53 protein-coding genes (2 of these 53 only partly in view) are annotated in these 57,671 nt (G+C 48.8%); 28 read left to right on the forward strand and 25 right to left on the reverse strand.

Translation table 11 applies throughout. The features are described from left to right. The 3 genes from AC1S5B_RS20160 to AC1S5B_RS20170 all read right to left on the reverse strand — a co-directional run. A protein-coding gene (locus tag AC1S5B_RS20160; RefSeq protein ID WP_482037482.1) for a lipase family protein crosses the window boundary here: on the reverse strand, positions 1-1,408 show its 5' portion. Its footprint begins 287 nt before the window's first position; the window shows 1,408 of its 1,695 coding nt (coding positions 1-1,408); it begins with the start codon at positions 1,406-1,408; its stop codon lies beyond the left edge, outside the window. A gap of 238 nt (positions 1,409-1,646) precedes the next feature. Further along, positions 1,647-2,213: a ubiquitin family protein gene (locus tag AC1S5B_RS20165; RefSeq protein WP_482037483.1), complete on the reverse strand. Its 567-nt coding sequence runs from the start codon at positions 2,211-2,213 to the stop codon at positions 1,647-1,649. Positions 2,214-2,372: 159 nt separating this feature from the next. Continuing rightward, on the reverse strand, positions 2,373-2,546 hold the full coding sequence (locus tag AC1S5B_RS20170) for a ribbon-helix-helix domain-containing protein (protein WP_482037484.1): 174 nt from the start codon (positions 2,544-2,546) through the stop codon (positions 2,373-2,375). 172 nt (positions 2,547-2,718) lie between these two features. Here AC1S5B_RS20170 and AC1S5B_RS20175 point away from each other — a divergent pair, with 172 nt between their 5' ends. From AC1S5B_RS20175 to AC1S5B_RS20205, 7 genes are all read left to right on the forward strand, one after another. Then, positions 2,719-2,916: a hypothetical protein gene (locus tag AC1S5B_RS20175; RefSeq protein ID WP_482037485.1), complete on the forward strand. Its 198-nt coding sequence runs from the start codon at positions 2,719-2,721 to the stop codon at positions 2,914-2,916. Positions 2,917-3,001: 85 nt separating this feature from the next. After that, on the forward strand, positions 3,002-3,604 hold the full coding sequence (locus AC1S5B_RS20180; protein ID WP_482037486.1) for a hypothetical protein: 603 nt from the start codon (positions 3,002-3,004) through the stop codon (positions 3,602-3,604). Beyond that, on the forward strand, positions 3,604-4,179 hold the full coding sequence (locus tag AC1S5B_RS20185) for a hypothetical protein (protein WP_482037487.1): 576 nt from the start codon (positions 3,604-3,606) through the stop codon (positions 4,177-4,179). Before AC1S5B_RS20180 ends, AC1S5B_RS20185 begins: the two co-directional genes overlap by 1 nt. 58 nt (positions 4,180-4,237) lie before the next feature. Then, positions 4,238-4,600, forward strand: a complete 363-nt coding sequence (locus AC1S5B_RS20190) for a hypothetical protein (protein ID WP_482037488.1) — start codon at positions 4,238-4,240, stop codon at positions 4,598-4,600. A gap of 9 nt (positions 4,601-4,609) precedes the next feature. Next, on the forward strand, positions 4,610-5,023 hold the full coding sequence (locus AC1S5B_RS20195) for a hypothetical protein (protein WP_482037489.1): 414 nt from the start codon (positions 4,610-4,612) through the stop codon (positions 5,021-5,023). 83 nt (positions 5,024-5,106) lie between these two features. Further along, positions 5,107-5,355 (forward strand): hypothetical protein, encoded by a 249-nt coding sequence (locus AC1S5B_RS20200; protein WP_482037490.1) that lies wholly within the window; start codon positions 5,107-5,109, stop codon positions 5,353-5,355. A gap of 104 nt (positions 5,356-5,459) precedes the next feature. Further along, a complete protein-coding gene (locus tag AC1S5B_RS20205; protein ID WP_482037491.1) occupies positions 5,460-5,585 on the forward strand; it encodes a hypothetical protein in 126 nt (41 codons plus the stop codon). An 88-nt stretch (positions 5,586-5,673) separates the two neighbouring features. Here the strand turns inward: AC1S5B_RS20205 and AC1S5B_RS20210 are convergent, their stop codons facing one another. Further along, positions 5,674-6,927 (reverse strand): pentapeptide repeat-containing protein, encoded by a 1,254-nt coding sequence (locus AC1S5B_RS20210; protein ID WP_482037492.1) that lies wholly within the window; start codon positions 6,925-6,927, stop codon positions 5,674-5,676. A 20-nt stretch (positions 6,928-6,947) separates the two neighbouring features. After that, positions 6,948-7,154, reverse strand: coding sequence for a hypothetical protein (locus tag AC1S5B_RS20215; protein WP_482037493.1), 207 nt, complete (start codon positions 7,152-7,154; stop codon positions 6,948-6,950). Between the two features lie 134 nt (positions 7,155-7,288). On the opposite strand from AC1S5B_RS20215, the gene AC1S5B_RS20220 reads away from it, so the two are divergent. From AC1S5B_RS20220 to AC1S5B_RS20270, 11 genes are all read left to right on the forward strand, one after another. Further along, positions 7,289-9,397 carry a type I restriction-modification system subunit M gene (locus AC1S5B_RS20220; RefSeq protein WP_482037494.1) on the forward strand — a complete coding sequence of 703 codons (2,109 nt, stop codon included), beginning with the start codon at positions 7,289-7,291 and terminating at the stop codon, positions 9,395-9,397. 24 nt (positions 9,398-9,421) lie between these two features. After that, on the forward strand, positions 9,422-9,700 hold the full coding sequence (locus tag AC1S5B_RS20225; RefSeq protein WP_482037495.1) for a hypothetical protein: 279 nt from the start codon (positions 9,422-9,424) through the stop codon (positions 9,698-9,700). Positions 9,701-9,719: 19 nt separating this feature from the next. Beyond that, a complete protein-coding gene (locus AC1S5B_RS20230; protein WP_482037496.1) occupies positions 9,720-10,292 on the forward strand; it encodes an ATPase in 573 nt (190 codons plus the stop codon). Then, positions 10,285-10,488 (forward strand): hypothetical protein, encoded by a 204-nt coding sequence (locus tag AC1S5B_RS20235; RefSeq protein WP_482037497.1) that lies wholly within the window; start codon positions 10,285-10,287, stop codon positions 10,486-10,488. The genes AC1S5B_RS20230 and AC1S5B_RS20235 overlap by 8 nt, the downstream gene beginning before the upstream one ends. A 120-nt stretch (positions 10,489-10,608) precedes the next feature. Then, the gene (locus AC1S5B_RS20240; protein ID WP_482037498.1) at positions 10,609-11,745 is read left to right on the forward strand and encodes a restriction endonuclease subunit S; all 1,137 of its coding nucleotides are present in this window, start codon (positions 10,609-10,611) and stop codon (positions 11,743-11,745) included. Next, a complete protein-coding gene (locus AC1S5B_RS20245) occupies positions 11,742-12,068 on the forward strand; it encodes a nucleotidyltransferase family protein (RefSeq protein WP_482037499.1) in 327 nt (108 codons plus the stop codon). Before AC1S5B_RS20240 ends, AC1S5B_RS20245 begins: the two co-directional genes overlap by 4 nt. Beyond that, positions 12,055-12,399 carry a HepT-like ribonuclease domain-containing protein gene (locus AC1S5B_RS20250; protein ID WP_482037500.1) on the forward strand — a complete coding sequence of 115 codons (345 nt, stop codon included), beginning with the start codon at positions 12,055-12,057 and terminating at the stop codon, positions 12,397-12,399. The genes AC1S5B_RS20245 and AC1S5B_RS20250 overlap by 14 nt, the downstream gene beginning before the upstream one ends. A gap of 29 nt (positions 12,400-12,428) precedes the next feature. Further along, the gene (locus AC1S5B_RS20255) at positions 12,429-12,746 is read left to right on the forward strand and encodes a nucleotidyltransferase family protein (RefSeq protein ID WP_482037501.1); all 318 of its coding nucleotides are present in this window, start codon (positions 12,429-12,431) and stop codon (positions 12,744-12,746) included. Continuing rightward, positions 12,743-12,973 carry an AbrB/MazE/SpoVT family DNA-binding domain-containing protein gene (locus tag AC1S5B_RS20260; RefSeq protein WP_482037502.1) on the forward strand — a complete coding sequence of 77 codons (231 nt, stop codon included), beginning with the start codon at positions 12,743-12,745 and terminating at the stop codon, positions 12,971-12,973. Before AC1S5B_RS20255 ends, AC1S5B_RS20260 begins: the two co-directional genes overlap by 4 nt. Continuing rightward, the gene (locus AC1S5B_RS20265; protein ID WP_482037503.1) at positions 12,970-13,374 is read left to right on the forward strand and encodes a type II toxin-antitoxin system VapC family toxin; all 405 of its coding nucleotides are present in this window, start codon (positions 12,970-12,972) and stop codon (positions 13,372-13,374) included. Before AC1S5B_RS20260 ends, AC1S5B_RS20265 begins: the two co-directional genes overlap by 4 nt. Positions 13,375-13,386: 12 nt before the next feature. Further along, on the forward strand, positions 13,387-16,641 hold the full coding sequence (locus AC1S5B_RS20270) for a type I restriction endonuclease subunit R (RefSeq protein WP_482037504.1): 3,255 nt from the start codon (positions 13,387-13,389) through the stop codon (positions 16,639-16,641). A gap of 76 nt (positions 16,642-16,717) precedes the next feature. Here AC1S5B_RS20270 and AC1S5B_RS20275 read toward each other — a convergent pair whose 3' ends face one another. Beyond that, a complete protein-coding gene (locus AC1S5B_RS20275) occupies positions 16,718-17,221 on the reverse strand; it encodes a helix-turn-helix transcriptional regulator (RefSeq protein WP_482037505.1) in 504 nt (167 codons plus the stop codon). A gap of 75 nt (positions 17,222-17,296) precedes the next feature. On the opposite strand from AC1S5B_RS20275, the gene AC1S5B_RS20280 reads away from it, so the two are divergent. The 4 genes from AC1S5B_RS20280 (at position 17,297) to AC1S5B_RS20295 (ending at position 20,294) form a co-directional block, all read left to right on the forward strand. Then, entirely contained in the window at positions 17,297-17,467 is a 171-nt protein-coding gene (locus tag AC1S5B_RS20280; RefSeq protein ID WP_482037506.1) for a hypothetical protein, read from the forward strand. Between the two features lie 184 nt (positions 17,468-17,651). Beyond that, positions 17,652-17,795 (forward strand): hypothetical protein, encoded by a 144-nt coding sequence (locus tag AC1S5B_RS20285; RefSeq protein WP_482037507.1) that lies wholly within the window; start codon positions 17,652-17,654, stop codon positions 17,793-17,795. Between the two features lie 634 nt (positions 17,796-18,429). Next, positions 18,430-19,902 carry a hypothetical protein gene (locus AC1S5B_RS20290; protein ID WP_482037508.1) on the forward strand — a complete coding sequence of 491 codons (1,473 nt, stop codon included), beginning with the start codon at positions 18,430-18,432 and terminating at the stop codon, positions 19,900-19,902. A gap of 137 nt (positions 19,903-20,039) precedes the next feature. Next, positions 20,040-20,294 carry a hypothetical protein gene (locus AC1S5B_RS20295; protein WP_482037509.1) on the forward strand — a complete coding sequence of 85 codons (255 nt, stop codon included), beginning with the start codon at positions 20,040-20,042 and terminating at the stop codon, positions 20,292-20,294. Between the two features lie 80 nt (positions 20,295-20,374). On the opposite strand, the gene AC1S5B_RS20300 is transcribed toward AC1S5B_RS20295, so the two are convergent. After that, entirely contained in the window at positions 20,375-23,275 is a 2,901-nt protein-coding gene (locus AC1S5B_RS20300) for a CHAT domain-containing protein (RefSeq protein WP_482037510.1), read from the reverse strand. Positions 23,276-23,356: 81 nt separating this feature from the next. On the opposite strand from AC1S5B_RS20300, the gene AC1S5B_RS20305 reads away from it, so the two are divergent. Then, a protein-coding gene (locus tag AC1S5B_RS20305) for an IS1 family transposase (RefSeq protein WP_482037511.1) occupies positions 23,357-24,131 on the forward strand; the annotation gives its coding sequence in 2 pieces (ribosomal slippage) (positions 23,357-23,614 and positions 23,616-24,131; 774 coding nt in all). Here the strand turns inward: AC1S5B_RS20305 and AC1S5B_RS20310 are convergent. Beyond that, positions 24,072-24,422, reverse strand: coding sequence for a hypothetical protein (locus tag AC1S5B_RS20310; protein WP_482037512.1), 351 nt, complete (start codon positions 24,420-24,422; stop codon positions 24,072-24,074). The two genes, AC1S5B_RS20305 and AC1S5B_RS20310, sit on opposite strands and share 60 nt — an antisense overlap. Between AC1S5B_RS20310 and AC1S5B_RS20315 the strand changes: the two genes are divergently transcribed. Then, complete coding sequence (locus tag AC1S5B_RS20315; RefSeq protein ID WP_482037513.1) at positions 24,421-24,576, forward strand: hypothetical protein; 156 nt, start codon at positions 24,421-24,423, stop codon at positions 24,574-24,576. The two genes, AC1S5B_RS20310 and AC1S5B_RS20315, sit on opposite strands and share 2 nt — an antisense overlap. Positions 24,577-24,600: 24 nt before the next feature. On the opposite strand, the gene AC1S5B_RS20320 is transcribed toward AC1S5B_RS20315, so the two are convergent. The 5 genes from AC1S5B_RS20320 to AC1S5B_RS20340 all read right to left on the reverse strand — a co-directional run bounded on the left by AC1S5B_RS20320 (position 24,601) and on the right by AC1S5B_RS20340 (position 35,580). Continuing rightward, positions 24,601-26,826, reverse strand: a complete 2,226-nt coding sequence (locus tag AC1S5B_RS20320; protein ID WP_482037514.1) for a caspase family protein — start codon at positions 26,824-26,826, stop codon at positions 24,601-24,603. A gap of 57 nt (positions 26,827-26,883) precedes the next feature. Further along, positions 26,884-30,267: a CHAT domain-containing tetratricopeptide repeat protein gene (locus AC1S5B_RS20325; protein WP_482037515.1), complete on the reverse strand. Its 3,384-nt coding sequence runs from the start codon at positions 30,265-30,267 to the stop codon at positions 26,884-26,886. Between the two features lie 117 nt (positions 30,268-30,384). Then, complete coding sequence (locus AC1S5B_RS20330; RefSeq protein WP_482037516.1) at positions 30,385-31,329, reverse strand: trypsin-like serine peptidase; 945 nt, start codon at positions 31,327-31,329, stop codon at positions 30,385-30,387. A 72-nt stretch (positions 31,330-31,401) separates the two neighbouring features. Further along, positions 31,402-32,937: a CHAT domain-containing protein gene (locus tag AC1S5B_RS20335; RefSeq protein ID WP_482037517.1), complete on the reverse strand. Its 1,536-nt coding sequence runs from the start codon at positions 32,935-32,937 to the stop codon at positions 31,402-31,404. A gap of 105 nt (positions 32,938-33,042) precedes the next feature. Further along, complete coding sequence (locus AC1S5B_RS20340) at positions 33,043-35,580, reverse strand: tetratricopeptide repeat protein (RefSeq protein WP_482037518.1); 2,538 nt, start codon at positions 35,578-35,580, stop codon at positions 33,043-33,045. Here AC1S5B_RS20340 and AC1S5B_RS20345 point away from each other — a divergent pair. After that, the gene (locus AC1S5B_RS20345; protein ID WP_482037519.1) at positions 35,572-35,697 is read left to right on the forward strand and encodes a hypothetical protein; all 126 of its coding nucleotides are present in this window, start codon (positions 35,572-35,574) and stop codon (positions 35,695-35,697) included. The genes AC1S5B_RS20340 and AC1S5B_RS20345 overlap by 9 nt on opposite strands. Beyond that, positions 35,697-35,837, forward strand: coding sequence for a hypothetical protein (locus AC1S5B_RS20350; RefSeq protein ID WP_482037520.1), 141 nt, complete (start codon positions 35,697-35,699; stop codon positions 35,835-35,837). The genes AC1S5B_RS20345 and AC1S5B_RS20350 overlap by 1 nt, the downstream gene beginning before the upstream one ends. 89 nt (positions 35,838-35,926) lie before the next feature. Here AC1S5B_RS20350 and AC1S5B_RS20355 read toward each other — a convergent pair whose 3' ends face one another. The 6 genes from AC1S5B_RS20355 to AC1S5B_RS20380 all read right to left on the reverse strand — a co-directional run bounded on the left by AC1S5B_RS20355 (position 35,927) and on the right by AC1S5B_RS20380 (position 47,838). Continuing rightward, the gene (locus AC1S5B_RS20355; protein ID WP_482037521.1) at positions 35,927-36,637 is read right to left on the reverse strand and encodes a hypothetical protein; all 711 of its coding nucleotides are present in this window, start codon (positions 36,635-36,637) and stop codon (positions 35,927-35,929) included. 189 nt (positions 36,638-36,826) lie between these two features. Next, positions 36,827-41,719, reverse strand: coding sequence for a tetratricopeptide repeat protein (locus AC1S5B_RS20360; protein ID WP_482037522.1), 4,893 nt, complete (start codon positions 41,717-41,719; stop codon positions 36,827-36,829). Between the two features lie 194 nt (positions 41,720-41,913). Next, the gene (locus AC1S5B_RS20365; RefSeq protein WP_482037523.1) at positions 41,914-44,070 is read right to left on the reverse strand and encodes a S8 family serine peptidase; all 2,157 of its coding nucleotides are present in this window, start codon (positions 44,068-44,070) and stop codon (positions 41,914-41,916) included. A 60-nt stretch (positions 44,071-44,130) separates the two neighbouring features. Then, the gene (locus AC1S5B_RS20370) at positions 44,131-46,896 is read right to left on the reverse strand and encodes a CHAT domain-containing tetratricopeptide repeat protein (protein WP_482037524.1); all 2,766 of its coding nucleotides are present in this window, start codon (positions 46,894-46,896) and stop codon (positions 44,131-44,133) included. 190 nt (positions 46,897-47,086) lie between these two features. Then, entirely contained in the window at positions 47,087-47,500 is a 414-nt protein-coding gene (locus AC1S5B_RS20375; RefSeq protein ID WP_482037525.1) for a DUF2281 domain-containing protein, read from the reverse strand. After that, positions 47,497-47,838, reverse strand: a complete 342-nt coding sequence (locus AC1S5B_RS20380) for a DUF6883 domain-containing protein (protein ID WP_482037526.1) — start codon at positions 47,836-47,838, stop codon at positions 47,497-47,499. The genes AC1S5B_RS20375 and AC1S5B_RS20380 overlap by 4 nt, the downstream gene beginning before the upstream one ends. A 141-nt stretch (positions 47,839-47,979) precedes the next feature. Between AC1S5B_RS20380 and AC1S5B_RS20385 the strand changes: the two genes are divergently transcribed. Beyond that, positions 47,980-48,600, forward strand: coding sequence for a hypothetical protein (locus AC1S5B_RS20385; RefSeq protein WP_482037527.1), 621 nt, complete (start codon positions 47,980-47,982; stop codon positions 48,598-48,600). Between the two features lie 155 nt (positions 48,601-48,755). On the opposite strand, the gene AC1S5B_RS20390 is transcribed toward AC1S5B_RS20385, so the two are convergent. Beyond that, positions 48,756-51,701 (reverse strand): CHAT domain-containing protein, encoded by a 2,946-nt coding sequence (locus tag AC1S5B_RS20390; RefSeq protein WP_482037528.1) that lies wholly within the window; start codon positions 51,699-51,701, stop codon positions 48,756-48,758. A gap of 290 nt (positions 51,702-51,991) precedes the next feature. Here AC1S5B_RS20390 and AC1S5B_RS20395 point away from each other — a divergent pair, with 290 nt between their 5' ends. Then, the gene (locus AC1S5B_RS20395; protein WP_482037529.1) at positions 51,992-52,564 is read left to right on the forward strand and encodes a Uma2 family endonuclease; all 573 of its coding nucleotides are present in this window, start codon (positions 51,992-51,994) and stop codon (positions 52,562-52,564) included. A gap of 13 nt (positions 52,565-52,577) precedes the next feature. On the opposite strand, the gene AC1S5B_RS20400 is transcribed toward AC1S5B_RS20395, so the two are convergent. The 5 genes from AC1S5B_RS20400 to AC1S5B_RS20420 form a co-directional block, all read right to left on the reverse strand. Further along, on the reverse strand, positions 52,578-53,321 hold the full coding sequence (locus tag AC1S5B_RS20400; RefSeq protein ID WP_482037530.1) for a tetratricopeptide repeat protein: 744 nt from the start codon (positions 53,319-53,321) through the stop codon (positions 52,578-52,580). Between the two features lie 78 nt (positions 53,322-53,399). Continuing rightward, positions 53,400-56,252, reverse strand: coding sequence for a CHAT domain-containing protein (locus AC1S5B_RS20405; RefSeq protein ID WP_482037531.1), 2,853 nt, complete (start codon positions 56,250-56,252; stop codon positions 53,400-53,402). 99 nt (positions 56,253-56,351) lie between these two features. Continuing rightward, positions 56,352-56,537 (reverse strand): hypothetical protein, encoded by a 186-nt coding sequence (locus AC1S5B_RS20410; RefSeq protein ID WP_482037532.1) that lies wholly within the window; start codon positions 56,535-56,537, stop codon positions 56,352-56,354. 74 nt (positions 56,538-56,611) lie between these two features. After that, entirely contained in the window at positions 56,612-57,259 is a 648-nt protein-coding gene (locus tag AC1S5B_RS20415) for a sigma-70 family RNA polymerase sigma factor (protein WP_482037533.1), read from the reverse strand. Positions 57,260-57,441: 182 nt separating this feature from the next. After that, positions 57,442-57,671, reverse strand: the 3' end of a protein-coding gene (locus tag AC1S5B_RS20420) for a hypothetical protein (RefSeq protein ID WP_482037534.1). 490 nt of this gene lie beyond the right edge of the window; the window shows 230 of its 720 coding nt (coding positions 491-720); its start codon lies off the right edge, out of view — the gene reads right to left on this strand; its stop codon occupies positions 57,442-57,444.

Raw genomic sequence — 57,671 nt, forward strand, 5'->3', positions numbered from 1 at the left:
TGAAGTATTGGTCAAAAGAACTATCCTTAGGAGCATCATCTTGAAAACCATTGTGCCCAGCAGTACCAATATCGCTGAGTTTGAGTAACTCAAAGAAGCCTGGAAAAATGCCAACTACCCAATCTGCCGATGCAACGTCATTGCGAATTGCCTTTACACGCCCTTGCTGGATTAAATTATCCCAAGGATAGTTTTTAGGAACTACACTTCCCGCAAAAGCTACATGATGTATTTTACAAGCATGATATCTTTTAAGGGCACTAGCTAATAGATAGGTACCGTTACTGTGCCCAATAAAACTGATTTTGGCATTTGGATAGCGGGCGATCACCTCCGTATACTGATCCATGAACCAGCGAACGTTTACTTGTCGTGACCCCAGAAACAAAAACCTTAGCATTGGGAAATAGCCATACCCTGCTTTGATAGAGTCTACAGATTGTCCAAGCTGGTGGGCAACTGATTCTACAGTTTCACCGATTCTGCTTGTCCACAAGCCCATGTCTCGAATGCCATGCATAACAAAGACAATGTGATCTTTGGCTTGTCCGACTTCATCTTCATATGAAATTGAACTATTATCTAGACTTTCAATGGGAGTTGTTAGTGCGTGATGAAATCTTTCCTTTCGATGGGAACCAACAGCAGGGTTCTTAAAATCGCAAATTGAGGCATGTCCCGTATCTCGAATTTTTAGATACTTAAAACCTGCATCCGCAAGCACATCTATATTGTCTGCCTCTGATACAATTTCATCGATATCCCCTAGAAGCTGAATGGTTGGCGGAAGCTGGACATTTGGAGATTGACTGAGTCGAATCCATTGAACTCTTAGATTTGCTACAAAGGGTGAACCTTGTTTCAGATGAGAGACAAACTTTCCTATTCCCAGCGGTGGAAAGGCAACCCAACCTAATCTTTGAATTGCATAGAAAAGCCAGCTCATATGCTCAGGCTTAGTATTGGAAATTCCTCGGTTAAGACCAGCCATCAAAAGGATACGCTCAACCTTCTTAACCCATGGAAACGGCTTGAAGTTGCGGATTATCTTTTCATCATCACCATACCCCATGCCTATCAGGTAGGTCTTACGGATAATTAACCCGCCTCCGCTATATCCAATCAGAATAATACTTTGATATTCACCACCATCTGAGCGCTTTGAGCGATTTATATCAACCTCATGGATATATTCCACTAGTTGATCTGCAACTCTTCTTGGATCAACATTTGAGACTATGTTTGAATCATATTGCGGAACAAGCAAATCAGCGTCTGGTAGAAATTCTCTGATTGCCTCACACCAGTCTTTCAAATCTCGCCCAATACCATGGATTACAACCACCAATATATCTGACTTACCACGAATTTCTGGGTCAGTATTGCTTAGAAGTCGAGCTTTTGCCATCTTCGAGTGATAGTTAATAGTGAAAACTTAAATTAAGAACTTTTAAGGACAGCAGGCTAACTATTGGTTATACGGAAACTTTCCGTATAACACCCCCAAAATGATGATTAGCCAGACGGATTTCTGCATAACACTCCAATTGAAGAGATAGGCAAAATCATTCTGCATCACATCCTGTTTTGGGTGAATTGATCGCACTATTCTGTCTACTGAAAACCCGCTAAGCGATCGCACCCTCCTAACTCACTTTTCCTTTCCCTACCCGCCAAGCACTCTCAGCCCCGTTTCTGCCTACCTTGGTAAACACAAACCCATAGCGGCAAAACTCAGACCCGTGCAGCGACTTCAGCCCCAGCAATGGTGCAAGCTGGCTAGTCGAGAGTAGCCACCCCTTCTCAGCCACCCGATCCAGCAGTTCCAGGTTTGCCAGTGGGTCAGGTTCAGTCGGCTGGAGAGAAGCCAGCGCACCCAACAGTACGCCCACCATCTTACTCTCATCACCCCTAGTAATGTCCTGCGTCCTGTGAGACGGTTTCCAGGTGTCCTGTGAGACACGCAACAGATCCGTATGCCCACCCGCAGCCGGAAAACTGGCGATCTCATTCCCCGCTTTAATGTGGCTGTCCAGCGCATCCATTAACGCTACCTGATCCGCATTGAAGATTGACTTTGCCCCCCGCTTCTCCGGCTCCATCGGGTAGCCTTTCTCCTTCAGCCCATTGATCCGGTTGTAGACATTCGATCGCGCCACTCCATATCGCGCTTCCAAATCCTTAATCGTCAGTGAATCCAGTTCTACAGCCATCCGTCCTGTGTCCTGTAGGAATACATTGGACACACGCTATCACACCTCTTTTGCAACCGCTAGAACTAGACTCTTGACCCTTCAAAGAAACCTGACCTAACCCCTCTCCCAGCCAGCAGCAAACAACAAACACAGTCATTGAATGGGTGAGCGATCTCGCTACTCATTACTGCTTTCTTCATCTGGTTGTTGCTTAGAGTCCTTGCGTCGTTCAACAGTCGCCTTTTCCAGCAAGAACGCAACCAGATTGCTTAGCGATCGCTTCTCCTGAGTCGCCCATTGCTCTAGTTCCTGATAGACCGGATCGGGTAAGTAGGTAGCCAGCCGCTTCATTAGATTGCTTATGTCACTGTTCATTGTCATCGTACAGATCCTTTGTCAAGTTGAGTCATTACATACAAAACTAGCACTTACACATGCTGTATGTATGCTGTATAAGAGCTAGTAAGGTAAATTTCAGAACTTCTGGAACTTCTCCTAACTCAAACCCCAAAACTCAAAACCCATGCTTATCGAATCAAAAACCCTCAAACACACCCTAGAAGACATGATCAGTCAGCACAGCCTCATCGAAGTCCTCGATCGCCTTGCCTGCATCACACACAGCAGCAAAACCCCCAACGCCAGCCAAATAACCAAATTGCTCGAAGATGCCGTCCAGCTTGGATTGGCTCAATCCGATGCGGTCATTTCGATCCACTAACCACCCCGAAATTCTGGAACTTCCAGAACTTCTACCCAACTCAAAACTTAGAACTCAAAACTCAAAACTCAAAAACGGAGGCATTATGAGGCAGCTTAAACAAGCTCCTGGCAACGACTTAGTAGCAGTCGAACACATTGCCGACACCTGGGAAGTTGACCCCAAAACCATCGGCAAATGGGCAGACATCATCTATCTGGCATTCGACATCTCACTTCCCAAATCGGGTCCATTTCCCCTATGGGCAGTTCAGTTGCTCGAAATTTGCGCCAAGCATATTTCAAAGAAAGCAACCCTCTACTTTCCTGAAACTCAGGAATCACGCCGACTGAAGGCAAGTGAATTTATTCGCAAAATTCGGCATCTGCGGCAGGAAGGGCACTTTCAAGAATTCCAGAAATTCCAGAAATTCCAAAACTTCCAGCCAGAGCAGGATGACGACCAGGACGACGAGCTAGAAACCCTCACCGAACTGGCAGCGATCGCTCAGACCCAGGATGAACAACTGCACAATGCTCAACAAACCTTTGAAGCGCGAGAAGACGAGCAGATCGAAAAGCTGGCAACCTTCATCGAAAACTCTGAGCAGCGCCGGATGGGGAAGCTGGCAAGGCGATTGAAAACCCGGCAGCTTTCCGGCACAACGGCTGATCAAGCCTTAGATGTGTCGTTTCGGAGGCTCAACTGATGCAAAAAGAGATTGTCATTTGGTCAGTTATCGGAGCGATTGCCATCTCTGCCATCTACCCAGAACCCGCAGAGGCAAGACGACGTAGAGGCTTCTCCCCCAGAAGGCAAGCACCCTCTGTCTTTCGTCCCATCCGACGCTCTCAGATTGCCAGCCGCCCCTACTATCGACCGACTTCTTACACCCTGGCTCAAATCGACCGCTCTGGAGTGATGACCGCTAGACCCACCCAGAAACAGCGATACGGGCTACGCCCAGATAAATCAACGGTTCAAGCAGGGGACGATCGCTTTCCCATTCGACCGGAGCCTAATCTCCCCAGGGAAGCTCAAAGCGAGGTGACTCAATCCAAAGCCGATAGTTTAAGGAATTACGCCGGAAAACAACCCTATCAGGCGATGAGAAAGCTGTTAGGGACACCGACCCGACGAATTGAAAGCGGCAACTTTGGGGCGGAAGTTTACAACATCAAAGGGACTGGTTCACCCTTCCAGGCATCGAAGCGGCTCGTGATTCACTATGAGCGATCGCCGGAATGCAATTGCACTAGAACCACCAGTTGGCACCAAGAATAAACCGGGCTGCACTCCGACCAAGAAACACAGCCCGATTACCCCAGAACAGAGGCATCTAATGTTAGAACTTTTTTTAGATCAATGGGCAATCCCGATCGACCCAATGGCACCCCCGCCGATCTATCGCCCCAGCCAAGGGAGACGGCGACCTACCTATGATCCGACCGATGATTACTTTAGAAAACCGCCCCAGGAGTTACAAACCCAACCCAACCACAACCAGCCAGGACAGACCGAACTGCATGGAGCAACGACCCGCGAGAACTGCCGTAAAATGGAGCAAAACTTTAAACGGCAGGGGCGCAAGGTGAAATTAGTTGAGACGCGCCGATCAAGGAATCCCGGTGCTGCGCTGGAGTGGACATGCGTTTTTCAAGGCGAAGACGCTCAAGCAGGTTGGTTTGATGAGAAACGTTACTAGAGGTGAAAAATGTTAGTTGTTTATCTCAGCAATGACGGCGAGGCGATTGAATGGGGCGATGCTCCAGCAGTGGATGATGTTTCAACAGTTGGGAAAATTGCGTCTCTGGAATTCTATAAAGGCGAGATAGAAACGGTCTGTATCGCTTTTACCGAGCCAGTTACCCACGACGACGACGAGACTTTTAACGTTCAAATTGCGCCCGATCGCAGCATCATTACTTATGGTTTCAGCATGATCGGACAGGCACCCACCGGGCGATTGATGGACTACGAGCCAACGGGCGACGGCGACGGGATGAAGGCAACTCCAAGCAGTTGGTATGTTGATACAGTAGATACCTGCACACCGCTGGAAACAGGTACCTACAAAGCGGTACATCTTTGCCATTGCGTTAATGTTGGGCAGTTGGCAGCGGCTTAGTTTCACTTCTCAAACACACAAATAACAATTGACCGATTTTAGGGGCAACAATGCCCCCTTTTATTTTCTAGGAAAAAATAATTATGCTATCTTCGGCTTGCCTCTCAGCTATTTTTAGTATGGGCAGTTCAGAAGAGGCTAAAGCAATCATTGAGGCAATCTCCCAGAAAGCAGGAAAGCTAATTAAGCCTGTCGCCCGTCGTTCGTCTTTAGTGCGATCGCTGGAAGAAGGCAACCCCACCCTAGAAACTCTCTTGCGACTGACGAAGGCAATAGGGGCAGACCTGGAACTAGCGATCACACGCCGCGAAGTGAAGCGGTTTAAAGAATAAAATACTTCACTACTTGGAAAAACGCTTGATAAAGCACCAACGCGCTGTCTAGTCCGTTGGGGCTTTGATTTATCTGGGCGTAGCCCGTTCGCTGCCTGTTTTGTATGTTGCCCCGCTGGTCTGTGTTGGCGCGTTGTAGCGCTTCCCATGAGCAACTTCACGATGCAAAGTATCGAGATCGCTGTCCGAATGGGAAGGAGTTTTTGGTGCAGGCAGAGCAGGAAGCCTAGACTAAACGTCTGGGAGTGTGGACTGGCAGTTATCAAAAGCCGTGAGAGTTTCGGAAGGCAAGAAATTGAATTTGATGAATTCACAGGACTAATCATCAAGATCATAAAGATTTGTAGGAATCCACCCATCGTTACTTATTCTTTGCCATTCGTAATCATCATCATAGGAAACTACAGCATCGAATGTGTCTATGACTGTTTCATCGAGAATTAAGGAACCAATAATACGATAATCAAAGCCAGGACCCTTAAAAACTGGCATTGGACAACCGGATTTTTCTGTATAACTTTTGTCTTTCGGCAAGCCTAATTGAGTTTTTCTGTAAGAATAGGAAATTCTTTCTTCAGACTCGTTAAGTGTCTTTGCATTATAAGCATCTCCAAAGTCTGTTCTAGTGATGACATTGTTGCTGAAGATAGCATTAGTGAAGTCAGCTTTCTCTACTTCCGTGTTATTGAATTCTGCTTTTATTAAGACAGAGTTTTGAGCCTTTGAACCTCTGAGATCTGCATTGTCAAATAATGCTTGAAATAGTCTGGTACTCTGTAATTTAGCATCGCCCAAATTTGCGTTTCTAAAATCTGTATAACAAAAGCTTCCTCTACTTAAATTCGCATGGCTTAAATTAACCCCTGCTAGATTAATAGAGTCAAGATTAATGCCATCTAGGTTAATACCGCTAAGATCTGCACCATTGAGTTTTATAACGGGAGTTTCAGCCTCAATTAGGCGTGCTTCCTTTAGAAAAAGTAATAATAGAACTTTTCTCGAATTATCTAAAGCTTTGAGAGCGGTGAATGTTTTCGCCCTGGCAAAAACCTGAAGCTCCTCAGCATTACGGCGAATTTCGCTATTTTTTTTGGCTATTTCCTCCTTTTTTTGCTTAGGTAATTTAGAGACATCTATAGTGCCAGTTCCCTTTAAATTTGACTTTAGTAAACTTGCTAGTTCGTCAAAGTACTTATTTAATGTTTCTTGCCTAGCTCGATCACTACTAATTTGCTCAGTAATTTGCTGAGTAGCAAAGGCTAAAACTATAGGAATTACTAGTAACTGTATATAATCCCAAAATGTTTTTCCTCCAAGACCAGAGCTTTTCCATAGCCAATTTTTAGCTTTATCCCATGAACTAAGCTTCTCCTCTGGTTTGTTGTAGATCTCATATAAATGCTTATATTCTTTTGTGGCGATCTCTAAGCGTTCAGATTCAAATTTGAAATAGTATTCGCGCTGAGACGGATTATCGATTCGATTGAGTTCTCTAAAGCTTTCCTCTAATTGGGACCATTTTTCTCGATATGCCTCGGAAAGCCAGAACACCTTTTTTTCATCGTCATCCATACAACTGACCAGTCCTTAACTCATTGTTCTGTAACACCTGATTGCTTTAGTGCTGATGGAGAAATTTCAGGGGCTGTAGTGACCTGTTCCAAACTACGGATGAATTCTCGAATCACATCAGTTTGGGTGCGCTGAGACTGCTCACAATACCGCCGGAGGAGTTCCATTTCGATCGCTGGAATCCTGGCGTTTAAATGTTCGATGTTTCTTTTCCCGGTTTTGGGCATTCTGTAAAGAAGAGTGAGTTACGCTATAGCAAATATTTTACGAGACAAACGAAGGGATTAATATTCGTAGGAATCCTGAATCTTGTTCATCAGTCTGTGGTCTATTTCTACTTTTCATGGTTTTTATTTGATTCATGCTCAATCTTAGTGCCCTCGAAAGTTCCCTGTGGGAAGCGGCGGATAACCTCCGTGCTAACTCAAATCTCAATGCCAACGAGTACAGTATGCCTGTGCTGGGGCTGATTTTTCTGCGTCATGCGACCAATCGATTTGAGGCAGTTAAGGCGGAAATTGAGCCAACACTGCCATCACGGGGCGGCAAAAAACGGGACCTGACGGCAAAGGATTTTCAAGGGAAAGGGGCGCTTTTTTTGCCAGAGAAAGCCCATTACGATTATCTCTTGACCTTACCCGGTGATGGCGATCGCGGCACTGCCATCAAAGCAGCAATGGAGTTGATTGAGGCTGAGACTCAGATGCTCCAAGGGGTGTTGCCCAAGGAGTACACCAGCTTTGATGCGGGGCTGTTGGCTGATCTGGTGCGGATTTTTGCACGGGATGAACTGAAACAGGCAACGGGCGATGTGTTTGGTCGCATCTATGAATATTTCCTCAATAAGTTTGCAATGACAGGTGCCCAAGAAGGGGGCGAGTTCTTTACGCCGCCGTCCCTAGTGCGGACGATCGTCAACGTGATTGAGCCAAGCCGAGGAGTGGTGTTTGATCCAGCCTGTGGCAGTGCCGGAATGTTTGTGCAAACGGGGCACTTTCTGGAAAGCCGAGACGTGAATCCCACAGAGCGGATCACGTTTTGGGGGCAGGAGAAGTCAGACAATAACATCCGGTTGGCAAAGATGAACCTGGCGGTACATGGGCTAGAGGGTAATATCCGTTCTGGCAACACGTTTTACGATCGCTGCGAAGACTTGATCGAGGCGTGTGATTTTGTCATGTCGAATCCACCGTTTAACGTGGATGGCGTGAGTCCAGAGAAGGTGAAGACTGACCCGCGCCTGTTTACCGAGAAGAAGATACCGGGCATTAGTGCCAAAACGGAAACGGTCAGCAATGCCAATTATTTGTGGATTCAGTACTACCACAGCTACCTAAAACCAACGGGACGGGCAGGCTTCGTCATGGCGAGTTCCGCTTCCGATGCGGGGCATGGGGAGAAGGAAATCCGGGAGCAAATCATCGCCACTGGGGATGTGGATGTGATGATTGCCATTGGCACCAACTTCTTCTACACCCGATCGCTGCCTTGTTCTCTCTGGTTTTTTGACCGGGGCAAGCCTGCCGACCGCAAAGACAAGGTGCTGATGATCGATGCCCGCAGTTTATATCGGGTGATCAGCCGCAAAATTCGAGACTTCAGTGAGGAACAACTCAAAAATCTCACGGCGATCGCGTGGCTCTATCGAGGTGAGCAAGCTCGTTACCTGGGGTTGGTGCGCGAGTACCTGATACAGACCCACCAGCACGCAGCAGCGATCGCTCCCGCAGTGGCAGCATTACAACCCGCGATCGCACCCCTGGCTGAAGCAGTCGCAACGTTGAATCAAACGTTGGAGCCGACTGAAACCATCACCGCTGCCGAAATTGCCGCCTTCCGGCTAGTGCTGGCAGAGCGGGATGAGGCAATGCAACAGCTAGCGACAGAGTGGGGCACCCTCAAAACCGACCTAACTGAAGCCCCCCTTGATCAGGAGGATGAGGGGGATCTCTCCACTAACGCAGCCCAAACCGCCTCTGCTGAAGCGTTTGCTCCTTTCATTCCTCGCCTCAAAACGCTGCAAAAGCATATCAACGAAGTTCACAAGCTGACCTTGCGATCGGTGGAACTGGCAGAGAAAAAGCTAGAAGCTCGAAAAACTGACGGGTGGAATAGTCGAATCATTCGGCAATCCCGCGATGGGTTAGATGCCGCCCATGATCAGGCAGTGCAGGCAATCAAAACCACGCTCTATTTCAATCAACAGGTTCACTGGCTGCAATCCCGCTTTCCGGATGCGGTGCTGGTGGATGTGCCCGGTTTGTGTAAGGTGGTGACTCGTGAGGAAATCGCTAAGAATGACGGCAGTTTGACCCCAGGGCGCTATGTGGGTGTAGGGGCAGCCGAGACAGAGGGTGAAGAAGTTTTTGAGGAGCGGATTAAAGAGATTCACCAGGAGTTGGCTGAACTGAATGAAGCCGCGATCGCGTTGGCAGGGGCGATCGCGACTAATTTTGAGCAGTTATTTTAGAGATAAACAGAGGAGCAAAAAACGATGCAAATTATGCTCAGTGTGGAGCAAGAGCGGTTTATCCAGGCGCAGATTCAACGGGAGATTTTTACCAGCCCGGATCAAGCGATCGCGGCGGCATTAAACCTACTAGAGGCGCAAAGTCAGGAACATGAGCAGTGGGTGAACGAAGTGCGGGCAAAGGTGGATGATGCGGCTGAGGAATTAGCGCGGGGAGAGGGCATCCCCTTGGAAACGGTGGTCGGGCAGATTGAGGAGAAGTTTTGCAGGGCGCGTTCTTTCGGAGGCGGTAACGCTGTATGACCGCGTGGAGACATAATTGATGCCAGAGCTTTATGTGATTGGAGGCGCAAATGGTTCAGGAAAAACGACCTCTGCCCTCACTATCTTGCCAACGTTGGGAGTTACAGAGTATGTGAATGCCGATGCGATCGCAGCCGGACTTTCACCCTTGAACCCGGAAGCAAGGGCACTCCAAGCAGGACGGTTAATGCTGGAACGTCTAAGAACGCTAGCAAATGCGGATGCTGATTTTGCGTTTGAAACAACCCTTGCCGCCCGATCATTTGCTCCATTCCTACAACGATGTCAGGGCAAACAATATCGCATCAACCTGTTGTATTTTTGGCTTCGTAGTCCTGATTTGGCAGTTGAGCGGGTGGCTCGGCGGGTTGCCAGCGGGGGACACTCGATTCCAGAGGACGTGATCCGGCGGCGATATGAACGGGGACGGAAAAATTTGATCGACCTTTATCTACCCTTATGTGATGAGTGGTTTATTTTTGATAACTCCGCGCCTGTTTACCAACTTGCGGCTGAGGGCATGATTAATCAACCGCCAACTATTTATGATCAAGGAATCTGGAGCCAAATCAACCGGGGGACAAATGAGTAAGGACAATATCACAAATCGTCGCCAAACCATCCTTGAGGGTGTAGGAACCGCGATCGCTCAGGCACTTGAGCGCCACCGCCGATTGGGGCAGTCGATCGCCGTCTGGCAGGATGGCAAAGTTGTGATTTTGACAGCAGATCAGATCCCTCTGCCGTCAAAGACTCAATTGGATTCATCTAGAACGGTGGAACTGTGAATGAAGTGGCACGAATCAAGGGGCTATTTTTGCGATCGCGTTTTCCCGGAGGCGGTGACGCTGTATGACTGCTTTTGATGATGAAATGGCGATCGCGGCAAATTTTGAGGAGTTGAGCTTATGAATGTTTGGATAGAGAAACAATTAGACGAGTTAGGCTACGTTTCGAGAGGAAGATCTCGTCATCGACCACGAGATGAAGAATCTTTGTACGGAGGAATATTTCCGTTCATTCAAACTGCCGATGTGAAGCACGCTGAGTTCTACATCTCATCACATACTCAGACGTACAACGAAAAAGGGCTTGCTCAAAGTCGTTTGTGGCAGGCAGGAACATTATGCATAACAATTGCTGCCAATATTGCTGATACCGCTATTCTTGCTTATGATGCCTGCTTCCCAGATAGCGTTATTGGATTTGTTGCAGATCCAACAGTTTGTGATGTTCGGTTTATTAAATATTTTTTTAGTACTGTTCAATCTCGGTATAAACAAATTGCCCAAGGTGCTGCTCAAGACAATCTCAGCCAGCAGAAACTTTTGACGCTAAAAATTCCAACGCCATCACTTCTTACACAACAGCGTATCGCTGATATTCTTTCTAACTACGATCGCCTGATCGACAACAACACCCGCCGCATTGCCCTACTAGAAGAATCCATCCATCGGCTCTACAAGGAATGGTTCGTCTACTTGCGGTTTCCAGGGTGGGAGAAAGTCGCGATCGTGGATGGTGTCCCAGAAGGGTGGGAGAAGATGCTCTTTGGTGATGCCTTGATACTTCAAAGAGGCTTTGATTTACCTCATAAAGATCGAAAGCCAGGAAGTATTCCTGTTTATGCGTCAACGGGCATTAATGGGTTTCATAACATTGCTAAAGTCAAAGCCCCTGGCATCGTGACAGGAAGAAGCGGGACTTTAGGGTCTGTAATGTATGTGCAACAGGATTTTTGGGCGCTGAATACAACTCTATGGGTTAAAGAATTCAAGCAAGTTACAGTTCCATTTGCTTACTTTTTACTTTTAAATCTTGATCTCGCTAGTTACCAGGGAGGCTCAGCAGTACCAACCTTAAACCGAAACGCAATTCATGCTGTTGAAATCACTGTTCCTAATATGGATATCCAACAAAAATTTGACGAGATTGTACATCCAGTTTTCAGGCAGGTTGAAATCTTGAAGAGCCATAGCGAAAAACTTCGTGAAGCCCGTGACCTGCTGTTACCCCGACTCATGAATGGGAGCATTGCCGTATGACTCAAGCTCAACCCTTATCCTCTTTGAACACGATCGCTCAGATCTTAAAAAGCCTGTTGCCAGAGTTGCGCGATCGCTATCACATCCGTAAGCTTTCCCTTTTTGGCTCCATCTTGCGTGACGATTTTCGCCCCGACAGCGACATCGATATTTTGGTGGAATTTGAACCCGGATGTACACCTGGTTTTGCCTTTATCACCCTTCAAGACACCTTATCGGCAAGCTTAGGACGACCAGTAGATCTCAACACGCCCCAGAGCCTCAGCCGCTATTTTCGCGATCGCGTTCTGGCAGAAGCAGAGGTGATTGATGAGCGATCGTGATCGGGTGCGCTTGCATCATATGCTCGATGCTGCCACCAAAACTTTAGCTTTTACTCAGGGGCGTACTCGTCAAGACCTAGACACCGATGAACTACTCATGCTGGCAATCCTACGACTCATCGAAATTTTAGGGGAAGCTGCTAAAAACGTTTCCCAGTCGATTAAAGAGCAATCACCTGAAATCCCCTGGAGACAAATCACAGGCACCCGCGATCGGTTGAGTCATGCTTATTTTGAAGTCGATCTTGATGTCATTTGGGACATTATCACTTCTGATTTGCCGTCGCTTATTCCTCGGCTAGAGGCTCTACTGAATCAACCCTTTGAGTAACCAACCCATCATCTTAAGTAAGCCACGTTATGTCTCAAGCACCCCCCCTCCCTTCCTTAGAAGCGATCGCTCAGACCTTAAAGAGCCTGTTGCCAGAGTTGCGCGATCGCTATGGCGTGATTTCGCTAGGGGTGTTTGGCTCCTATGTGCGCGGCGAACAAACCCCCGATAGTGACCTCGATTTACTGGTGGAGTTTGACCCAGCCGTGCGGTTTGGGTTGTTGACCTACTGCGAACTGGAAAATACCTTGAGCGATCGCCTGCAAATCAAAGTCGATTTAGTCATGAAAAAAGCTCTGAAACCCACCATCGGCAAACGCATTCTTCAGGAGGTTGTGTATCCATGACTCAAATTAATTCACAAGGACAAATTACCATTCCCCTCGATATTCAGCAGCAGCTTGGATTCGTGCCAGGTACAGAAATTGAACTTGAAGTTGTAGGAGATACTGTGCAGGTTCGTAAAAAGGAGGCTAACCAACGCGGTTTTCGTCTGGTTGAAGCCATGCGTGGCAAAGCCACTAAACGCCTCAGTACTCAAGACATCATGCAGCTCACCCGTGAGGATGTATGACGGATATTTTGGTCGATAGCAACGTGATTCTGGATGTGCTGACGGAAGACCCCCAGTGGTTTGAGTGGTCAGCCCAGAAGCTCACAGACCATGCCGATCAGGGAATGCTCGTGATCAATCCCTTAATCTATGCCGAAATTTCGATTGGGTTTAACCAGGTCGCAGAACTGGAAGCTGCGTTGCCCAACGACTTTTTCCGACGCGACCCCTTGCCCTACGAAGCCGCTTTTCTAGCAGGGCAAAGTTTTCTGGAGTACCGCCGTCGTGGAGGCGATCGTCGATCTCCCTTACCCGATTTTTACATTGGTGCTCATGCTGCTGTTACAAAAATGCCTCTACTCACAAGAGATATCAATCGTTACCGGACTTACTTTTCATCTATACAACTCATCACGCCCTAAACCCGAACTGCCATGAGTACCGCATACTCCGAAGACGTTTTAGTCCAACAGACCACAGCCAACTTCTTTGAGCAGACCTTGGGTTGGCAATCGGTCTATGCCTTTAATAGCGAGAAGCTTGGAGCATCGGGCACCCTTGGGCGCACCGACCATACCGAAGTGGTTCTAACTCGCTACCTGCGGCAAGCCTTAGAGCGGCTCAACCCCGGACACCCGGACACTGCCTATGACGATGCCATTCAAAAGCTAATCACGGTCAGCACCGCTCAATCCCTGCTGCAAATTAACGAGGCAAAGTATAAACTGATCCGCGATGGTATCAAGGTCGCCTACAACACGGCAACAGGTGACAAGAAAGAACCCATCCTGCGGGTGATCGACTTTGACAACCCTGATCACAATCACTTCCTGGTCGTGCGGGAACTGTGGATCAAAGGGGAACTGTTCCCAGCCAAACGCCCCGACATTATCGGGTTCGTCAATGGCATCCCCCTATTGTTTATTGAGCTAAAGAAATCCTGCCGGGATGTGCAGGTCGCCTACAACGACAACCTCACCCGCTACAAAAAAGAAATTCCCCACCTGTTCCACCACAACGCAATGGTGATGCTAAGTAATGGCATCGATGCCAGAGTGGGAACGATCGTCAGCCGTTACAAGTTTTTCCACGAATGGCGACGGCTAGCTGAGAACGAAAAGGGCAGGGTGCATTGGGAAACCATGCTGCGCGGGATGTGCAGCAAACAAAACTTTCTCGATCTGGTGCAAAACTTCATCCTGTTCGACAACAGCAGCGGCACCACAGCCAAGATCTTGGCACGGAATCACCAATTTCTAGGGGTCAGTCGGGCATTTCAAGCCGTGCAAGAACGAGAAATTCGGGCAGGTAAATTGGGGGTGTTTTGGCACACCCAGGGCAGCGGCAAATCCTACTCAATGGCGTTTCTGACTGAGAAAGTACATCGCTGTCTTTCCGGTAGTTTCACTTTTCTGGTTGTGACCGATCGCCAGGAGCTAGATAAGCAAATCGTCAAAACCTTTGCCGGAGTGGGAGCCATCCCAAATAACACGAGTAATCGAGCCACGGATGGTGAAAATCTCAAGGAATTACTCAAACAAAATCACCGCTATGTCTTTACCCTGATTCACAAATTCAACGCCGAGGGTTACACCTACAGCGATCGCCCAAACATCATCGTTCTCTGCGACGAGGCACACCGCACCCAGTACGGATCACTCGCAGGTAATATGCGAAACGGCTTAGATCACGCATCCTTCATTGCCTTCACGGGTACGCCCCTCATGGAGTCTAAAGAAGATCAAAAGACCCGTGAACACTTTGGCGAGTATGTTTCTACCTATGACTTCCAACGAGCCGTAGAAGATGGCTCAACCGTGCCGCTCTACTACGACAACCGGGGTGAAAAACTAAATTTTGTCGATGCAGAGGGTAAGCAACAACTCATTGCCACTCCCGCAGAACTGAATCAGCGCATTGCCGATACCCTCGCTGAACACGATTTGGATGAAGAAGCGGAAGCAAAAGCCCTGAAACGCTTGGGCACTGAGTATTTCATTCTCACGGCTGACCAACGGCTTGATCGCATTGCCCAAGACTTGGTGGCTCACTACACGACCCGCTGGCAGACCGGAAAAGCCATGCTCATCTGTATTGATAAGCTCACCACCGTCCGTATGTATAACCGAATTGACCACTACTGGAAACAAGCGATCGCGAACCAGCAAGCCCAAGTCAAACGAGCAATCGACGACCAAGACTTAAAGGAGCAGCAAGACTATCTCAAATGGTTGCAAGAAACTGAATATGCCGTGGTGGTCAGTGAAGCTGGCAACGAGGAAAAAACCTTTGATGAGTGGGGCTTAGACATCCGCCCCCACCGCGACAAACTCAAGCGAGATCTGGAAGAAGACTTTAAGAACGAAAATCATCCGTTCCGACTCGCGATCGTCTGTGCCATGTGGCTCACCGGGTTTGACGTGCCCAGCCTCGCTACCCTCTACATGGATAAACCCATGCAGGGACATAGTTTAATGCAAGCGATCGCCCGTGCCAATCGGATCTATGAGGGCAAAAACAACGGCTTGCTGATCGACTACAGCGGCATCCTCTCCTCCCTACGATCAGCCCTCGCCAAGTACGCCAAGCCCGATGTCCTGCTTGGTGAAGAGGAAGAAGCCAAAGCAGGGATAATGCCCTACCAAGGTTTGGATCAGCTACGGAATGCCTACATCGCAGCCATTCAAACCTGCCAAGATCATCTTGCCAGCCTAGGTTTTGATCTCCAACACCTGATTCAGGCAGACGGCTTTGATAAACTTGTCTGCTTAGACAAAGACAATCAGGATTCTGCTGTCAATGCTGTTTGTACGAATGACGAATCCTTGGCTCGGTTTACAGTCATGGCAAGAGATGTGTTTAAGAAGAAACAAGCCCTAATCACAGAACCCGCACTCACCGCACCGTTTCAGCTACAGCACGACGCGATCGCCGCCATCCATGATCACATTTATCAGCAACAAGAATTTGCTGGAGACTTGAATGCCGTGTTGCGATCGCTGCACGGGGTCGTCAGTGAGTTCGTTACTGTTGCACCATCCAACCGCCCCCCTGGAGAAGACTCAGGCAAGCTTTATAACATTAGCGAAATTGATTTCGATCGCTTGAAAGTAGAGTTTGAAAAGTCCGCTACTAAAAATATTCAGGTACAGACCCTTAAAGCAGCCGTAGAACAGCAGCTTAGACGAATGCTGAGCCAGAACTCCACCCGTGTCGATCTCTACACCCGCTATCAAAAAATCATTGAGAACTACAACCAGGAAACCGATCGCGCCACGGTTGAGCAAACCTTTGAGGAACTGTTGAAAATCATTGAATCCTTATCTGAAGAAGATAGCCGTGCAGTCCGCGAAGGTCTGACAGAAGAATATCTCGCCATCTTTGATTTACTCTGCCAACAGAAAAGTAATTTAAGTGCCAGATCACGGAATCGAGTTAAGGAAATTGCTCACAACCTAGTCGAGGCAATCAAAGCGGAACTCCGAAAGCTAGACAACTGGCGCGATAAGGACACCACCAAAGCCCAAATTGAGACGTTTATCTACGATTATCTCTACAGCGACGATACGGGCTTACCTGTGGACGAATACGAACCCAGCGACGTTGTAGCCCTCTCGAATATTGTGTACCTCCACATCTACCAGAAATACCCCACAGCAGACACCAATCCCTACTTGGATGCTGCATAACGCTTAGCATCCGTGAATTTATTCGCAGTTTGAAACCATCTACTTCTCAAACCCTCGAAAACCGATCGCCCCGTCCTTACTCCTCACTCTCCTCTTCCACCCTTTCCCGCTCCGGTAACTCCAGCGGCACCCGCTCCCCTTGGGCTGAGCCTTCCTCCTCTCCCTTCCCCTTACTGCGCTCCATCATCGGCGGCGCATCCTTCGCCGTGTCCATCCGATCCGCCATCACCCGCAACACCTGAGCAAAATCCTGCGACGGCATCACCTCCACTCGATCGAGAATGTCCTTACTCGTCAACCCACCCGTGCGCCCATACAGGTAAGCCACAAAAGCCTCAACCAACATCCCCTTAATTCGAGCAATCTTCTCCAGATTCTCTAAACTGGGGACATTTTTGCCATTCTCCCACTGCTGCACCGTTGATTGAGATACCCCCAACACCTCTGCAAACTCGCGCTGAGATAACTTCCCCCGCGCCTCTTGCACCGCTACCGCCAATTTTGCAAAAAAACCTTCATTCACGCTGGAAACAAGCTCACAACCATTTTGTTCATCCCAAATCATAAATCCTAACTTCATGGGATTGCTTGATTAGCTAATCATGTATAATTTGCATGAACGACAATTCAACTTAAAACAACTACTTCTTCAATCATGCAAGTCGTCACTTCCTCCAAGTCGAGTCGTGAAAACTTCACCATTCGCATGGAACCAAAGCTCAAGAAAGCCCTCAAGATTCAGGCGATCGAAGAAAACCGCGACCCTTCCGACCTGATCGACGAAGCCGTTCGTCTCTACCTCCAAAAACTGAATAACTCACTTTAGACTTAACGCCGTTGCCAGCCAGATCGAAAATCTTATGACTCTTTCCAAATTTCTCTGCAGCATCGCAGCCCAATACGAGGCAGTACTCAAAGATGCCTGAAGGAATGCGATTCGCCTACGAAGACACGTTGTGAACGCTTGTGTGATGAATATATTTCGTCCCATCTACCCCAGAATATAAACTATGAAATTTCTATTGCATCCATTTAATCCAGCAGAACAAGACCTATCAACTGACTGGTATTCATCTAAATTCCTAGCTTGGGCAGCCGCTGAAAACTGGCGGATGCTTACATTGGGAAATCACTACAACTTGACTGCCCAATAAAACGCCCTTCCCAGTTTTGCCACCTGGGAAGGGCTTCGAGTTTTTTAGTGGTCATCTTTAAATCTCTGCGTTCCGTCTGAGCGTCACAGTCTTGAATTTTTGATAAACCCATAAAAAACGCTGTGGAAAAAATAGTCCAGTAGCCAGTTTTGCAACGGTATTCAGCTTTGTGGAAAATCCAAACCTAGAAAGAAAGCGATCGCGAGTCTTGGCGGACGGTGAGCGATCGCTTTCTTCATTTCAAACACCACCAATAGCACCAAAACAATATGCCCTAAGAAGGCTTATCACTAAGGGGATTAATGATGTCACTCACTATATCAAATTCTTCAAAAGTCCATATCACTTTTAAGTCGAACTCTCGAACTGCGAATGCAAGTCAACTTAACTCGTTAGGTCAATTTCTAGCTGAGATCAGTCAGTATCTACTTTTATCACTTGACGAAGATATAAGGCTTTCTCAGGTCACTCGGTGTCGGTATGGCATCGGAGTGCAAAAACTCAAGACCACAGAAATCGCAGTGCTAATGAATAGGTCTAATCACCAGGGCAGAGCGCTGCTGAGGAAGGCACGAGACTTGATGCGTCAACAGCATCAGCGATTCGTACCGTGTGGGCAACTGGAGGGTAGACCATGAACCACCCACTTCACGAACCTTACCCAGCCGATCCTTTAGGGCAACGTCTTTGTGAAGTGTTTCCCTATTTATGGCAGGCAATCGTCGCTGAGAACCAAGTATCGCCGGATTGGAAAACCGCCACAAAATATCCTTTACGCCCCCGGACCCTATGGGCAAAGTGGCAGGATTCGGCTCAGTTAATCGGGGTACGCTTCAAAGATTTAACTCGGTACGCCCTGCTAGATATAGATGCCAACAGTCTCTATCATCAGCCAAGTTCCATCCGAGAAATCCGCTACGCCCTAGAAACAATCGGCATTACCCGGACAATCCTAATTCGCTCCAGTTTTTCAGGTGGTTTCCATCTATACATTCCGATTCCAGTCGAGGTGCCTACCTTTTGTTTTGCAACAACGATCAAGCAAACTTTAGAAGCCCAAGGGCTAGAGATCGCTCCAGGGCAGCTAGAAATCTTTCCAAACTGCAAAGCCTATGCCGTTCCAGGAACCTTCACCGAATACAACGCCCATCGGCTGCCCCTCCAACCCGCATCAGGATCTTGCCTGTTGGATGGAGATTGTCAGGTTGAACCGCTAGGAGACGGTTACAACGGGCTAAGAGAATTTTTCCAGCGGTGGGATGTCGCCGCTGGCGGTCAAGACTTGGAAGTGCTGCGAGAAGCGATCGCCCAGTCCCGACTAAATCGTAGCAAACGGAAAAATAAATCTCGCACGATCGTCGCCGAATGGGAAGCCGATTTGAAGCGGGAGCTTGAAGAAGGCTGGACAGACCACGGGCAAACCAATCATTTGCTCAAGGTCATCGCCTGCCACGGTCACGTATTCCTCAAACACAAAGGGGATGCTCTAGCAGAATACGTCTTGTCGGCGGCGCTTAACGCTCCAGGCTTTGAGGAATGGTGTGGGCATCAAGAAGACATTGTTCATCGCGCCAACACTTGGGCAACAGCAGTTGAAGGCTATTACTGGTGCCTGGGGGATAACCCTTTACGAGATGGGCATATCCATGCCACCCAAGAAGTAGCGAACACGGTCGTTCCGCTCAATCTGCACCTCTCCCAAGATGCTCGTGACCGTATTCGTATAGCCCTAGAGGTATTAGAAGCTGAAGGCAATTTGCCAGAGGGAATAACCGACCGAGCCAAAGCGATCTCAGCTAAGGCAAGAGTCAGTTTAAGAACTCTCTACAAAGAGGAAAACAAGGATCTCTGGAGATCGGAGGGCAGGTCGGTAATTTTAAGCTCAGCGGGAGGTTCAGGCGATTCAGAGGAAGAAATCCGTGATAAGCCTAGATCGCCAGAAGTCAACAATGACGGGGAATTACCGACCTCGAAGGGATTAATGAAGGGTAGTAAGCCTAAATGCTGCTCTACTCAAAACCCTTTTCAAATAGCCTTACCTACTCAAAAAGGCTTCTTTTGTAACGAAAGTTTAAGCGATTGTGAGCATCTTCATCCGCCTCCTTGAGTACTTATTCTTTCTTTTCCGGACTGTTCAGGAAAATCTGTCGTATTTGAGAGTCTAGATCATGAAAAAAATGGGCATTAAAACCCTGTGGGGGAACCGAGAAGCCTTTATCACCAGGCATCCGAGGAGGTCAAGTGATGGAGCGGATTAGTGCAACCCTAGCAGGTTGTCAAGAATCACTACTGCCAGAAGCGGAACAGTTTTGGATTGAAAACTCTCTGCTCAGTTCTGTATCCATCTCTAGCCTTGAAGATCAGCCAGCGCCTCAGGCTTATTTGCTGGAGGTGTTCTTGCCCTACATGGTGATGGCAAATGGTCAAACTTTGTTCGGCGCTGTGAATCAACGAGGATTGAAATTCCTGGCAGAAGGGCATGATGAAAAGCCAACTTGATTTGTTGCAGCCAAAAATCGCTCAAGCCATTTCTAAATTCAAACAGTTGTCATCGCCGTCGGCGACTCAGCGATCGCCCATTACTCTGCCTCTCCAATCAACGTAAACGCTGCCCAATGTAGGGGTTGGGGATATTTATCGCGAGTGGTGAGTATCGCTTGCCGCAGGGATTGGGCTTTGTCGAGTTTGCGATCTTTCCAGTTGCGATAAAACTCGGTCATCAAGAAAGCAGTAGACTCATCGGGCACCTTCCAGAGGGAGACAATGACGCTGGGCACGCCAGCCACGAACAGCGATCGCGACAGTCCAATCACGCCATCCCCGGTAATCCTGCCCCGTCCGGTATCACAGGCACTCAAGACCACTAATTCGGCATTCAATTTCATATCCAGAATTTCATCAGATGTGAGCAAGCCATCGTTGAGTTGACCGTTGCCAACCGGAGCCAGGGCGATCGCACCGGGCACCCCCAATCCTTTGGTGTCATCCAACAAGCCATGCGTTGCCAGATGAATGATCCGGGCATTGGGCATCTGTTGGGCGATCGCAACTTTGGTTGCCTGCGTTCCAGTCATCGCCTGCGTGTTGAAGAGTTTAGCGATCTCTAATGCTTCCTGTTTTGCCCCTGGCAGGTTAGATAGTTGCACAGGCGTATCACCCACTCGCGTCACCACCTTTGGCATGATGGGATTCCCCACAATCAATGATTTGTTATTAGCAGATTTGCGAGATGTCAGGCGATCGCGCTGTTGTCGAGTCAGTTCTAAGACTTGAATCGAAGGTGCGGTGAGAATCGTGTGTCTGTCAATCAACGGCTTGCTGTTGGCATCAAGTAATGCTGGAAACGGTACGAGGAACAGTTCACCTTGCGGCACAAAGATGACCCGTTGATTTGGATCTTTGGGCAGAAGATCGGCGATCGGTTCGATCAGAATTTGATGCAGTTGTTTCAGCTTCTGGGTTTGCTGTTCCTGTTGTTGCTTCAGTCTCTCTGGTGAAATCGCTACTTCAATATCAGCCCGTCCTCTTGCACCAATAGTGTCACGGCTTTGCTCTACTAACTGAACCAAGTTAGTGTCCTGTTGCTGCCACAGGTTCTTGAGGTCTACTTTGCGGAAGGTGATGTTTCCGCTAGATTTGACCATCCAGATGTAAAGACCATCCACTTTTACCAGGTTGACATCTTCTCCCTTTTTCACGGTTCGGATGAGGGAATATTGCACCAAAGTGGCATTTTGGTCACGAGCAACCTGCTTAATCTCGCGGATAGTCATGGGTTTGAGACTAGCAATAGGATTGCCAGTCATTTTGCTGACTAACAACTGCAAAAACGCTTGCGCCCTGCCCCGCCCCGCCACCTCCAATGCTTGCTCCACCTTGCCTTGAGTTATTAGGACTTGTTGCAGAATGGAATAGGTTAATGGTGCAGGAACTACATCAAAGATAAAGATCCTATCGTTATCAGTTAGATGCTCTCCTATAAAGGAATCCAAGATTTGTATTGCCTCAAATAGGGGAGCTTCTGCTGCTGCTGTATTACCAGACAACAGGTGCGTTACACCCATCCAAGACAGGGCGTATGCTGGAGCATGGTCAAAAGGATTATCATCACTCTTGTAGTAATTTAGAGCTTGTTGATAGGACTCGATCGCTTGCTGATATTGTCCTATGTCTGTGTAGGCTCTGCCTAGGTTTTGTAGTGCAATCGCTTCTGATTGGCGATTTTGAATCTTCTTGTAGTAATTTATCGCTTGGTGGTAGGACTTGATCGCTTGCTGATAGAACTCCATCGCCCGTTGGTATTGTCCCATGTCTGCGTAGACATCGCCCAAGCTCCACAATGTTGATGCTTCGTCTGTGTAATCATTAATCTGCCTATTGATCTGAATAGCCTTCTGATAGATATCAATTGCCTGGTTGTACTGTCTCATGGCTCTGTAGGTATCGCCTAGGGTTTGTAGTACCCATGCTTCTCCTCCACGATCCTGAATCTGCCTGTAGATCTGAATAGCCTTTTCTAGAGATTGGATAGCAGCATCGAATTGTCCCGCTTCAGATTGCTTTTTACCCTCCCACCTTAATGCGTTTGCTTCTCTAGCTGTTTTTGCCCGAGAAGCTTTTTGCAATTGCTGATTAACTAATGTTAACGCTTTAGAGATAGTTGGTTCTAAATCAGCATATTGTCCTCTGCGAGCCATTGCTAGAGCCTTTTCCAAGGGAGGAAGGGCTTGCTCAGGCTTCTCTAATCCACCGTAAGATATTCCGACCATGAGCAGTGCTGCTGTTTCTCGATACGAATCTTGTTGGTTTTGGTAAATGGTTGCAGCTTGCTGTGCTAAAAGGAGCGCTTCTTGCCACTGCTGTTGCTTAATTAACACCTGAGCCAGCCTTACTAGTTGGTTTGCCTCCGCCTTACGTGGATCATTTGTATCAGGAAGCGTTGCAATCTGTTGGCGAGTAGCGGTGGCTTTGTCCGGTTGCCCCATCTGGTTATAGGTTTGGGCAATGGCTTCGAGTGTCAGGCGTTCATTGGTACGTTGCTGTTGCTGCCGAGCAATCGCCGAGGACTGCTCCAACACCCCCAACGCTCGGTCATACTGCTTCAACGCACCATAGGTCTGTCCCAGCCTAAATAGAATGCGGTTTTCTCCATTGCGATCTTGTAGTGCGCGATAGATGAACAGGGCTTTTTCGTAGTAACCCACTGCCTGCTCATACTGATGGAGGGATTTGTAGATGTTACCTAGACCATACAGAGACCCTGCTTCGCCATTACGGTCTTTCACCGCTTGAGCAATTGGCAATGCTTGCTGGAAATAGGCAATAGCCCGCTCATGCTGGGAGATTGCCTGATAGGCAATACCGAGATTTCTCAACACAATTGCTATGACATTGCGATCTTGCACAGCTTGAGCGATGGGTAAGGCTTGCTGGAAATAGCCAATCGCTTTCTCATGTTGAGACAGAGAATCGTAAGCCACACCCAGATTTGTTATGGGGTGATGTTCTAGACCTGTGGAAATGCGAGAATGCAGGCAGACGTTTATCCCTGAACTTACAGCATGGTTTTGGAACCTGTTCTTTGTCCTGACTGTGGAAGCAATAACGTGGTCAAGCACGGTCGCTCTGAGGAGAGCAAGCAACGTTATAAATGTCGTAATTCGGAATGCGGTCGCAGCACTTTCATTCGAGACTATGCTTACCGAGGCTACCTGCCCGAAGTCAAACAGCAGATTGTTGATATGGCAGTCAACGGGAGCGGCATCCGAGATACTGCACGAGTGTTGAAGATTAGTCCGACTACGGTGATTGAAGCGTTAAAAAAAAGATCGTCATCTCAAAGCAGTCAATGAAGCTCGTCTAGCCCAGCTTAAACCGACTCAAACCATCGTCAAGCTGTGCCAATGGGAGGATGTAGAGGCTGAAGCGGATGAGATGTGGAGTTTTGTCCACTCTAAGCAACAGCAACGGTGGTTGTGGCACACCATTGACCATGCAACAGGCGAAGTATTGGCGTATGTCTTGTCGAACCATCAGGACACGGCTTTTCTCGAACTCAAGTCATTGTTGGAGCCATTTGGGATTATGCAGTTCTATACGGACGGCTGGGGTGCATATGAACGCCATCTGGAGCCAGCGTTTCATACCATTGGTAAACGCAATACTCAGACGATTGAGCGTAAGCATTTGACTTTACGCACTCGGATTAAGCGTACGCCCTTGGCGGAGCGAAGCTCTATGGCTCGCAAAACTATTTGCTTTTCTAAGTCGATCTGGTTACACGATGTCGTCATTGGACTGTTCATCAATCGCTATGAATTTGGCGTGCTGGTTTAGAGGTGTCCACAGGTCTAGAACACTACCATTTGTTATGGCTCTGGCTTCTCCATAACGGTTTCCCCGTTGCCGCAGGCTGTCCGCTGCTTGTTGGCAAGACTGAATTGCCGCTTCATATTGCTGTTGTTGCAAGTGATCCCGACAAGGTTTGAGGAACTGATCGCTCTCTGCTTTCCGTTGGTCTGCCGTCTGCGTTATCGTTTGCGTTACTCCTGGCAACACCGCGATCGGAGCCAGTCCTACCAATCCCGCTACCAAACCAGCTAACGCGATCGCCCTTCCATAACGCATGTGCTTTCCCCAGTATTACAACAGCCAATCCTTTATCGTTTTGGGGCGATCTCATTCCCAAATCATCCATGCGATCGCCCCACCCTCACAGCCTACCGCCCCATCTGAATTCAACCCACCGCCCTTCAGCAAGAGTACAGGCGATCGCTCCTAGAGGAATTCTGAGCGAGATCGCGTCCTAACTTTGCACCACTTCAATCAAGGTCGAGACCATAGAAAACTGGGCAGTGTCCACCCCGCGAACCTCGGCTCTCACCTCAATATCCGATCGCGTGTTGCGATCGACATTTCCCAGCAACGCATCCACTGCCGTCAGTGCATCATCGCCTCGCATCGATGTAGGCGACACGCCCCGCCCCGATGACACTCCGCCCCGTTCGCCAATGGTTCGCAGGGCTGCCAGCGCCGTCCGAATCGGTTGTACACTGGCAAAGGTGATGACTTCTAGTGCTCCTGGCGTTTTACTCAGGGGAAAGATCACGCCATCCTCTGGCAAAGTCAACTCTTGTCCCGGAGCCACTCTAGCGCGATCGTCGGGGGCATCCCAGTAGGGAAACAGCACCCGCAGATTTCCGGCACTGCCAATCGATACCACCCCCACAAACAAATCGCGTTGAGTATTATTTTTCACCTGAATTTGAATCTCGGTGCCCGGTTTAAATTGATTGCCGCGTACCTGTCCACCAGTTTTTCCAGTGGATTTCACCTGCATCGCCAAACTTGTGGATTGCCCACCCGTAACCACATCTAGTCCACCGATCGCCCGCAAGATCTCTGCCGCAAGCAAGGATTGAAATCGGGGTGTTAGGCGATTGATCGCATCAACGATCTTTTCTCCCGGTTCGCTAAAGGTGGCAGTTAAGGGGCGCAAATCTCCAGTCAACAAGCCAATACTGTCAGATTTAGGTACTTGGGAAACGGACTGAGTGCGAAACGCTTGTTGATGCTCAGCCGTGACTCGCCCCAACCGATAATTCATAGATTGATTGGAAGCCACCAGTTCTACCTGGGGCAGGGATTTTAGCGTGGCGGCGATCGCGTCTCGATCGTTTGCCAAGGAGGCATCCAATCCCACTCGCAGTTTCAAATTCGTGGGCAAGCCGCGCACTCGTTCCCGCAGCAATGCGCCCGGTTTCACGGCACCCTTATCTCCCTGCCGTACCTTGCCCAATCCTGTTAAGCCCTCGCGAGTCTCCTGCTCAATCTGAGCGATTTCTTTACCGCTGGCATCCAGCACACTAAACAGCGTCCCCTTTTGGTTTGCTGCCAAACTCACTGAAGAAATTCCGCCCAACCAATATTCCACGGTGCCATCGGGCTTTACGTCTCGCACCACCGCTTCTGCAAAGGGCTGCGTCGGCTCTAGAAAATACAAAGGCTGTTTCTCGTTGGATTTGGGGTTTGCCGCAAAAATGGGTTCCTGTCCAGTCGAGCCGCTAGTCGTGCTGCGGGTGCTGCGTGCCAGGTTCGTAAACACCCTACCAATCGATTCATTTTCGGCTTGCTGCCAGAGATAGCGAGTCAGCGTATAGGTAAAGGCTCCGGCAAAAAAGGTGTCTCGATCAAATGGAGCATCGGCAGCGAGTTGGTCGTAGTTGGCAGAGCCGATCGCCACTCCTTTAGCAATGCCCTTGCTTCGCAACTGTTGCAACTCTGCTTCAGAGAGTTTCAGTTTTTTCATCCAGCGCTGCTGATACTCTATCTCGGTAGTACTGGGAACTGCTAGGTTACGCCCATCCAGGCGAGAGGAAACTGAGCGAAACAACACATTTCCCCGCGTGCCGCCACCCGAATGACAGCTATCTAGGACAACAGTGACATTCTCAGTTTGCAATGCCGCCATCAGCAAAAACAGCGTGCGTCCCATAATATCCTGCACCTGCTCAGGGTTGGAGGTGGCACGGTCAAACGGAACCAGAGTGCCATTTAAGCCCTCTGTGTTGGGCACTGTCTTGAGCACACCATTCTCGTTTCTAATCAGGTTTTGCAGAGGCTTGGGATCTCGTACCAAAGAGCCATGTCCAGAGAAGTGAAACACCACGACATCGCCCGGTTTTGCCTGCTGAATCAGGTGCTTTTCAAACGCTTCTAAAATTATTTCCCGCTTCGGTTGTAAGGCTGCTTGATCACTCACAATCAAAATATCTTTGGGATTGAAGCCATAGCGATGCACGAGCAACTCTCGCTGCAATTCCACGTCGGTTAAACAGCCCTTGAGGTTGGGAATCTTGTCGGGATAGGCGTTCACCCCCACCAACAGCGCCAGCTTGCGCCCTGGACTGCCCTGCGCCAAAACGCGACCATATTGATTTGCCTGACGCAACATATCCCATTGGCTGAGTCCGATGCTGGCGAGGGTGGCACCTGCGGCTTGCAAAAAATGACGACGCTTGATTGAAGACATGATTAAAACTCCTCGATTATAGTGGTGGACTATTAGCTGTTGGCTGTTGGCTGCTAGCTAAAGGCTATTGCCAATGAGAATGAAGGGTGCCCAGTAGTAGGGATGAGAAAAGTTGGCAGTGCGAGGGGCGCGATCGCCCAATACCGTGACATTGATATCGGTTTCGCCCGATCGCCTGAGTGCATCTTTGGCAGTGACTTTGCCATTCAATAAGTTAAGTTGTGCTTGCCTCAACGCTTCGGCTTTGGTCATTTTGCCCGTTACCAGATTCTTGTAAAACTGCTGCATCAGTAAGCTGGTGCTGGCATCATTCACCAACCAGAGAGAAGCTAGTACCGCTCCGGCTTGACGAGTGAGGAAGTGAAAACTCATGCTGGAAATTTCGATGCCATCCAGTTTAGTCGCATCGGGTTTGCTCGATTCAGACCCGCCCAATGCTGACTCACAGGCAGACAGCACCACCAGATCGACACCGGACATCAAAGGCAGGGCACGGATCTCATCTACCGTGAGTTTATTGGAATCACCCAATAGCAAGAAGGATGCCAGGTGATTGCCAGGAACAAATTTGCCATGGGTGGCAATATGGACAATTCGGTGTTTTCCGGCACCCAGTTTTTGCCGTAGGGTGCTTTCGTCAAAGGCGCGATTGAGAAATTCTAGTCCAGGATAGATTCCCCTCACATTGGCTTTGCTGTTACCCACGATCGCCGCTAACTCTTGTGGCACATTGGGCAACGGATTGAAGTTGGCGATCGCATCCGAGACTCCCAGTGCTAACACTTGCGTATTTTGCGCTGTGAAAGGGGCGCGATCGCGATCGCTGGTGAGGGCAGCCGAGAGGATGGTAGAAACGGTGTAATTCTCAATCAGGTATTGCTTACCGTCATACAAGGCTGACATGGGAATGTAGCGCACCACCCGATCCAGAGAAAAGATCAGGTTTTTCACAGTGTTTTTCTTTAATTCACCCTCAATCGGCTGAATCAGCCAGCCATGCAGCTTTTGGCTAACGGCTTGCAGTTTGACCGTATCCGCTGCGCCACAAGGACTGATTTCGCAGCTTTTCATCAATTGTCGGAACTCCAACACTGTTTTTGCTAGTTGCGTCTGCTCCACATTGACGGGCTGACTTTTGACCACTCCACCAGGAGCAACCCACAGCAACCACAGTTTCTTGTCCAGTACCAAGGGATAAATCAGCACTGTGTTCAATCCGGTTTTCTTCTGCGCGTTCTCTACAATCCGCTGTGCCTCACCCAGCAATTCTGGATCGTAAAAGCCTTTGTCATCGCTACTCCGCTTGCGAATTTCTGCCTGAAACGTATCTACAGTGCGGTTATATGCTTGGGTCAACGCCTTCAGTCGAGTATCCATCTGCCCTAAGTCGGCACAGGTCTTCTGCCGACATTGATCCACCTGGTAGCCAAAGGCAATTAGACTGCCGTATTTGTCAATAATCGCTTTCTCCACTGGGCTGAGTGGGATTCCCGCCACCTCACCCCCTGCCCGTGTATCTTTAGTAAAATCCCGAATCTCCTGCACCTTTAGCAGTTCCAACACCTGCTGTGCTTCCAGAATTCGCCCTTGAGCCAGTAGCAAATCGGCAAGGCTCCGATAGGTTCCACCGACGGATTGAGCGTAGGCTTCCTGCGACTCGCGGGGCAGTGTGCGAAGGTCTACCCGAATCGTTTCACGGACGTTGACAGATTGTTTGTAGAAGACGATCGCTAACTCTGGCTGCTTCTGCTTTTTTAGAAGGATGCCAATGTTGCTCAATAGGGTTCCTTCCCCCTCGCGATCGCCCACCGCCCGATAAATCGGTAATGCTTGTTGATAGTACTCAGTGGCTTTGCTGTATTGCGATAGGGAACTGTAGGCAAGACCTAAATTCGTCAGTGTTCCAGCTTCCCCATTGGTATCCTGCACTGCCTGGTGAATTAGTAATGCCTGCTGATAGTACTCAATTGCTTTATTGGGCTGCGATAGAGAATGGTAGACAGCACCCAGATTATTCATCACCTTAGCTTCCCCATTGCGATCCTGCACTGCTCGAAAGATGGGTAAGGCTTGCTGATAGTACTCAATGGCTTTGGCGTACTGCGACAGGGCATCGTAAGCTTTCCCTAGATTCACCAGTGCTCCGGCTTCCATGTTGCGATTCTGCACTGCTCGAAGAATGGGTAAGGCTTGTTGATGGTACTCAATTGCTTTGTTGTACTGCGATAGGGCATCGTAGGCAAGACCTAGATTATTCAGCGCATAGGCTTCCCCATTGCGATTCTGCACTGCTCGAAGAATGGGTAAGGCTTGTTGATGGTACTCAATTGCTTTGTTGTACTGCGACAGAGCATAGTAAGCTTTCCCTAGATTCACCAGTGCTCCGGCTTCCCCATTGCGATTCTGCACTGCTCGAAGAATGGGTAAGGCTTGTTGATGGTACTCGATCGCTTTGTTGTACTGCGACAGAGCATCGTAGGCAAGACCCAGATTAGTCAGCGCATAGGCTTCCCCATTACGATTCTGCACTGCTCGAAAAATGGGTAAGGCTTGCTGATAGTACTCAATGGCTTTGTTGTACTGCGACAGAGAACGGTAGACAATCCCTAGATTATTCAGCGCCATAGCTTCTCCATTGCGGTCCTGAACTGCTCGAAGAATGGGTAAGGCTTGTTGATAGAACTCGATCGCTTTGTTGTACTGCGACAGAGCATCGTAAGCTTTTCCTAGATTACTCAGCGCATAGGCTTCCCCATTGCGATTCTGCACTGTTTGAAAGATGGGTAAGGCTTGTTGATAGAACTCGATCGCTTTGTTGTACTGCGATAGGGCATCGTAGGCAAGACCTAAATTCGTTAGTGCTCCGGCTTCCCCATTGCGATCCTGCACTGCCCGATAAATTGGTAAGGCTTGTTGATAGAACTCGATCGCTTTATTGGATTGCGACAGAGAATGATAAGCAAGACCCAGATTAGTCAGCGCGTCGGCTTCCCCATTGCGATTCTGCACTGCTTGATAAATAGATAATGCTTGTTGTTGGAACTCGATCGCTTTGTTGTACTGTGACAAAGAACGGTAGACATCACCTAAATTGTTCAATGTCGTAGCTTCCCCATTGCGGTCTCCAAGTGCCTGATAGATAGCTAATGCCTGTTGCCAGGACTGCAATGCTGCTTGATATTGACTGGTTTGATTCTGTTGATATCCTTGTTTCAGCAGCCGATCGCCTTCTGCCTTCTGACTCTGGGCAATCGCAGGTTGAGAGATCGGCTGTCCTACTGCTGGCGCGATCGCCCCCAACTCCACCCAACCTAGGGCGATCGCCAAAGCTGATGCCGCAAACTTCAGCGATCGATCACCCATGATTCCATTTTGCCTGTTGCCCTTCGGCTGGTGTTCAAGACGCAAGCCTTTTGCCTGTTGTCTTTTTTGACAGCGCATCAACAAATCCTCTGATGGTAGAGAAGCTTACCAGTAATCTATCACTCTCACGACTGGGAGGTTATGCAACGAGTAGGAGCGATCGCAGCGATCGCCCCTACCAGTGACGTAGCCAAATCAGCGTTGCGCTTTGAGCAATTCCTGAGCCTTGCTTGCCCAAGTTGCCGCATAGACTCCAATATTTGCAGTTTTCGTAGAAAACTTTGACACCTTTTTGCCTTCTGGACTCACTCGCTCAGCCGAGTTGAGCGCAACAATATTCATAGAGCCATCTGGAAAAATAGCGAACATGGGTCCACCGGAAGCGCCTGCCATCATATCGCAGTCATGAGAAACCGTGCCTAGTTGCGATCCAAAGCCACGAATGCTGCATCCTTGATGAACTCCAGCCGTTTCAGACGGATTATCTTTGGGAAAATCACTGGAATAGCCTGCCAGAATGATTTCATCTTTCACACTGTCTAAATCGGCGAGGTCAGCAATGGCAAACCCCAACCAGCCATATGTTTCACCTAGGGGACGATCCAATATTAAAAATGCCCAGTCGTTGCCGCGATCACGTTGGGGATCAGTGGTTCCAGTCACAATTTTGGTAGCAAAGGCTTCTGCGGGCGCTTCCCCATTGATCAAGTTAGGGCGAAACCGGATCTTATTCGTCGTGATTTGTTTGGTTTTCTCATCTACCACGCAGTGGGCATTGGTCACGACTAAGTTTTTGCCGATTAACGTGCCAGTACAAGTCCAGTCCACCTGTTTGCTATTCAACGCCTCTACCCGACCGATCGCCGACCAAGGATATTTGGAGGAATTCATTGGAATGCGATCGTCTTTGCCAAACACATTGCGTCCGCCCTCAAACGGAAAAGTTGATTGCCCCAGTTTTGCAGGAATAAAACCTGCTGTAGTTTTGAGCAATTGCCGAGGTTTGGCAGATGGTGCAGTGGTTGTAGAGGGTTGATCAGGACTGATTTGAACATCGGCTGCGTTTGTATAAGACATCGACACCGTCGCGATCGCAAATAAACTCACAAACCCCGCCGAAATTAGATTGAATCGCTTCATTTGATTAAACTCCGTATTGTAATCATCAATCATCGACATCAGCTAATAGCTAATAGCTAACAGCCATAAACCTTACAAAGCATTTCCAATCAAGATAAACGGTGCCCAATAATAGGGATGGGAAAAGTTGGCGGGGCTAGGAGCGCGATCGCTCCCGATCACCTTGGGTTCAACATCCGATCGCTTCGGTGCTTTAGCGGTCACTTTCCCTTGCAACAAACTCAGTTGTGCCTGTCGTAATGCTTCGGCTTTGGTCAGTTTGCCCGTTGACAGGTTGGTGTAAAACCGTTGCATCAACGAACTCGTGCTGGCATCGTTGACTTTCCAAAGAGAGGCGATCGCGGCTTTAGCTTTGTCTTCAATAAAGTAAGCGCTAATTCCTTGTAGTTCTCGCCCATCCGATGCCAATTCTCCTTTGGCGGTTTCACAAGCAGATAGAACGACCAGATGGACTTGTCTTAGTCCTGCTAAAAACTGAATTTGCGAAATGGCATAGCGATCGCCCTTTCCACGAGTACCGCTACTAAGCAACAAATAAGAATCCTGTGGCTTCGTTGGGATAAATTCACCGTGAGTTGCAATGTGAAGAATCGGGCTACCGCGTTCAAGCTGAGATTCCAGAGTAGAGCGGGTAAATTTCTGGTTCATCCACAGACTGCCAGCATATATCCCTGTTGGTTTCACCAGGGTTTTTAACTCCGTTGGCACGTTGGGTAACGCAGAGAAGGTATCGTAAGCGTCTGAAAGACCAAAGCCAAGCACCGATGGATTTTTGGGCAGCCGCGCATCGACATCTGTGAGTTTGGCACTAAGCGCATTGGAAATCGTGTATCGCTCGATCAAATATTGTTTGCCATCATAGAGAGCGGCGAGAGGAATATAGTTAATCGTGCGATCGGGAACCAGAACCAAATTTTGAATCTTGTTCGCTTGAAAGTTGCCTTTCTGCTCAATCGGTTGAATCAAGCACTCGTATAACTCTTGACCCAGTGCTTTGACTTGAGTTGTGTTTCCTGGCGATCGCAGAGCGGTTTGAAACTGTTGAATTTTGGCATTGAGTTGGGCTTCTGCCAGAGGACAAGTTGTGCTGCTGAGAACGGCGCGATCGCCTCCGCCTGCGGCTGCCCAGAGGATATGCACTTTATCTGAGAGGACTAGGGGATAGATTAAGACCGTGTTGGGTTGAGCATTGACAATTTTAGAGGCACTAGCAATGAAGTCTTTATTGCGTTGATCAACCCGCATCAGAGCTTCACTGGTCGTTTTAGCGGCGATATCTCGCATTGATTGATCGAACGCTTGTTGCAGTTGCTGTAATTCCCGCTTGAGTGAGTCGCAGTCTTGGGGGTTACAGTTTTTCAATCGCCGTCCAAACGTGACTAAATCGGTGTGGCGTTTTTGAATCTCTGCTTCGACTGAGTTGAGGGCAAGTTCGGTCAACCGAGTTTTGGAGCGAGTTGAATTGGTAATATCATTAATTTCTTGCACCTTCAGCAGTTCCATCACTTGCTGGGCTTCATCGAGCCGCCCTTGAGTAATCAGCAGGTCTGCCAATTCGCGGTAAACGTCTGCTCGCTTGCCTCCGCCAAAATCGATCGTGGCTTGCAAAAAAGTTTTTTGCAGATTTAGAGAAAGTTCCTTGATGCTCTGTCGAGTATCTTCGATACTGTTGATGGCTTGCTTATAGAAAGCGATAGCCGTAGCAGATTGCTTTTAGGCTGCATAAATTCTGGCTAACTCAATGTAAATGTCCTGATTTCCACCACCTTTTAAACCAGGATTTTGCAAGGTTAGTGCAGCTTGCAGATTTTTCATTGCTTCCTGAGGTCTACCAAACTTACGATGCAAATTTCCCAGGAGGATCAATGTGCTTTTTTCTAGGTCTATGTCTTTCAGTTGCTCTGCAATTGCTAAGCTAGATTGGGCAGCTTCAATCGCTTTGACATCATCGCCTGATGCACCGTAGGCAAAGCTGAGCGTATAGGCAGTAAACCCTTTTAGGGAGGGCATATCTACTTGCTTGGCAAGCTTGGCTGACTGCTGTGCTGCCTTTAACATTGCTTGAGGGTTATTTTCGGTAAAGGCAAGACGTGCATCAAGAAGCCATGTATCCGCCTCAAAACTTGGCAATTTCAAATGCTGAGATTGGACACGAATCTGATTAAGCAGTTGATGAGCAGCCTGATACTCACCTAGAGTAATGTAGGTATTGGCAATAGAATTTGAACGTCCCAACAAAAACAGAACAGGGGCTTTAGCCTTTTGAGCAGCGTTCATCGCTTGCTGTTTAAGTTTCAAAACGTTTCCAAGATCTTGCTGCTTTTCGTATAAGGCAACAAGCCCATCTAGCGCTTCTACTTCAGATGTTGCATTCATACTTTGTTGAGCAGTCGTCAGCGCTTGTTGACCGACTTTTAAGGCTTCAGCATCTTTTCCTTGAAGTTGGTATATCCAGCTTAGAGCAATTAGAGAGGTAACTTCCTGAGAGAAGTTCTTAAGCTTTCTAGCAGTTTCTCGCGCTTGTGCTACTGAGTCAATTGCCTTCTGAAACTCACCTTTTTGGCTATAGATCTCTCCAATCTTCAGTAGCACATTTGGCAAAGAATATTTCTGGGTTGAAGGGGAAAGCTCTTGCCACAAAGTTAAACTCCGTTGGGAATAGTCTAAACTCTTATCAAATTCTCCTGTTTGTTGATAAAGAGTAGCTAGAAGACTAAGAATCTCTGGTTTTATGAAAAGTATTGTTTCTCGAAGCGTTGCCTCTTGATCAGCTTTTAATGTGGCTGGAACGAGGGTTGATTGCGTGGACTCATTTCTCAAGCTTCTTAAAGCAGGTCCCAAGAGACTGTAGGAACTATATTTTTTGGGGTCAAGCGTATCTGACAGATTAAGTGCCTGATTAGCTGTGTTGAGAGCATTTGAGAATTGCCCCATTCCTCCATAAGAGCTAGCCAATATGAATAAAGCTCTTGTTTCAGAAAATGGATCTTTAATTTTTCGAGAAATTTCAACTGCTTTTTTTAGTGAGTCAATAGTTCTTGACCAATCACCAACTAAAAAGTAGAACTGATTCAAACTCATCAAAACACTCAGCTCAAGCTCTAAATCTTGAGTTTGTTCTACAAGGTTAATTGCTTTTTGGGCATAATTTGATGCTTCAGCCATTTCCCCTAGTACCATGTAACTTGTATTTAAACTAAGGTAAGCATCGACAATAGCCATTTTGAATTGTTCTTCGGTCTTTAGGTCTCGGGGTAAACCTTTCGCTAATTCAGATGCCTCTTCAAGGAGTTTCAGAAGACGTTTATAGTGTTCAATGCTTTGAGCATAGTCTTGCTTTTTCCAAGCAGCAACTCCGGAAACAAGTGTTTGACAATTAATTGACCATTTTAGAATGTTTAATTGATCGACTTTTTTAGACTGTCTTTTAGCAATTAGGATCATTTCCTGCGCCGCTTCACTGGCTTTCTGATAGTCTTCTAAGTAGGCATAGTTTGAGCATATTAAAGTAAGACCAGCTACCTGTGCCAGTTCATTTGAAACTTTCTTCTTGGCAAAATCTAGAGCTTCTCGATAAGCAAGGATTGCTTTTGAGTAGTCCTTTAAAGCAGAGTAAGCATGACCAATTTCCATTAATCCCCACCACTTATAATTCTGATAAGTTGGGTTTTCTGGCAGCTTATCTACAACCTCTATAACCTGTTTAGAAACCATAATTCTCTGCTGATCCTTTCCTAATGCAGCATAAGCAATTGATGACTGCCTAAGAGCTTCCATCTCATAGGTAGGCACTTTAATCCTTTGAGAAACTTGCATCAGCCGTGGAGTGAGTTCTAACGTTTTAGCTGGCTGATTAATTTGTGCAGAGTTATAGGTCTGAATCAAATCTTGGAGTACTATTGCCTCTAGCACTTCATTTTGGCTCTTCTGCGCCACTGCTAATGCCTGCTGTAAAAGCTCAATTCCCTTTGCAGGCTTTCCGGAGTCTCGGTAGGCAACTCCAATGTTACTCAACGCCCTCGCTTCTAAATCTAGATCTTTAAGCTCACGAGCGATGGCTAATGCTTGCTGCTGATACTCAATGGTTTTGTCATAGCTTTTTAAGCTGTAGTACGCATTGCCAATACTTTTCAGCGTCTGTCCTTCCCCACCGCGATCTTTAACTTCCCGATAAATTGCCAACGCTTGCTCTAGTGACTCCAACGCTGCATCCATCTGATTCGCGTTGAGTTGATCGTTGCCTTGCTTCAACAGTCGATCTCCCTCTGTCTTCTGATTCCGAGCGATCGCCGTTTGAGCGATCGACTGTCCTGCTGCTGGCGCGATCGCCCCCCACTCCGCCAACCCCAAGGCGATCGCCAAAGCTGATGCCGCAAACTTCAGCGATCGATAACGCATCATGTCATTTTGCCTGGTATCATTCGGCTGACGGCTTGATTGAGCGATCGTCAAATGTTGCAGATGACGGAAACTTTTTGAATTTTGAATTTTGCGATCGCTCATCTTAAAATCCTCTCCACAGAGCAGAATCACCTGCTAATCTATCACTCGCAGCGACGAAAAGTTATGCAACCGTGTTGATTAGTTAACGAAAATACTAGCGATTGGAGCGAGAGAGGGGCAACTGCGGCAGCAAACACAGTGCTAGAACTGGCAGCGTACTGTGCGCCAAAATGAGCAGGTGATACGCAGCCGTGCTAATCCAGTACAACCCATTAATTGGCAGCCAAAAGGATTGTTGGGATGAGTGGATTAACGATAGGATGAATATTCCAAACATTGAGACCTGAACGATCGCAAGCAACATCAGCACCCATAGCATTTGAGCAACAGGCAGCAAAAACCACTGCCAACCTACCTTTACACGCTGCCGCAGCGCCCACCATTGCCCAAGGCTCAGCATCAGAAACGTTAGCGGGTGAAAGTAGACACTCTTCACTAACAGATCGATGCTGTCACCATTCAAGCTGGCAGTCGTGCTGTGATTCAAACCAGCCTCGATCGCCCACCCCACTGCGGTCATTCCAATCCAAGCCTTGGGCAGTCGAGCAGAGCGCAGTGTGATCCATTGGACGAATCCGATTAACCCGCCGACCAGCAAGCCACCTTTAATATCTAGCTGAACGATCGCTCCTGCAAGCAATCTTCCGCTACCCAGACAGACTGCTACCTGAGTGCCAACGTAAAAGCTGGCGATCGTTGCCAGGGAGAATAACAGAATGCTGACCAATCGCTGATTGGGATGAATCCGAGCGCGTGAAATAGGGGAAACGAATGGCTCTAACGCTCTCAAGGGGGCTGACATCATAATGACCTCTGGGAATTCATTGGGAATGACTCACAAAGATTTATCGCTCCAACCGAGGGGAGGATATGCAACCTCGTGATATCAGCGATCGCGCCAATCTCGCTACACCAGGCAACACTCAGCCTTAAAGGCAGTATGAGCTAACCCACTACTGGTGGGCGCATTCGTGGAAGATGTGCCGATCGCTGTTCAAAGACTGTTGCCAATCAAGATGAAGGGTGCCCAGTAGTAAGGATGAGAAAAGGTTGAAGGTCTAGAAGCGCGATCGATTCCGATCACCTTGGGTTCAACATCTGATCGCTTGGGTGCATCTTTGGCAGTAAATTTGCCGTTGATCAAGTCTTGCTGAACAGTTTTTAATGCCTGTGCTTTGGTCATCCCAGCCGCAATGTGTTTGTAAAACTGCTGCATGATCAGGGCAGTACTGGCATCGTTAACGTTCCACAGAGAAGCCATGACGGATTTAACTTCATTTTTCAGGAAAAAGTAGCTGATACCAGGGATTTCCATGCCATCGCTGGCGAGATCGCCCACTGCCGTTTCACAGGCAGAGAGGACTACCAGATGAATCTTGCTGATGCCGGAGCTGCGGAGTTGGTCAATTAGTTCAGTGGTCAGGTTTTGTCCACGACCCGGCACCAAGTAGGAATTTTCTGGGCGACCTGCGACAAAGGCTCCGTGGGTAGCGAGGTGAAGAATTTGATAGGTTCCCTTTTCGAGACTGGCTTGCAGTGCCTCATAGTCAAAGGTGCTGTTGAGAAATTCGCTGCCGGGATAGATACCCTGGCGGTCTTTGGGTTGGTTCGTTTTGGTAATGGCATCCAGTTCGGCAGGGACGTTGGTGAGCGGGTTCAAGGTTTTGAAGGTGGAGACTCCCATTGCCAGCAGCAAAGGCTGAGTGCCTGTGGGTTTGGGAACCTTGGCTTCGGTATCGGTTTTGCTGGCGGCGGTGATGGTGCTAATGGTGAATCGCTGAATCAAATACTGGTTGCCATCGTGCAGGGCAGCCAGAGGAATGTAGCGGGTGATCAGGTCTGGGGCAAAGACAATGTGCTTGATACCAGAAGAGTTGAGTTCGGCTTCCAGGGGTTTGATCAACCAGCTGTAGAGTCGTTGGCTAGTCGCTTGCACAGTTGCCAGATCAGCTTTCGGTGTGCCGACAGTGGTGGTTTCGCCCAGTTGCTTCCGAAAGGTTTGGACGGTTTTGAACAGTTCTTCGGCGCTCACTTGCGTTTCAAAGGGACGAAAGGTCACGGCTCCATTGCCTGCTTTAAGGGCAAGCAGGAATTGCACTTTGTCTTTCAGAACTAGGGGATAGATTAAGACGGTGCCCGGTTGCACGTTGACAATCCGGCTTGCTTCGGCGTTGAGCTTTTCAGGACTGAGGCTGCTGGGCTGGGTGGCATAGTGATTGGCAAGCGCCACTCGAATTTTTGCGAGTTCGCGATCGAGTTCCAGGTTAAGCGCGTTTCGCTGATCTCTGATTTGTTTAAGTTCAGGGCATTTTTTAGTTTCACATTTGGCAAGTTTTTGAGCGAAGTTTCCGAGCGTCGTGAACTGTTTCAGAATTAGCTTCAGGGCAGTTTCTTCAATTGTGGCAAGGCTGATGCCAGGGCTATCGATACCAAGAGGCACGTTAAAGGCGGTGCGGGTGAAGTCGCTCAATTCACGCAATTTGAGCAATTCTAGAACCGCGTGAGCTTCGGAGAGGCGACCTTGTTGGATCAGCAAAGCGGCAAGGTTACGGTAGGTGCCACTCACCGTCTGAGTATAGGATTCTTGCTGTTCACGAGGGAGCGATCGCAACTCATCCCGAATGGTTTCTGTGAGGTTAACGGATTGCTTGTAAAAGACGATCGCCAGTTCGGGCTGATTGGTTTTCACCAGCAAATTGCCCACATTACTAAAAATGACTTTTTCCAATGGTGGCAAATCTGCTTCCTTGGCGAGGCGCAGAGCATTCTGATAGCTTTCCCAGGCTTGGTCGGATTGTCCTAAAGCTATGTACAGTGTGCCCAAGCTGTCCAGCGTATTGGCTTCACTAGCTTTGTCCTCCAGCTTCTGAAAAATAGCCAGGGCTTGCTGAAGCGGTTCAACTCCCAAGCTGGGTTGGTTCAGCTTGGTGTGAACTAAGCCGATGTTATTCAGGATTTCAGCCTCACCAGAAAGATCTTCTGCTCCGCGACGGGCAATCAGGGCTTGCTGATAGGTTTCTAATGCTTTGGTGTATTGCTGTTGGGCTTCATAGGTAAGACCGATGTTATTCAGGGAGCGACCTTGAGCGGTTTTGTCTTCTAATCTCGTGCTCAGGCTCAAAGACTGATTGTAAAACTCAATTGCCTTACTATACTGCCCCAAATCGTAGTAAGCACCACCAAGATTGTGCAGAACTGAAGCTTCTCCCTGGAGAACAAGGGAGATGTCTAAAATAGGAGTAATAGCGGCTTGGGTGGCAGTGAGAGAGGCTGTCAGGTCTCGAAAGATTTTCAGAGACTGCCGGTAGGTTTCTAAGGCTTTGGGATACTGTCCTTGTCTACGATAAACTTCGCCAATATTGTTTAGGTTTACTCCTTCCCCGTATGGATCTTTGCTTTTGCGACGAATCCATAAAGATGCTTGATAGGATTTTAGAGCCTTTTCATAATCTCCTTGACTTTTGTACAATGTTCCCAAATTATTTAGAATAATTGCGCGACCAGACCCATCACGGCTGCTTCTAGGGAAAGTCTTTTCATAAACGGCTGCTGCCTCTGCGTACTGCCCTCGTCGGCGATGAATCTCTGCTTTGTGAAGTGTTGCTGTATCTAGAGCTAGATGCCAACTCTCATAGTCTGCGTTAGAAGAACATCCAAAATTACTCTGGCTGCTTGTTTGGCGGACTGCTTCAATGATTGTTGCATCTGACTGTGCCCCATCACCGCACATTGGTCCACTACTCTTCAAGATGCGATCAAAATATTTGAGCGCGAGGTTGTAATTTCCTAGCTTTTCGTGAATCAAGCCAACGTACTTCGCTAAAGTCTCATTTCCAGCACCTGAGCCTTCTAACTGTTGCAAGTAAACCAGTGCTTGAGAATATTGTCTCAAATCAAAGTAGGTTTCTCCAAGTTCCTGGAGAATGTTTGAATTAGACTTCCAAAGGTAATATTCACGGCGAAGATATAAGCAGTCTTCAAATACTTGGCAAACTTCAACAGCCTTCTGAAAGTTTTCTATGGCTTGGTCATATCGCTTTAGTTGACGTTGCATTTGGGCAATTCTGTATAGCAGAATCGCTTGACCTGTATCGTCACCCAAACTCTGACGAATGTCGAGTGCTTGTTGATAAGATGCTAATGCTTGTGAGTACTGTTTTCCCAATTCATAAACATCACCAAGATCTAGCAAAATTGTGCTTTCTAAGAAGCGATCTCCATCTTTCCTGCTTAATGTAGCTGCTGAACGTAAATAGGTGATAGCTTCAGGAAGCTTTCGCCCAATGAACTGTGTCCCTCCATCTGTGAATTTTCTTAACATGGTTGAAAGCGATATTCCCAATCCATGCAAAGCCTCTAGCTCACCTTTGCGATCTCCATTGGAACGGTAGAGTTTTAGCGCTTGTTTAAGCGAACGCTGCACACTCTCAGTTTTACCAGGTTCTGCCCAAGCTATTCCAACTAAAGTATCCGCTTCTGCTTTATGATCACCCTGCGAAAGATTCATTGCTTGCTTAAGCAGTCGTTGTATTTTTTCACCGTCATTAGGGTTTAGTAAAGCCATTTTGATTAAGGTTGCTGCTTCGGCTCGGCGATTGCCCTGCGATCGATACTTCTTCAACGCCTGCTCATAATCTTCTTCCTTGCTACGGATGGCATCCTCATATAGCTTATTCCGTTGAAGCACAACTGCTTCATGAGTTCGATCTCCTTGCTCACGCAAATAAGGCAAGATCAATTCGTACACTTCCTGATAACTAGCTACGCAACTATCAGACTTAACCTGGCACGAAGCGTAGCTTACTTCCGCAATATTGTAGAGAGCATCTATCTGCCCTGGCTCATCAGCTAACTGACGATTCAATTCAAAAACTTGCCAGAAGTGCCTTGCAGCAGAGTAATACTGCTTGCGCTTTAGCTTATCGAACCCTAAACGATTCAACCGTTGAATTCTTGGTTGCTGCTCTGCTCGATCCAGTTTTACAGGTATCGGGTTGAGTGCCATAACTTCAATTCTTTGCCCTGCAACAATCAACTTCTGACCATCTGGGCTAAAAATGATGTTTCGCACTTGTCCTAATCTGGGTACTGTGCAAGGAGTTTTTTGAATTACCAGGTCTTGAAGCTTAACGAAGCTACTTTCGTAAAAGTTGATGGTTGTAGCGAGCTTCTGACTCGTACTTTGAATCGATAATGAGTCATTACCGTATATATCATGGGCAACCGCCAGAGAGTTAAGTGGAATAACACGACCACTCTGATTCAAAAACTCAATTTTAGATTCGTATGAGTAATCCTCGCCTATTTCGTTGATGCGAATGAGAGTTTGAGTCGCCGGACTATTAAATGTTTGGATCATACCTTGCTGCTTAGTCAAAGACTGAATCAGATCACCTGTTTGGAGATTCCAAGCTTTGATGAAAATTTCGTCCTTTTCTTTCTCTTGCTTTTCTCCATCGAATTGACCTTCCAATGAACTTACACTGATAATGCTCTTACCATCAGGGGTGATTGCGATCGCTCTAACCGCTCCAGGATAAGCCGCAAGACTGTAAAGCAGTTGCCCTGTCTCCAAGCTCCAGACATTCACAACACCATTTTCATCGCCACTCACCAGAGTTTTGCTATCTGCACTGACCGCGATCGCGTTCACAGGACTCAAATGCCCCACCAGCGTAAACTGCGGCTGTAAATTCCGGCATAACCCAGCGATCGGCTTTGGCGTTTGCGCCTCACTCTCTTGAGCAATTAGCTCTCGGCGCTGGTTACGAAGATCTGCCGCGATCGTGCTCTCAGCCATCGCAGGCGACACCACAGCGGGAATTGAGGAACTCAGGCAAAAGCAAAGCGTGGCAACTGCAAAGCGAACAGACTTGAGGCGGTGCATCCAGAAATCCTCCACAGGTAGAGAAGCTCATCAATAATCTATCACTCTCGCTGAGGGCAGGTTATGCAATGGCTTGATAACGCAGAAAGGAGGAGAAGCGCGATCGCCCCCTCCACCAGAAACTCAGCCAAGTCAGCAATCGCTCTTTGCCTTTCTTCAATGCCTGACCGGGCGATACAGCTAACAGCCCTTTGCTACCGGGCTTGACTCACTGCTTTAACCGCTTTATCTGCATTCACGAGTCCATTGCCGAAGAAGTATTGCTGGGGTGAAATAGAACTGGCAATTTCGCGCTTTTTGAGTCGTTGATTGTATAAGCTGGTTTCCTCCTTAGAAAGGGTAAGTCCGTCATAGCTGGCGCTGGATTTGAGAATGGAGACGAGGCGATCGCGGTTGAGTCGGCGCTGCGGGTCTTCGCCTTTCATCAATGCCACCACACCCGCGATCGCAGGCGAGGAAAACGACGTGCCTTCCACCCACCAATATTCACCTCTGGGGTCTAACACCGGACTCCAAGGGCGAGTTGGCGTGGCAAGCCCTTGCCAGAACTCTGGTAACCAGGTGCCGCCTGTGGTGGGAATGCCACCCACCCAACCCGATGACAGGTCGCCTCCAGGTGCCACTAGAGTTAAGCCTTTGCCGAAGTTACTGTAGGGCGCACGGTTGCCTGAGAGGTTCGTGGCTCCCACCGCAACCACGCCAGAGAATGCCGATGGAAAGGCAACTTGAGTTTCATTTTCGTTCCCCGTCGAAGCGACAATTACCAGATTTGGATAGGCTTTCAGCAGATCGGTGATCCGTTCTTCATCGCCTTCACTCGGTAACTTACCACCCAGACTAAGGTTGATGATATCCGCGCCCCGATCCGCCGCATATCCTAGAGCTTCTTGGAACTGAGCGGAAATGAATTGACCATTTAAGCCAAAAACCCGCACTGGCAAAATTTGGGCGTTGGGTGCCACTCCCACCACACCTTTTCCAGCTTGCGGTTGAGCCGCCACCACGCCACTGACCCAGGTGCCATGAAACTCAGATGCAATGTTACTGCGGATGAACGATCGCATCGCTGCTGCCAGTTGCAGTTTGGAAAGGGTCGGATTGTCCCGCAAGATTCTTTTGGCAAGACCAGGATATTCTTGAAACAACTTGGCATCTGAGAGTTGGAAGGTGTGCCGAAAAGGTGGAGCCAGAATTGCCAATTCCGTTGGGCTAACCCGCGTGTCTGAGTCGCCAATTTTGCAAGAATCAGCCGTGCGAGTTGGAGCCGCGACGGTAAAATCCCACCCGTATTTTTCACCCGGACACTTGTTTGGCGATGTGACGGTGTAAAGGCTAGATCGCAGGTTAGGATGCTCCCATTGAATCAGGCTATCCAGCACGGCAACGACCACACCCCGTCCGCCATTGCTTTGTTCCCAGGCTTCTGTGACTCTTAGATCCGTGCGGGGCACTGAGGAGGAGGCAGCGACTTTCGCAGTTGCTAAACAACTTTCGAGGGGTGTTTTCGCGCTTAAACATTGCTTCAGAGGTGGACTGTAGAGATGCCATTGCAGGTTGAGCAACGAACTTTCGGGCGAGATCGCTCGGCTGCTGACTTGAGGATAGTTGCCCCATTGCTGAAAAGTTTGCAGTTCTGGGGATGAACTTGACTGATTGATCCCTTCTTGCCCCTGCTGTTCCGACAGGGATTGGATGAAGTTGGGCGAGGCAGATCGCACGCCTTTGACTTGATTGAGTTGATTGGCAACCGTCAGAACTGCGACCCCAGAAACAGCGGCAGCTTTGACCAGGACGCGATCGCGGCTAAAGCGGAGTGGACGAATCACTTCCAGTTTATTTTGCTGCAAGACGGCGCGCTTTTCAGCCTCCGATAATCCGGGCTGAAAACTGAGGATAATCTCATTCGGTAAGATGATCGTCTCTTTGCGATCGTGGCGAGTCAGAACAGGCAGCGTTTCCTGCACGAATGGCTGTTGTTGCGCCCGTTGCGCCACGGTATTATCCATCCCTCGTCCTGTGGGCAGGTTGACGATCGCATAGCCTTCTCCCAAGGGACTCACCTCCACTCCACTGTCGATATCTCGTGTGCCTGCCTGTAATGCCTGCTGAAGTTGTTGATAGAGTGGCTGCACGTCCCCTCTGGTATTGATCACAGGTTTGAATGCCACTGCGATCACATCGGGTCGCTCTGTCAAAGAGATGCGCTGCCTTTTGTAGGTGTAAAACAAGCTGGGACGTGAAACTTCAATTTCGGATGCGATCGTGGGAGTGATCAAGCGCCAAAGCGTTATCCCCCCTAACGCCAAACTACCTGCGACCAGAAGTATAGAAACCAAACGATTCCGTGTCATACAAAGATCTCCAAAAATAAAGGGATTGATGATTGGCTAGTAGCTGTTAGCGATTGGCTGTCATCTCATCTCTCGCCAATCACCGGAGGGGATAAACGCTGCCCAGAAGTAGGGATGTTGATATTGGGAACTTTTAAGAAATTCCAGTTGGATTTGTCTGAGGGCATCACTGCGACCTTGCTTCGCCAAGAGTTTGTCGTAATACTTCACCATCAGATCTTTGGTGCCTATATCATCGACTTTCCAAAGGCTGATCAGTTGGCTCTCGGCTCCTGCCAGTACGAAGGCACGGCGAAAGCCATATACGCCTTCACCGTTTGCCACATCGCCAATTCCAGTTTCGCAGGCAGAGAGGACGACCAGTTGAGTGCCACGCAAGTTTAGTCCAGCGGCTTCCAGAGCAGTGAGTACGCCATCTTCGGTTCCACTTTGGCGGGGGTTAAAGCCTGCCAATGCCAAACCAGACCGCAGCAGAGCATTTTCGGTGTTGCCGGGACGGGTGGGAGGACGGAAGCCCTCTTCCACTCTGGGAATCAGGTCGGAGCGGAACAGGGAATTGCCAAAGCCACGACTGGTAGAAGCAGGCAGCAATGGTACATCTTCTAGAAAAAAACCGTGGGTGGCGATGTGGAGAATGCGGGGAGCCTGCACCTGCTTGAGCGCGTTTTCGGTTGCCTGGTTTCCGGTGAGCAGAGTGACTCCGGGGAATTTGGGGGCGATCGCGTTGGCTTCTTCAGCCGTACCAGGCAGGGGGCGGAATTGTAGTCGTGCGATATCGGAGGAGCGTTGATTGCCACGATTGCGCTCCCCTATAGATGCGGGTTTGGCTGAGGGTTTAACGGATGCAACAATGGCATTGCTAGACCTGCTCTTACGTGCGGAGGTGGGATTACCAGGATTGGCGTAATCGGGGTTGGCGATCAGGATGGGGGACTGACGACTAACGATGGGGGTTTGCAGACGCAACAAGTCACGTCCGGAGGTGAGATAGCTAATGTTGGTAGTTTCGACCAAGTAGCGGTTTTGCTCATCGACCAGGGCGGCAAAGGGAATCAGGTTGAGTTGGCTATCGGGGGCGATCAACAGGTTGCGAATAGTACCCAGTTTTGCTCGAATCGGCTGCATCAGCACGGCATCGAGTTGACGAGCGATGGGTTTGATGTCGGCTGCGCGGCTGCGGAGTGCCTGACGGAAGGCTTCGACCTGGCGATCGATCGGTGCGGCTTCACCCAGGTCTACGGCTTGAATGGTGCCCTGGGTCGAGAGAATGTAGGCGGCGTAGCGAGGTTTGCCCCACTGTTCAGCTTGCGTGGCTTTGGGATTGAAGGGTTGGTACGACACCAGTTCAACCAGGGCAGCATTAGCAGGAATTTGTTTTTGAATGGCTTCAAGCGTGATCGGTTGATTTGCGGTGCGGAAGGCGGCGCTGCGGTTGTTGAGGTCGGTTTCCAGTTGGGTTGCCTGCTGTTGCAAAGTATCGATTTGGGCGCGGTATTGCTCTGGGGCACGGTTGCCCAAACCGCCATAGTAGAGGGTTGCCAATTGGGTGCGGACGGTTGCCAATTGATCGAGCTGTTGTTGATCGGCGGGGGTGAGATTTCGGCGCAGGCGGGTGAGGTTATCGCTGAGGGCATCCAGGATACGACCCTTACGGCGCAGGATAGTGGTGAGGACGAGGCGGGCTGCTTTGGGATTGGTAAGGGCTTGTTGGAGGTGCAGAGAGATTGCCCAATCGGTGGTGCTCTGGAGGGTCGCAATGTAGTCGCGCTTTTGAGTCTCAGCACCCACTAATAGATTGGTATCCAAATTTGCTTCTTGAATTTGTAATCCTTGACCTAGAAAGGATATTGCCTGGGTAGTATCTCCCTGGTTACTGTAGAGTGATGCCAGATTATTCAGGCTGGTGGCGACATCAGGATGGTCTTTGCCCAACTGGGTTTCCCGAATCTGCAAGCTGCGTTGATACAGCGGTTCTGCGGCACTGTAGCGCCCCTGGTCACGGTAGAGTAATGCCAGATTATTCAGGCTGGTGGCGACATCAGGATGGTCTTTGCCCAACTGGGTTTCCCGAATCTGCAAGCTGCGTTGATACAGCGGTTCTGTGGCGCTGTAGCGTCTTTGGGCACTGTAGAGTCCTGCCAGATTATTCAGGCTGGTGGCAACAAGGGGATGGTCTTTGCCCAACTGGGTTTCATAAATCTGCAAGCTGCGTTGAAAGAGCGGTTCTGCGGCACTGTAGCGCCCCTGGTCACGGTAGAGTGCTGCCAGATTATTCAGGCTGGTGGCGACATCAGGATGGTCTTTGCCCAACTGGGTTTCCAAAATCTGCAAGCTGCGTTGATAGAGTGATTCTGCGGCGCTGTAGCGTCCCTGGTTACTGTAGAGTAATGCCAGATTATTCAGGCTGGTGGCGACAAGGGGATGGTCTTTGCCCAACTGGGTTTCATAAATCTGCAAGCTGCGTTGATACAGCGGTTCTGCGGCACTGTAGCGTCCCTGGGCACGATAAAGTTCTGCCAGATTATTCAGGCTTTGAGCGACATCAGGATGGTCTTTGCCCAGGACGCGTTGGCGGATGGCTAATGCCTGCTCCGCTAGCGGAATCGCCTGATTAAACTTGCCCTGCTGGTAAAGCTGCTCCACTTGCTGATTCAACCGCATTGCTTCTGCTAGAGCCGTTGTCTGTTCCACCGAGAGAGGCGGGGTGGATTGAGCATAGCTGCTGTTGGGCACTCCCAGCGACCCGCAGATCGCCCCAGTGAACAAGCACAGAGAGAGCAGGGTGGATGTCCATCTCAGTTTCGAGGAGCGGTTTGGGTGGTGCATCAGGGGGGATAATAGCTCAACAACGTTTATATCACTCCCACCCTTGGGAGGTTATGCAGGGGCAGCAGCGACGCGATCGCACAAACTGACCCGATTATTGCAGCAGTTGTAGTATTTCCCCAGCGATCACGCTCTTGATTTCCAGCATTCCGGTTTGCAGCCTGGGCGATCGCCGAAATGAGAATGTGTACTAGGATGAAAGCGACCGTGACGCGATCGCCTGACGTTGCTTGTACTTGAGAAATTCAGCGAAATCTCTCACTTCTTCCAGCGTCGCTTCAGGAAGTTCGTCGATCAGAGCAAGGATCTGGGCACGGATACCAACCGTTTCGCGAGCAGGCTTAACCAGATAAATTTGGTGAGGATACACCGTTTCAACGCCGATTGTTTCCATAAACGAGTCAGGATCATCGCGATCGGTCGGGATGAAATCTTTGCCCACCTCTTCTTTTACCCATCCGCCAAACAGTTCCACCATGTAGGCTTCGCCATTGTTGAACACCTCTACGATCGCACCCGATGAGCCGACTGGGGCTGTGCCGCCTGTGTCAAGCGCAATGGGTTCTTTGAGTTTAATCGAATCAAACAGTTGAAATTGGCTCATTGCTGCCTCCCAAATCGTTCTGGAACTGCGGTGACAAATCTAGCAACATTTTCTCCAGTTAAGACAATCCATCCAGTTCGGATGCGCCAAGCAACGCTCGAAGGTCCCTCAATGACTACGGTAACTTGATATTTCTCACCATAGTCGTTTGGCTCTCTGGGTTCGAGGCTATCAATCGTCACGGTTGCCAGGATAGACTCTCGAATGGCTTCTGGACTCTCAAATCCCAAGACTGTTCGCCAAAATTTTTGTTTATCACCGCCTTCTCCGGGAGCCGTTGTATGGTTGAATAAATACTCAGCTTTAGCCAGCGGGAATTCCAAGCGATCAACACTCATGATACCAAGGGTTGCTTCCTCTTGATTGTAGGCTACCTTCCAAAAGGTTTAGCCCCGCGATCTCTGATGACTAACGGGCGATCTCCTGAATGAGAATGTGTACTAGGATGAAAGCGACCGTGATGCGATCGCCGAGATATCATGTCCTACAGCGAATTTAAAACCATTGGTGCAGTGGTTCAGGAATTTAAGGTGCGCTATACCGAAGCAGGGTTTGTGGAACCTTCACCCTTTCCAATCCCAGCACATTTCCGGGATGATTTGCAACTCATGCTTCAAGAAGGGGTGGTCGATAACTCTGAATTTGCCATCTGTGAGAACCTGATTTATCCAGTTTTAAAAGAAGTTTGGAAACACTATCGGCAGAACTTTTTGATCTGGAGCCATCAGGCGCTTAGCTTTGATAACAAACTGTCAGGTTTTCCAGAGTATATTCTGGCAACGCGATCGCCCTTGGGTAAAGTCGTATTCGACAAACCCTACCTGTTACTAGTGGAAGCGAAACAAGATAACTTTGAAGCAGCCTGGGCGCAGTGCCTCGCAGAAATGATTGCAGCGCAGCGGTTAAACCAATCACCCATAAAGGTCTTTGGCATCAACTCCAATGGCATAAGCTGGCAATTTGGCAAGCTGGAAGCAGAGGTCTTTACCCGAAACATCCCTTTTTACAGTCTTCAAGAACTAGAACTGCTGTTTGGAGCCGTGAACTATCTGTTTCAGCAATGTGAGCAGCAGTTGAAGCAATACGCGATCGCGACCTAACCTTTTCCCTATCCCGGCACCACTTCAATCACCGTTGAAATCACCGCATAGCGAGTCGCTGTAATGATTGAATCAAACAAATCTATTCACTATTTGGTAGCTGCTAGCGATTCGCTCTTAGCTTCTAGAAACAGCCAACAGCTAACGGCTAACAACTACAGACTATTTCCAATCAAGATGAACGGTGCCCAGTAGTAGGGATGGGAAAAGTTGGCGGTACTGGGAGCGCGATCGCTCCCGATCACCTTCGGTTCAATATCCGATCGCTGGGGTGCATCCTTGGCGATAAATTTGCTGTTGATCAAATCTTGCTGGACGGTTTGCAACGCTTGAGCTTTCGTCATACCCGCCGCAATGTGTTTGTAAAACTGTTGCATGATTAAGGCAGTACTGGCATCGTTGACCGACCAGAGAGAGGCGAGGACAGATTTGGCTCCGCGATAGAGGAAATAGCCGCTGATGCCGGAGATTTCGGTGCCATCTTGAGCCGAGCCGCTGAGTCCGGTTTCGCAGGCGCTGAGGACGACGAGGTGGGTGGTGTTGAGGTTGGTGAGTTTGGCAATGTCGGTAATGGGTAGGTGGTTGCCATCGCCCAGGAGCAGGAAGGAGTCAGTGATGCTCTTGGGATTGAAGCTGCCGTGGGTGGCGATGTGGAGAACGCGGAAGGGGTCGCGGTTGTCGCGCAGGCTGTTGGCGGTGAAGGCTGCGTCGAGGCGGATTTTGCCGGGATAGATGCCCTTGTTGTTGCCATCGTGGACGATCGCATTCAGTTCAGCCGCTACGTTTGGCAAAGCGTTAAAGCCTGGGAAGGCTTTAGTGATACCGAGGGCAAGGATGGTAGGAGACTGTCCGTTGAGGGAAAGGCGATCGCGGGTGTCGCTGGCGGTGGTGATCAGGTTGGAGAGGGTGTAGCGCTGAGCCAGGTATTGCTTGCCGTCGAACAGGACGGCGACGGGGATGTAGCGGGTGACGTGATCGAGGGAGAAGATCAGGTGTTGTTTGGGATTTTTGGCGAGTTCGGCTTGCAGTTGGGGTGGGATCAGCCAGTTGTAAAGCTGGTTGCTGGTGGCTTTGAGTTGATTTAGGTTGCTGTAAGGGGAGCCGATTTGCTTGCGGAATTGTTCAATAGTGTTGGTAAGTTGAGCTTGGGTGACGTTGGGAACGACGATCGCGGTGGTTTTGCCACTGGCATTCGTCCAGACCACCCAGAGTTTGTCGCCCACGACCAGGTTTTGAATCAGTAGAGCATTGGGATTAGCTTGGAGAACCGCTTGGGGATTGCCGATCGCGCTGGGGGTGTTGTTGCTTTCCTGGGTGATGCGATCGCGGTTTTGGCTCAGAGGTTGAGCGATCGTTTTCAGCGTTTCGAGGGAGAGAGCTTTGGCGGCGATCATCTGCTCAAAGGCTTGGAGCGCTTGAGACTCTAGAGGATGGAGAGGAAATTGGACGGGTGATGCGTTGGTTTCCTGATCTTTTCCGTAACCTTGTAATTCCTGAACTTTGAGAAGCTCCAAGATTGATTGGGCTTCGCGGGTGCGTCCTTGAGTCAGGAGGAGATCTGCCAACTCACGATAGGTTTTAGCAACTGAGCTAGTGTAAATTTCTTGCGTTTCGCGGGGCAGCTTTCTAATATTTTGGCGAATAGATTCATAAGCATTGACCGATTGTTTGAGGAAGCCGATCGCTAACTCTGGTTGCTTCTGGTTCTTTAGCAGGACACCAATGTTGCTCAGGAGAGTTCCTTCACCACTACGGTCTTTGACTTGCTGGAAAAGGGGCAATGCCTGCTGATAGTAGCTAACGGCTTTGTCATATTGCGACAGCGCATTGTAAGCAAGACCTAGATTCGTCAAAGCACTCGCTTCGCCGTTGCGGTTTTTGACTTGCTGGTAGAGGGGCAATGCCTGCTGATAGTAGCTGATGGCTTTGTCAGATTGTGACAGCGAAAGGTAAGCACTGCCTAGATTCGTCAATGCACCCGCTTCGCCATTGCGGTTTTTGACTTGCTGGTAGAGGGGCAATGCCTGCTGATAGTAGCTAACGGCTTTGTCATATTGCGATAGCGACCAGTAAGCAATGCCTAGATTCATCAATGCACTTGCTTCGCCATTGCGGTCTTTGACTTGCTGGTAGAGGGGCAATGCCTGCTGATAGTAGCTAACGGCTTTGTCAGATTGTGACAGCGCATTGTAAGCAAGACCTAGATTCATCAATGCACTTGCTTCGCCATTGCGGTCTTTGACTTGCTGGTAGAGGGGCAATGCCTGTTGATAGTAGCTGATGGCTTTGTCATATTGCGACAGCGAACCGTAAGCAATGCCTAGATTATTCAATGCACCCGCTTCGCCATTGCGGTCTTTGACTTGCTGGAAGATAGACAATGCCTGCTGGAAGTAGCTGATGGCTTTCTCATATTGCGACAGCGAACCGTAAGCAATGCCTAGATTCATCAATGCCTTCGCTTCGTCATTGCGGTCTTTAATTTGCTGGTAGATGGGCAATGCCTGTTGATAGTAGCTGATGGCTTTGTCATATTGCGACAGCGACCAGTAAGCAATGCCTAGATTATTCAATGCCTTCGCTTCACCGTTGCGGTCTTTGACTTGCTGGTAGATGGGCAATGCCTGTTGATAGTAGCTGATGGCTTTGTCATATTGCGACAGCGACCAGTAAGCATCGCCTAAATTATTCAATGCAATGGTTTCGACCGCACGGTCTTTGATTTGTTGGGCGATTGCTAATGCCTGCTGGAAGTAGCTGATGGCTTTGTCATGCTGCGACAGCGAACCGTAAGCACGTCCTAGATTAATCAGTGACCTGGCTTCACTACCTTGATTTTTAAGTTGTTGAAAGGCACGTAACGCCTGCTCACAGGATAGCAAAGCTGTCTCATACTGATTGTTTTGAAGATCCTGTCTACACTGCTGCAACACTCGGTCTTCTTCCACCTGCCGATCCTGCCCTGCCTGCGCCAACACCGGAACCGCAGCCTTGCGGTCTTGAACCGTTTGCGCTTGCACCACCTCACCTTGAAGCGAAATAGGTGACATTGGAGACACAAGCAGTAAGGCGGAAGCAAAACCAGCATTGAGATAACGCATTGTGAACTCCGTAGGAAAACCGCGATTAGTATCTTATCCCTCTCAGTGAGGTAAGGTTATGCAGCCGAGAGTTTTTTAGCTCAGTAGCGCGATCTTGTTTGAAATGCGATCGTTCTCGCTTGAAGTGCGATCGCTTTTGTTCAGAGTGCGATCGTTCCGTTTTGGAGGGCGATCGACGTTAATCTATCACTCTCAAGTAAATGAGGTTATGCAGTTCTAAAAAATGAAACGTAGCAGTTATCATCAGAACATCCAGAGTGGAACCGTTAAGCACACATAAGGTAGATGCCATGTCTGTTGCCACAAAACCCATGACTCTTGAGGAGTACCTCAACTATGACGATGGCACCGATACCCGCTATGAGTTGGTGAATGGAGAACTGACCGCTATGCCTCCCGAAAGCCGACTAAACATTAAAATTGCTATTTTTTTGCTGAACCAATTTGTCCAATTTGGCATTCCTGAAGATCAAATAGCCATGAAAACACAGATTGCCGTGAGTGGGTCAAGAGCAACAGCGCGGGAACCGGATTTAATGGTGTTGTCAGAGGAAGTCATGATCGCTCTAGAAGGTGCGAAGCAATCTTTGATTACTCAAGATATGCCACCGCCATTGTTGGTTGTTGAAGTAGTTAGCCCAAAGCAGGAAAACCGGGATTATCGACATAAGCGCACCGAGTATGCGGCACGGCAGATTCCGGAGTATTGGATTGTAGACCCGATCGCCCAGAAAGTGACGATTTTCCAATGGGTCGATGGACTCTATGAGGAACAGGTTTACCAGGGTGAGGCGGCAATCCTGTCCCCCTTATTTGCGTCTCTAATGCTCACAGCTAGCCAAGTATTAACCGCAGGACGTTGATGTTGCCGCCGCTTTATACTGCATTCGTGCGAGGAACTTGACCCACTTTTCGCACCAAAATCTCCCGATTTTGCTGGGCATCCTTGTTGTTTGGGTTAATCTGCAAGGTTTGATCAAACGCCGCGATCGCTTCTCGATAGCGTTCCAGCCTGATCAGTGCCACACCCCGGTTATACCAGGCATTTTCATACTTAGAGTTTAGGGCAATCGCCTGGTCATAGGCAGCGATCGCGTCTTTGTACTGCTTCAATCTGCCCAGAGTCACGCCTTTGTTGTACCAGGCGTTTACTTTCTTAGGGTCAAGCTGAATTGTTTGGTCATAGGCTTTAAGGGCTGCTTGAGGCTGTCCTCCGTCGTCCAAGGCATTGCCCAGATTAATCCAGGCACTCACGAGTTTAGCATCCAATTTTACGGCTTGCTGGAGCGCTGCGATCGCTTCTGAATAGCGCTTCAGGTCATATAGGGCTTGTCCACGACCCGCGTGGGTTGGTGCATGGTTGGGATACTGTTTGAGGACGCGATCGAACAGTGCTAATGCCTGCTGCGGCTTGCCTGCCTCGATCAATTTCCATGCCTGGTCGTACCACTGCTGCGCTTGATCTTCTGACTGTGCCGATTCTTTTGTTTTCGTGTCGAGTAATGCTGTGGCTGTGGGCTGAATTGCGATGGCTTGGGCAACACGGGGCATTGTTGCGATCGCGTATCCAGTCATCAGGGCAACACAGGCAGTTAATCCAACTTGTTTGAAAGAGTTCATCAGAGGTTCCTCGATTGGGTTCAAGGATTTATCACTCTTAGAGGCAGAGACTTATGCAAGAGGAATGGTTAACAGCGATTACTCTGCCTCTCCAATGAATGTGAATGCCGCCCAGTTGAGCGGATCAGGATATTTTTGTTTCGTCGTCATCATCGCCTGCCGCAGCGCTTGGGCTTTGTCCGGTGACTTTTGTAAGGTCTTGTAAAACTCGGTCATCAGAAAGGCAGTGGGGTCATCGGGCACTTTCCACAGGGAAACCACAATGCTGGGCACTCCGGCGGTAATCAAAGAACGCGACAGTCCAATCACGCCATCGCCTGTAATCCTGCCGCGCCCGGTGTCGCAGGCACTCAACACCACGAGTTCCGCATTCAGTTTCATATCCAGAATTTCGTTTGAGGTGAGTAAGCCATCATTGAGTTGACCAGTGCCAGACGGAGCAAGAGCGATCGCCCCTGGCACACCCAAGCCTTTGAAGTCATCTAACAACCCATGTGTGGCAAAGTGAATGAATCGCGCATTGAGCATCTGTTGCACGATCGTCGCTTTGGTTGCCTGCTGTCCTGTAATCGCTTGGGTGTTGAACAGTTTGGCAATTTCCAATGCTTCCCGTTTTGCTCCGGGTAGGTCAGTCAACTGCGCTGGCTTACTCCCCAGTTGTGTCACCACTTTCGGCATAGTGGGATTGCCGACAATTAAAGAATTTTGAGTTTTAAGGTTTGAGTTTTGAGTTGAATTCTTACTACTTAAGCGTGTTCGCTGCTGGTGAGTCAGTTCCAACACTTGAATAGAGGGGGCGGTCAGAATCGTGTGTTGCTCAATCAAAGATTGACCGCTGGCATTCAACAACGCCGGAAAGGGCACCAGAAAGAGTTCGCTTTGGGGAATGAAGATGATTCGCTGAGTGGGATCTTTGGGTAAGAGAGGGGCGATCGGCTGAATCAATAATTGATGCAGTTGTTTCAGCTTTTGGGTCTGTTGTTCTTGCTGCTGCTTCAGTCGTTCCGATGACAGGGCAACGACGATATCCGAACGTCCCCTAACACCCATTGATTGCCGACCTTGCACCACCAGATCTGCCAAAGACGAGTTTTGCTGCCACAGTGGTTTGAGGTCAATTTTGCGAAAGCTGATGGCTCCCGTCGGCGGAATCACCCAGATGTAAAGTTCCGATTGACGAGTTTCCCGTTTTCCCTGAAGCTTGAAGTCGTCATAGAGAATGGAATACTGCACCAGGGTGGCATTTTGAGCGTTCGCAATCTGCTGCATCTGAGTAACGGATGGGGCAACTGATGAAGTGGATTGCCTTCCTGTTTGATCCAGTGCCAACCGCTGCGCCAGTAACTCCACAAACGCCCGTGCCCGCCCCCGCTCGGCAATTTCCAAGGCAGCGTTCGGTTTATTTTGAGCTACCAGGACTTCCTGCAATATGCGATAGGTGCGAGCTTGTTCTTCAAAAATAGAAACTTTGTTGGCATCGTTGTTTCCAACTCCGGTTTGCCGGATCGATTCATGAACCACAATGCCATCCATCAGGGGCTTCTCCGCCGCCGCCAGCTTGCCAGATTTGAAGAGTACCAAGCCTAAATTATTCAAGGCAATTCCTTCCCCTCGTCGATCTTTGATCTCCCGCGCGATCGCTAAAGACTGCTGCTGGTACTCAATGGCTCTGGTGTAGTTGCCCATCGAAAGGTAAGCAAGTCCCAAATTCCCTAGGGATTGACCTTCCCTAAGGCGGTCTTTAATCTCCCGTACAATCGTTAAACTTTGTTCTTGATACTCAATCGCTTTGGCATAGTTGCCCAAGGACAAAGACGCAAGACTCAAATTGCCCAAAGCTCCGCCCTCTCCAAGACGATCTTTAATTTCCCGCGCGATTTCTAAACGTTGTTCCTGATACTCGATTGTTTTAGCGTAGTTGCCAAGGCGCCAGTAAACAACTCCAAGGTTGCCTAGGGCATTGCCTTCTCCACGACGATTTTTGATTTCGCGGGCGATCGCTAAACCTTGTTCTGTGTATTCAATGGCTTTAGCGTAGTTGCCCAGGGTGTCATAAGTGGTGCCGAGATTACCCAAGGCATTGCCTTCTCCACGACGATTTTTGATTTCGCGGGCGATCGCTAAACCTTGTTCTGTGTATTCAATGGCTTTAGCGTAGTTGCCCAGAGTCCGGTAAGTATCGCCCAGATTACCCAAGGAACTACCTTCGCCTTGGAGGTCTTTGATTTCGCGGGCGATCGCTAGACTTTGTTCTTGATACTCGATCGCTTTGCCATAGTTACCCAGAGCGTCGTAAGCAAGTCCCAAATGGCCAAGGGAATTTCCTTCGTTCCTCCGGTCTTTGATTTCACGGGCGATCGCTAAACTCTGCTTCTGATACTCAATCGCTTTAGCATAATTGCTTAGTTGGTAGTAAGTATCGCCCAGATTGCCGAGGGCAGCTCCTTCGCCTTTGTGATCTTTGATTTCCCGCAAGATCGCTAAACTTTGTTCATGGTAGACAATCGCTTTGTCATAGTTGCCTAGTGAATTGTAAGCAGCTCCTAGATTGCCCAATGCACGTCCTTCGCTCTGGCGGTTTTTGACTTCGCGAGCAAACGCCAAATATTGCTGGTAATACTCAATCGCTTTGCCATAGTCACCCAAAGCGGCGTAGGCGACTCCTAGATTACCCAGAGCAGTACCTTCACCTCCATAGGCTTTAAGTTCCCGGTAAAGCTTCAAGGCTTGCTGCCAGGATCGCAACGCGGCTGCGAACTGGCTGGCTTGATATTGCTCACCACCTTGTCGTAACAGCCGATCCGCCTCTACCTTTCTTGGCTCTACCGTTTGCGCCACGACCAGAGAAATCTCCAGTAGCCCCACTCCCGTGGTCATTGCCATCAGCCCTGCCATCAAGCCTGCTACCGCGATCTCGCAACCATAACGCATCCGCTTTCCTCTGATTTACAATACCTAGTCAGCTCTCCCTCCAGCGGGATTGAGCATATGCACCTTTTATCGTTTTTATCTATCGTGAAAATTATCACCCTAATCTGACAGCGACGGCGCTGATTCATCCAATCTTTTAGTTTTTAGCCTGGACGATCGCCCTTTCCCGATGCCTGTGGCGCGATCTCGGCGGGGCTGGTGATGCAGGTGATCGGTGTTGCCAGTACCAGCATGAGGACGAATCGAGAGAGGGAGCGATCGCGTCGCACCCAGAGTCTGCACCACTGTAGATCATTCTCCACGAGTCAATATCCGTGATCACTTCTACCTTTAAAAACCTAATAGCTAATAGCTAATAGCTATTTAGTTGATGACAGATATCCTTGCGCCTTACCAAACTCTCGCAAACGAGGTATACAGTGCCGTTGATAGAAAGTAGAAAGAGTTGGAATCTTAATTCCCAGCGTTTTAGATAAAGTTCCCCAGCTTGTTTCAGGGGGTAGCCGCCGCAAAATCAATAATTGTGCTGTTACATGAGGATGCTTTTTGATGTGCAGGTTTTTCAGGTCTCCTGTAGGGTCAGTTTCTACCCATTCCTGCACACAGTCCAAGATCGATAAAGGTGTGCGGTCTGCCGGATCGGGGATATCTGCAAAAGGCGAATCACCATCATCGTTATGATAACTGAATTGACTAAACGGCACTTCTCTGGCTAGTTGAGACAAATCTATCAGTCGCCAACGCAAATAACTGTTCAGCCAAGTAACAACACTGCCGCGATCCGGGTCATAGCGATCAACATAGCGGCAAAAGTATTCAAAGGTCTGCTGAAGTGCGTCGTTGTAATGGGGCGATTGCTCTTTCCAAAGCAAGGCAGGAAGCAGCCGAATTACTTTGGTCAGGGCTTTCTGGCGATGTAAGTTGCCTGCTGGATAGCGTTTTGCTTCCTCAACAAGCGATCTCAACTGTTGCATCAGTTCCGCTCGATCCATTGAGTCAATGTTCATGGTTAGGGGCATTTTGAGTAACAAGTTTTTTTCCCTCAAACCCAATGGAACATATGCAAAGTGGTTAGCTGTTAATGATTTACCCGTAAGCTCAGGATTCGTCGTGGATGTGGTATGAACCAACCCACGACAGAATGCTGACCTCTCCGCTATTACCCGATTTTGAGTGTCTAGTCGATCGCCTATTTCTGTGATGGACAAATCGTTTGCTCAAGTTCCTGAGCCACTTTTTGCAGTTCTGCTGAAGGCTTTTTGACTGAATAAACCTCTTGAATAACATCTGTCCAGCTTTTTTGCTTCACAAAGTAGTTAGCCCGTTGTAGTGCTCTGGATTCATTGCTTTCGCCTGCTGCCTTTCGCTTGACATCTAGTTTTGCTAGACCAGCGGTGATCAGGTCGCGTTTTTTCCTAT

The sequence above is a fragment of the Leptolyngbya sp. CALU 1928 genome (assembly GCF_056784215.1).

Bases quoted from the DNA above. Each gene is read 5' to 3' on its own strand.
- AC1S5B_RS20310 (WP_482037512.1), bottom strand. From the start codon at position 24,422: ATGCGTTATGGAAGGGCGATCGCGTTAGCTGGTTTGGTAGCGGGATTG.
- AC1S5B_RS20240 (WP_482037498.1), top strand. From the start codon at position 10,609: ATGAATGTTTGGATAGAGAAACAATTAGACGAGTTAGGCTACGTTTCG.
- AC1S5B_RS20215 (WP_482037493.1), bottom strand. From the start codon at position 7,154: ATGCCCAAAACCGGGAAAAGAAACATCGAACATTTAAACGCCAGGATT.
- AC1S5B_RS20395 (WP_482037529.1), top strand. From the start codon at position 51,992: ATGTCTGTTGCCACAAAACCCATGACTCTTGAGGAGTACCTCAACTAT.
- AC1S5B_RS20225 (WP_482037495.1), top strand. From the start codon at position 9,422: ATGCAAATTATGCTCAGTGTGGAGCAAGAGCGGTTTATCCAGGCGCAG.
- AC1S5B_RS20260 (WP_482037502.1), top strand. From the start codon at position 12,743: ATGACTCAAATTAATTCACAAGGACAAATTACCATTCCCCTCGATATT.
- AC1S5B_RS20400 (WP_482037530.1), bottom strand. From the start codon at position 53,321: ATGAACTCTTTCAAACAAGTTGGATTAACTGCCTGTGTTGCCCTGATG.
- AC1S5B_RS20370 (WP_482037524.1), bottom strand. From the start codon at position 46,896: ATGCACCACCCAAACCGCTCCTCGAAACTGAGATGGACATCCACCCTG.
- AC1S5B_RS20405 (WP_482037531.1), bottom strand. From the start codon at position 56,252: ATGCGTTATGGTTGCGAGATCGCGGTAGCAGGCTTGATGGCAGGGCTG.
- AC1S5B_RS20230 (WP_482037496.1), top strand. From the start codon at position 9,720: ATGCCAGAGCTTTATGTGATTGGAGGCGCAAATGGTTCAGGAAAAACG.
- AC1S5B_RS20245 (WP_482037499.1), top strand. From the start codon at position 11,742: ATGACTCAAGCTCAACCCTTATCCTCTTTGAACACGATCGCTCAGATC.
- AC1S5B_RS20280 (WP_482037506.1), top strand. From the start codon at position 17,297: ATGCAAGTCGTCACTTCCTCCAAGTCGAGTCGTGAAAACTTCACCATT.
- AC1S5B_RS20365 (WP_482037523.1), bottom strand. From the start codon at position 44,070: ATGACACGGAATCGTTTGGTTTCTATACTTCTGGTCGCAGGTAGTTTG.
- AC1S5B_RS20185 (WP_482037487.1), top strand. From the start codon at position 3,604: ATGCAAAAAGAGATTGTCATTTGGTCAGTTATCGGAGCGATTGCCATC.
- AC1S5B_RS20250 (WP_482037500.1), top strand. From the start codon at position 12,055: ATGAGCGATCGTGATCGGGTGCGCTTGCATCATATGCTCGATGCTGCC.
- AC1S5B_RS20170 (WP_482037484.1), bottom strand. From the start codon at position 2,546: ATGAAGCGGCTGGCTACCTACTTACCCGATCCGGTCTATCAGGAACTA.
- AC1S5B_RS20325 (WP_482037515.1), bottom strand. From the start codon at position 30,267: ATGCGCTGTCAAAAAAGACAACAGGCAAAAGGCTTGCGTCTTGAACAC.
- AC1S5B_RS20360 (WP_482037522.1), bottom strand. From the start codon at position 41,719: ATGCACCGCCTCAAGTCTGTTCGCTTTGCAGTTGCCACGCTTTGCTTT.
- AC1S5B_RS20285 (WP_482037507.1), top strand. From the start codon at position 17,652: ATGAAATTTCTATTGCATCCATTTAATCCAGCAGAACAAGACCTATCA.
- AC1S5B_RS20390 (WP_482037528.1), bottom strand. From the start codon at position 51,701: ATGCGTTATCTCAATGCTGGTTTTGCTTCCGCCTTACTGCTTGTGTCT.
- AC1S5B_RS20355 (WP_482037521.1), bottom strand. From the start codon at position 36,637: ATGATGTCAGCCCCCTTGAGAGCGTTAGAGCCATTCGTTTCCCCTATT.
- AC1S5B_RS20415 (WP_482037533.1), bottom strand. From the start codon at position 57,259: ATGAACATTGACTCAATGGATCGAGCGGAACTGATGCAACAGTTGAGA.
- AC1S5B_RS20375 (WP_482037525.1), bottom strand. From the start codon at position 47,500: ATGAGCCAATTTCAACTGTTTGATTCGATTAAACTCAAAGAACCCATT.
- AC1S5B_RS20195 (WP_482037489.1), top strand. From the start codon at position 4,610: ATGTTAGTTGTTTATCTCAGCAATGACGGCGAGGCGATTGAATGGGGC.
- AC1S5B_RS20275 (WP_482037505.1), bottom strand. From the start codon at position 17,221: ATGAAGTTAGGATTTATGATTTGGGATGAACAAAATGGTTGTGAGCTT.
- AC1S5B_RS20205 (WP_482037491.1), top strand. From the start codon at position 5,460: ATGTTGCCCCGCTGGTCTGTGTTGGCGCGTTGTAGCGCTTCCCATGAG.
- AC1S5B_RS20220 (WP_482037494.1), top strand. From the start codon at position 7,289: ATGCTCAATCTTAGTGCCCTCGAAAGTTCCCTGTGGGAAGCGGCGGAT.
- AC1S5B_RS20320 (WP_482037514.1), bottom strand. From the start codon at position 26,826: ATGTCTTCAATCAAGCGTCGTCATTTTTTGCAAGCCGCAGGTGCCACC.
- AC1S5B_RS20175 (WP_482037485.1), top strand. From the start codon at position 2,719: ATGCTTATCGAATCAAAAACCCTCAAACACACCCTAGAAGACATGATC.
- AC1S5B_RS20165 (WP_482037483.1), bottom strand. From the start codon at position 2,213: ATGGCTGTAGAACTGGATTCACTGACGATTAAGGATTTGGAAGCGCGA.
- AC1S5B_RS20380 (WP_482037526.1), bottom strand. From the start codon at position 47,838: ATGAGTGTTGATCGCTTGGAATTCCCGCTGGCTAAAGCTGAGTATTTA.
- AC1S5B_RS20385 (WP_482037527.1), top strand. From the start codon at position 47,980: ATGTCCTACAGCGAATTTAAAACCATTGGTGCAGTGGTTCAGGAATTT.
- AC1S5B_RS20190 (WP_482037488.1), top strand. From the start codon at position 4,238: ATGTTAGAACTTTTTTTAGATCAATGGGCAATCCCGATCGACCCAATG.
- AC1S5B_RS20350 (WP_482037520.1), top strand. From the start codon at position 35,697: ATGCCGCAAACTTCAGCGATCGATAACGCATCATGTCATTTTGCCTGG.
- AC1S5B_RS20330 (WP_482037516.1), bottom strand. From the start codon at position 31,329: ATGAAGCGATTCAATCTAATTTCGGCGGGGTTTGTGAGTTTATTTGCG.
- AC1S5B_RS20180 (WP_482037486.1), top strand. From the start codon at position 3,002: ATGAGGCAGCTTAAACAAGCTCCTGGCAACGACTTAGTAGCAGTCGAA.
- AC1S5B_RS20270 (WP_482037504.1), top strand. From the start codon at position 13,387: ATGAGTACCGCATACTCCGAAGACGTTTTAGTCCAACAGACCACAGCC.
- AC1S5B_RS20295 (WP_482037509.1), top strand. From the start codon at position 20,040: ATGGAGCGGATTAGTGCAACCCTAGCAGGTTGTCAAGAATCACTACTG.
- AC1S5B_RS20290 (WP_482037508.1), top strand. From the start codon at position 18,430: ATGAACCACCCACTTCACGAACCTTACCCAGCCGATCCTTTAGGGCAA.
- AC1S5B_RS20235 (WP_482037497.1), top strand. From the start codon at position 10,285: ATGAGTAAGGACAATATCACAAATCGTCGCCAAACCATCCTTGAGGGT.
- AC1S5B_RS20200 (WP_482037490.1), top strand. From the start codon at position 5,107: ATGCTATCTTCGGCTTGCCTCTCAGCTATTTTTAGTATGGGCAGTTCA.
- AC1S5B_RS20210 (WP_482037492.1), bottom strand. From the start codon at position 6,927: ATGGATGACGATGAAAAAAAGGTGTTCTGGCTTTCCGAGGCATATCGA.
- AC1S5B_RS20315 (WP_482037513.1), top strand. From the start codon at position 24,421: ATGTGCTTTCCCCAGTATTACAACAGCCAATCCTTTATCGTTTTGGGG.
- AC1S5B_RS20255 (WP_482037501.1), top strand. From the start codon at position 12,429: ATGTCTCAAGCACCCCCCCTCCCTTCCTTAGAAGCGATCGCTCAGACC.
- AC1S5B_RS20265 (WP_482037503.1), top strand. From the start codon at position 12,970: ATGACGGATATTTTGGTCGATAGCAACGTGATTCTGGATGTGCTGACG.